Source organism: Moraxella sp. RCAD0137, assembly GCF_002894025.1.
GTDB classification, from domain to species: domain Bacteria; phylum Pseudomonadota; class Gammaproteobacteria; order Pseudomonadales; family Moraxellaceae; genus Moraxella; species Moraxella porci.
Genome location: NZ_LTCC01000013.1, coordinates 1 through 54,816 on the forward strand (window position 1 = coordinate 1; position 54,816 = coordinate 54,816).

Annotated in this window: 48 protein-coding genes, 5 tRNA genes and 1 pseudogene; 34 read left to right on the forward strand and 20 right to left on the reverse strand. The window is 46.6% G+C overall.

Features of this window, described 5'->3' with window-relative positions; genetic code table 11:
- Positions 1–78 (forward strand): IS3 family transposase (locus AZ602_RS07945; RefSeq protein ID WP_146025225.1); only part of this gene is annotated, 78 nt, incomplete at its 5' end.
- A gap of 104 nt (positions 79–182) precedes the next feature.
- On the opposite strand, the gene AZ602_RS07950 is transcribed toward AZ602_RS07945, so the two are convergent.
- Positions 183–1,901 carry a proline--tRNA ligase gene (locus tag AZ602_RS07950; RefSeq protein WP_103034448.1) on the reverse strand — a complete coding sequence of 573 codons (1,719 nt, stop codon included), beginning with the start codon at positions 1,899–1,901 and terminating at the stop codon, positions 183–185.
- Positions 1,902–2,083: 182 nt separating this feature from the next.
- On the opposite strand from AZ602_RS07950, the gene AZ602_RS07955 reads away from it, so the two are divergent.
- The 12 genes from AZ602_RS07955 (at position 2,084) to AZ602_RS08010 (ending at position 13,116) form a co-directional block, all read left to right on the forward strand.
- The gene (locus tag AZ602_RS07955; RefSeq protein WP_103034449.1) at positions 2,084–2,752 is read left to right on the forward strand and encodes a DUF4230 domain-containing protein; all 669 of its coding nucleotides are present in this window, start codon (positions 2,084–2,086) and stop codon (positions 2,750–2,752) included.
- Between the two features lie 77 nt (positions 2,753–2,829).
- Positions 2,830–3,501, forward strand: coding sequence for a phosphoribosylanthranilate isomerase (locus tag AZ602_RS07960; protein WP_103034450.1), 672 nt, complete (start codon positions 2,830–2,832; stop codon positions 3,499–3,501).
- 71 nt (positions 3,502–3,572) lie between these two features.
- Positions 3,573–4,316, forward strand: a complete 744-nt coding sequence (locus tag AZ602_RS07965) for an SDR family NAD(P)-dependent oxidoreductase (protein ID WP_103034451.1) — start codon at positions 3,573–3,575, stop codon at positions 4,314–4,316.
- Between the two features lie 27 nt (positions 4,317–4,343).
- Positions 4,344–5,558 (forward strand): tryptophan synthase subunit beta, encoded by a 1,215-nt coding sequence (trpB, locus tag AZ602_RS07970; protein WP_103034452.1) that lies wholly within the window; start codon positions 4,344–4,346, stop codon positions 5,556–5,558.
- A gap of 72 nt (positions 5,559–5,630) precedes the next feature.
- On the forward strand, positions 5,631–6,221 hold the full coding sequence (locus AZ602_RS07975) for a lipocalin family protein (protein ID WP_103034453.1): 591 nt from the start codon (positions 5,631–5,633) through the stop codon (positions 6,219–6,221).
- Between the two features lie 54 nt (positions 6,222–6,275).
- Positions 6,276–7,103 (forward strand): tryptophan synthase subunit alpha, encoded by an 828-nt coding sequence (gene trpA, locus AZ602_RS07980; protein ID WP_103034454.1) that lies wholly within the window; start codon positions 6,276–6,278, stop codon positions 7,101–7,103.
- Between the two features lie 48 nt (positions 7,104–7,151).
- Positions 7,152–7,880 (forward strand): hypothetical protein, encoded by a 729-nt coding sequence (locus AZ602_RS07985; RefSeq protein ID WP_103034455.1) that lies wholly within the window; start codon positions 7,152–7,154, stop codon positions 7,878–7,880.
- A 116-nt stretch (positions 7,881–7,996) separates the two neighbouring features.
- Positions 7,997–8,863, forward strand: coding sequence for an acetyl-CoA carboxylase, carboxyltransferase subunit beta (gene accD / locus AZ602_RS07990; RefSeq protein WP_103034456.1), 867 nt, complete (start codon positions 7,997–7,999; stop codon positions 8,861–8,863).
- A gap of 99 nt (positions 8,864–8,962) precedes the next feature.
- The gene (folC, locus tag AZ602_RS07995) at positions 8,963–10,279 is read left to right on the forward strand and encodes a bifunctional tetrahydrofolate synthase/dihydrofolate synthase (RefSeq protein WP_103034457.1); all 1,317 of its coding nucleotides are present in this window, start codon (positions 8,963–8,965) and stop codon (positions 10,277–10,279) included.
- Between the two features lie 202 nt (positions 10,280–10,481).
- Entirely contained in the window at positions 10,482–11,627 is a 1,146-nt protein-coding gene (locus AZ602_RS10355) for a LysM peptidoglycan-binding domain-containing protein (RefSeq protein ID WP_103034458.1), read from the forward strand.
- Between the two features lie 91 nt (positions 11,628–11,718).
- Positions 11,719–12,222, forward strand: a complete 504-nt coding sequence (locus AZ602_RS08005) for a DUF2726 domain-containing protein (protein ID WP_227525202.1) — start codon at positions 11,719–11,721, stop codon at positions 12,220–12,222.
- A gap of 99 nt (positions 12,223–12,321) precedes the next feature.
- Positions 12,322–13,116 (forward strand): crotonase/enoyl-CoA hydratase family protein, encoded by a 795-nt coding sequence (locus AZ602_RS08010; RefSeq protein WP_103034459.1) that lies wholly within the window; start codon positions 12,322–12,324, stop codon positions 13,114–13,116.
- Between the two features lie 57 nt (positions 13,117–13,173).
- On the opposite strand, the gene AZ602_RS08015 is transcribed toward AZ602_RS08010, so the two are convergent.
- A complete protein-coding gene (locus AZ602_RS08015; protein WP_103034460.1) occupies positions 13,174–13,629 on the reverse strand; it encodes a cytochrome c in 456 nt (151 codons plus the stop codon).
- A gap of 189 nt (positions 13,630–13,818) precedes the next feature.
- Between AZ602_RS08015 and AZ602_RS08020 the strand changes: the two genes are divergently transcribed.
- Positions 13,819–14,481, forward strand: coding sequence for a hypothetical protein (locus AZ602_RS08020; protein WP_146025231.1), 663 nt, complete (start codon positions 13,819–13,821; stop codon positions 14,479–14,481).
- 67 nt (positions 14,482–14,548) lie between these two features.
- On the opposite strand, the gene hemF is transcribed toward AZ602_RS08020, so the two are convergent.
- Both hemF and ribA read right to left on the reverse strand, forming a co-directional pair.
- On the reverse strand, positions 14,549–15,499 hold the full coding sequence (hemF, locus tag AZ602_RS08025) for an oxygen-dependent coproporphyrinogen oxidase (RefSeq protein ID WP_103034462.1): 951 nt from the start codon (positions 15,497–15,499) through the stop codon (positions 14,549–14,551).
- Positions 15,500–15,518: 19 nt separating this feature from the next.
- Complete coding sequence (gene ribA, locus AZ602_RS08030; RefSeq protein WP_103034463.1) at positions 15,519–16,136, reverse strand: GTP cyclohydrolase II; 618 nt, start codon at positions 16,134–16,136, stop codon at positions 15,519–15,521.
- A gap of 293 nt (positions 16,137–16,429) precedes the next feature.
- Here ribA and dxs point away from each other — a divergent pair, with 293 nt between their 5' ends.
- The 4 genes from dxs to mqo all read left to right on the forward strand — a co-directional run bounded on the left by dxs (position 16,430) and on the right by mqo (position 21,940).
- The gene (gene dxs, locus AZ602_RS08035) at positions 16,430–18,523 is read left to right on the forward strand and encodes a 1-deoxy-D-xylulose-5-phosphate synthase (protein WP_103034464.1); all 2,094 of its coding nucleotides are present in this window, start codon (positions 16,430–16,432) and stop codon (positions 18,521–18,523) included.
- Between the two features lie 85 nt (positions 18,524–18,608).
- Positions 18,609–19,442: an inositol monophosphatase family protein gene (locus AZ602_RS08040; RefSeq protein ID WP_078318115.1), complete on the forward strand. Its 834-nt coding sequence runs from the start codon at positions 18,609–18,611 to the stop codon at positions 19,440–19,442.
- 296 nt (positions 19,443–19,738) lie between these two features.
- On the forward strand, positions 19,739–19,879 hold the full coding sequence (locus AZ602_RS10145) for a hypothetical protein (protein ID WP_199174108.1): 141 nt from the start codon (positions 19,739–19,741) through the stop codon (positions 19,877–19,879).
- Between the two features lie 378 nt (positions 19,880–20,257).
- Complete coding sequence (gene mqo / locus AZ602_RS08045; protein ID WP_103034465.1) at positions 20,258–21,940, forward strand: malate dehydrogenase (quinone); 1,683 nt, start codon at positions 20,258–20,260, stop codon at positions 21,938–21,940.
- A gap of 288 nt (positions 21,941–22,228) precedes the next feature.
- Here the strand turns inward: mqo and AZ602_RS08050 are convergent.
- The 3 genes from AZ602_RS08050 to AZ602_RS08060 form a co-directional block, all read right to left on the reverse strand.
- Positions 22,229–22,305 (reverse strand) — tRNA-Ile (locus AZ602_RS08050).
- Between the two features lie 75 nt (positions 22,306–22,380).
- Positions 22,381–22,465: transfer RNA gene (locus AZ602_RS08055), tRNA-Leu, on the reverse strand.
- A 174-nt stretch (positions 22,466–22,639) separates the two neighbouring features.
- Complete coding sequence (locus tag AZ602_RS08060; protein WP_103034466.1) at positions 22,640–23,665, reverse strand: DUF4105 domain-containing protein; 1,026 nt, start codon at positions 23,663–23,665, stop codon at positions 22,640–22,642.
- Between the two features lie 157 nt (positions 23,666–23,822).
- Here AZ602_RS08060 and AZ602_RS08065 point away from each other — a divergent pair, with 157 nt between their 5' ends.
- The 6 genes from AZ602_RS08065 to AZ602_RS08090 all read left to right on the forward strand — a co-directional run bounded on the left by AZ602_RS08065 (position 23,823) and on the right by AZ602_RS08090 (position 27,094).
- Complete coding sequence (locus AZ602_RS08065; protein WP_103034467.1) at positions 23,823–24,140, forward strand: rhodanese-like domain-containing protein; 318 nt, start codon at positions 23,823–23,825, stop codon at positions 24,138–24,140.
- Positions 24,141–24,290: 150 nt separating this feature from the next.
- Positions 24,291–24,367, forward strand: a tRNA-Pro gene (locus tag AZ602_RS08070).
- Positions 24,368–24,426: 59 nt separating this feature from the next.
- Positions 24,427–24,503: transfer RNA gene (locus AZ602_RS08075), tRNA-Arg, on the forward strand.
- A gap of 21 nt (positions 24,504–24,524) precedes the next feature.
- Positions 24,525–24,600: transfer RNA gene (locus AZ602_RS08080), tRNA-His, on the forward strand.
- 166 nt (positions 24,601–24,766) lie between these two features.
- Entirely contained in the window at positions 24,767–25,555 is a 789-nt protein-coding gene (locus AZ602_RS08085; protein WP_103034468.1) for a thiazole synthase, read from the forward strand.
- 147 nt (positions 25,556–25,702) lie between these two features.
- A complete protein-coding gene (locus tag AZ602_RS08090; protein ID WP_227525203.1) occupies positions 25,703–27,094 on the forward strand; it encodes a wax ester/triacylglycerol synthase family O-acyltransferase in 1,392 nt (463 codons plus the stop codon).
- 16 nt (positions 27,095–27,110) lie between these two features.
- Here AZ602_RS08090 and dinB read toward each other — a convergent pair whose 3' ends face one another.
- From dinB to metG, 3 genes are all read right to left on the reverse strand, one after another.
- Positions 27,111–28,169 carry a DNA polymerase IV gene (dinB, locus tag AZ602_RS08095; RefSeq protein WP_103034470.1) on the reverse strand — a complete coding sequence of 353 codons (1,059 nt, stop codon included), beginning with the start codon at positions 28,167–28,169 and terminating at the stop codon, positions 27,111–27,113.
- A gap of 83 nt (positions 28,170–28,252) precedes the next feature.
- Positions 28,253–28,951 carry a TIGR04219 family outer membrane beta-barrel protein gene (locus AZ602_RS08100; RefSeq protein WP_103034471.1) on the reverse strand — a complete coding sequence of 233 codons (699 nt, stop codon included), beginning with the start codon at positions 28,949–28,951 and terminating at the stop codon, positions 28,253–28,255.
- Between the two features lie 52 nt (positions 28,952–29,003).
- Complete coding sequence (gene metG, locus AZ602_RS08105) at positions 29,004–31,064, reverse strand: methionine--tRNA ligase (protein WP_103034472.1); 2,061 nt, start codon at positions 31,062–31,064, stop codon at positions 29,004–29,006.
- 276 nt (positions 31,065–31,340) lie between these two features.
- On the opposite strand from metG, the gene cysS reads away from it, so the two are divergent.
- Both cysS and AZ602_RS08115 read left to right on the forward strand, forming a co-directional pair.
- Positions 31,341–32,792, forward strand: a complete 1,452-nt coding sequence (gene cysS, locus AZ602_RS08110; RefSeq protein WP_103034473.1) for a cysteine--tRNA ligase — start codon at positions 31,341–31,343, stop codon at positions 32,790–32,792.
- Positions 32,793–32,864: 72 nt separating this feature from the next.
- Complete coding sequence (locus AZ602_RS08115; RefSeq protein WP_227525204.1) at positions 32,865–33,815, forward strand: WG repeat-containing protein; 951 nt, start codon at positions 32,865–32,867, stop codon at positions 33,813–33,815.
- 100 nt (positions 33,816–33,915) lie between these two features.
- Here AZ602_RS08115 and AZ602_RS08120 read toward each other — a convergent pair whose 3' ends face one another.
- Together AZ602_RS08120 and AZ602_RS08125 are read right to left on the reverse strand one after the other, a co-directional pair.
- Positions 33,916–35,217 carry a homoserine dehydrogenase gene (locus tag AZ602_RS08120; protein WP_078318126.1) on the reverse strand — a complete coding sequence of 434 codons (1,302 nt, stop codon included), beginning with the start codon at positions 35,215–35,217 and terminating at the stop codon, positions 33,916–33,918.
- A 275-nt stretch (positions 35,218–35,492) separates the two neighbouring features.
- The gene (locus AZ602_RS08125; protein WP_103034475.1) at positions 35,493–36,287 is read right to left on the reverse strand and encodes a DsbC family protein; all 795 of its coding nucleotides are present in this window, start codon (positions 36,285–36,287) and stop codon (positions 35,493–35,495) included.
- 130 nt (positions 36,288–36,417) lie between these two features.
- On the opposite strand from AZ602_RS08125, the gene AZ602_RS08130 reads away from it, so the two are divergent.
- The 5 genes from AZ602_RS08130 to AZ602_RS08150 all read left to right on the forward strand — a co-directional run bounded on the left by AZ602_RS08130 (position 36,418) and on the right by AZ602_RS08150 (position 43,942).
- Complete coding sequence (locus AZ602_RS08130) at positions 36,418–37,539, forward strand: hypothetical protein (protein WP_103034476.1); 1,122 nt, start codon at positions 36,418–36,420, stop codon at positions 37,537–37,539.
- A 66-nt stretch (positions 37,540–37,605) separates the two neighbouring features.
- Positions 37,606–38,681 (forward strand): IS3 family transposase gene (locus tag AZ602_RS08135; protein WP_369803884.1). Its coding sequence is split into 2 segments (ribosomal slippage): positions 37,606–37,852 and positions 37,852–38,681, totalling 1,077 coding nucleotides; the frame shifts between segments, so codons are not numbered across the junction.
- A 74-nt stretch (positions 38,682–38,755) separates the two neighbouring features.
- Positions 38,756–39,955 (forward strand): hypothetical protein, encoded by a 1,200-nt coding sequence (locus AZ602_RS09990; protein WP_146025232.1) that lies wholly within the window; start codon positions 38,756–38,758, stop codon positions 39,953–39,955.
- Positions 39,956–40,105: 150 nt separating this feature from the next.
- Positions 40,106–41,578, forward strand: a complete 1,473-nt coding sequence (gene guaB / locus AZ602_RS08145) for an IMP dehydrogenase (protein WP_078318128.1) — start codon at positions 40,106–40,108, stop codon at positions 41,576–41,578.
- A 306-nt stretch (positions 41,579–41,884) separates the two neighbouring features.
- Entirely contained in the window at positions 41,885–43,942 is a 2,058-nt protein-coding gene (locus AZ602_RS08150) for a TonB-dependent siderophore receptor (protein WP_103034478.1), read from the forward strand.
- Between the two features lie 132 nt (positions 43,943–44,074).
- On the opposite strand, the gene AZ602_RS08155 is transcribed toward AZ602_RS08150, so the two are convergent.
- From AZ602_RS08155 to AZ602_RS08170, 4 genes are all read right to left on the reverse strand, one after another.
- Entirely contained in the window at positions 44,075–44,644 is a 570-nt protein-coding gene (locus AZ602_RS08155) for a tetratricopeptide repeat protein (RefSeq protein ID WP_078318130.1), read from the reverse strand.
- 245 nt (positions 44,645–44,889) lie between these two features.
- A complete protein-coding gene (gene metW, locus AZ602_RS08160; protein ID WP_103034479.1) occupies positions 44,890–45,507 on the reverse strand; it encodes a methionine biosynthesis protein MetW in 618 nt (205 codons plus the stop codon).
- Positions 45,508–45,558: 51 nt separating this feature from the next.
- Entirely contained in the window at positions 45,559–46,791 is a 1,233-nt protein-coding gene (locus AZ602_RS08165) for a homoserine O-acetyltransferase (protein ID WP_103034480.1), read from the reverse strand.
- A 47-nt stretch (positions 46,792–46,838) separates the two neighbouring features.
- Positions 46,839–47,330: a peptidylprolyl isomerase gene (locus AZ602_RS08170; RefSeq protein ID WP_078318133.1), complete on the reverse strand. Its 492-nt coding sequence runs from the start codon at positions 47,328–47,330 to the stop codon at positions 46,839–46,841.
- 105 nt (positions 47,331–47,435) lie between these two features.
- Between AZ602_RS08170 and AZ602_RS08175 the strand changes: the two genes are divergently transcribed.
- Positions 47,436–48,098 carry a LysE family translocator gene (locus AZ602_RS08175; RefSeq protein WP_103034481.1) on the forward strand — a complete coding sequence of 221 codons (663 nt, stop codon included), beginning with the start codon at positions 47,436–47,438 and terminating at the stop codon, positions 48,096–48,098.
- 64 nt (positions 48,099–48,162) lie between these two features.
- Here AZ602_RS08175 and lspA read toward each other — a convergent pair whose 3' ends face one another.
- The 4 genes from lspA to AZ602_RS08195 form a co-directional block, all read right to left on the reverse strand.
- A complete protein-coding gene (gene lspA, locus AZ602_RS08180) occupies positions 48,163–48,687 on the reverse strand; it encodes a signal peptidase II (RefSeq protein ID WP_103034482.1) in 525 nt (174 codons plus the stop codon).
- The gene (gene ileS, locus AZ602_RS08185) at positions 48,680–51,463 is read right to left on the reverse strand and encodes an isoleucine--tRNA ligase (protein WP_103034483.1); all 2,784 of its coding nucleotides are present in this window, start codon (positions 51,461–51,463) and stop codon (positions 48,680–48,682) included. The genes lspA and ileS overlap by 8 nt, the downstream gene beginning before the upstream one ends.
- 119 nt (positions 51,464–51,582) lie before the next feature.
- Positions 51,583–52,182: an SAM-dependent methyltransferase gene (locus AZ602_RS08190; RefSeq protein WP_103034484.1), complete on the reverse strand. Its 600-nt coding sequence runs from the start codon at positions 52,180–52,182 to the stop codon at positions 51,583–51,585.
- A complete protein-coding gene (locus AZ602_RS08195) occupies positions 52,175–52,972 on the reverse strand; it encodes a thioesterase family protein (protein WP_103034485.1) in 798 nt (265 codons plus the stop codon). Before AZ602_RS08195 ends, AZ602_RS08190 begins: the two co-directional genes overlap by 8 nt.
- A 298-nt stretch (positions 52,973–53,270) precedes the next feature.
- Here AZ602_RS08195 and AZ602_RS08200 point away from each other — a divergent pair, with 298 nt between their 5' ends.
- Both AZ602_RS08200 and AZ602_RS08205 read left to right on the forward strand, forming a co-directional pair.
- Positions 53,271–54,581, forward strand: a complete 1,311-nt coding sequence (locus AZ602_RS08200; protein ID WP_103034486.1) for a solute carrier family 23 protein — start codon at positions 53,271–53,273, stop codon at positions 54,579–54,581.
- A gap of 153 nt (positions 54,582–54,734) precedes the next feature.
- Positions 54,735–54,816 (forward strand): annotated as a pseudogene (locus AZ602_RS08205) (IS1595 family transposase); the annotation flags it as partial.

The following is a 54,816-nucleotide window of genomic DNA, read 5'->3' on the forward strand; positions in this document are numbered from 1 at the left end:
AATCATGATAGAATAAAAGTAAAATTAAAAGGACTGAGTCCTGTACAATACAGAACTCAGTCCTTTATTAAACCTTAACCGTTAATCTTAAACTGGTGTCTAAGAATTGGGGGTCGGTTCAAAGCTGGCAACCCAGTCCAACTTTTGGGGTGTGGTTTATATTAGCCAAACTGGCTTAGCGATTAGAATTTTGCCAAGACTTCTTCAAGATCCAGCATCACTTTTTCGCCATTGGCACGATTGACATATTCATATTTGCCTTCGGCAAGATTGCGTTCAGAAACGACGATACGATGTGGGATACCGATAAGCTCAAGGTCAGCAAATTTCACCCCTGGTCGCTCATCACGGTCATCTAGTAGTACATTGATGCCACGAGATTTGAGCGTTTGGTACAGCTCTTCGGCTTTTTGTTCGGCTTGACCGTCTTTTGATTTCATCGGCACGATAGCGACATAAAACGGTGCGATGCTATCGGCTTTGTCTTGCGGCTCTGCCCAGATGATGCCATTGTCATCATGGTTTTGTTCGATGGCGGCAGCGATGATACGGCTCACTCCGATACCATAACAACCCATCATCAAGGTCACAGGCTTACCTTCTTTGCCAAGCACTGAGCAGTTCAGGGCTTTTGAGTATTTATCACCCAATTGGAAAATATGACCAACTTCGATACCGCGTTTGATAGACAGCACGCCTTTACCATCTGGTGATGGGTCGCCATCGACGACATTGCGGATATCGACGACTTCGGTGATGGCGGCATCACGCTCCCAGTTCATACCCGTGGTGTGCTTATGCTCGATATTGGCACCTGAGACGAAGTCAGATAGTGCAGCGGCGGCACGATCGACATAGACAGGGATGGTGAGATCGACACTGATATAGCCTTTGATTAGGCCAGCGGCTTTGATTTCTTCTTCGCTTGCCATGGTCAGTGGTGCATGGACGGCGGCGATTTTTTCGGCTTTGATTTCGTTCAATGTGTGATCGCCACGCAATACGAGCGCCACAAGTTTTGGTGCATCAGGATTTTCTTCGCTATACGCACCTTTGACAATCAAGGTCTTGACCGTCTGAGTCAGGGCGATGCCCAGATGCTCTGCCACTGCTTCACAAGTTGGCATATTTGGCGTATCGACATCTTGGCGTGCTTGGCTTGGCGCTTGGCGAACATCAGTGCAGATCGCTTCGGCAAGCTCGACATTGGCGGCATACTCTGATTCGCTTGAGAAGGCGATATCATCTTCACCGCTGTCAGCTAGGACATGAAACTCATGCGATGCAAAGCCACCGATAGAGCCTGTGTCCGCTTGTACCGCACGGAACTTAAGCCCTAGACGGCTAAAGACACGGCTATACGCATCGTACATATCTTGATAAGTCTCGGCCAGTGATTCTTTGTCAATGTGGAAAGAATAGGCATCTTTCATGGTAAATTCACGAGCGCGCATCACCCCAAAGCGTGGGCGGATTTCGTCACGGAATTTGGTTTGTACTTGATAAAAAGTGACTGGCAACTGTTTGTAGCTTTTTAGTTCATTGCGAGCGATGTCAGTGATGACTTCTTCGTGGGTTGGGCCAAGCACAAAATCACGCTGATGGCGGTCTTTGAAGCGGAGCAACTCTGCACCATAATCTTCCCAGCGGCCAGACTCATGCCACAGCTCACCCGGCTGAGTGACGGTCATGAGCAGCTCTTGGCTACCGATACCATCCATCTCTTCACGCACGATGCGTTCGACACGCTTGAGTACTCGAAGACCCATTGGCATCCAGACATACAGACCTGATGCCAGCTTACGAATCAGACCGGCGCGCACCATCAGCTGACTTGAGACGATGTCGGCATCGTTTGGCGTTTCTTTTAATGTGGCGAATAAAAATTGACTGGCTTTCATAGCTAACCTTATAAAATCTAATGATAATTTGCAAATACGTTAAACAATAAAATCGATAAAAGATAACCTGTCTATCTTACGGCAAAAAACGCCATTTATGCAACTAAATTTCCGCAATTTTTACACAATTTGTCAGGCTTTTGTGGTATTTTAATCTTAAACGATTGATTAGGTGAATACTGATGCAAATTCCCCAAAGCAAACAAACAGGCAATGCACTTGCCTATGTGCTACTTATCTTAGTGATGGTGGCGATTTTGGCGATGGCAGGGTTTTGGCTTGTCAATAAGTCGGATAACTATGTCAGCACCATCACCAAAGACGGTATCGTCACCGAAATCCAGACGCTATCACGACTACAGACAGTGGCTTATAGCGTGGATACCATCGTGACGGCAGACAAGGCAGGCACTTGGCAAAATCTGTGGCAGGATAAACAAAAAGGCTTATTCATCATCAAAGGGCGAGTGCTGGCTGGCGTGGATCTTGGTGGTCTCAGTGCTGAGATGGTACAAATTAGCCAAACCAAAAACGAGCAAGGCGAAACCATCGATCGGGTACATATCACACTACCGCCATCGCAGGTGTTTGAAGTGTTTTTGGATGATATCGAAGTCTATGACTGGCAGACGGGGCTATTTGGTACGGTGGCAGGTGATCCTAAGTTATTCGCCCAAGTGCAAGCAGATGCCAAAGCCGAAGTGCTTGCCAAAGCTTGCCAAGGCGATGTGCTAAACCTTGCGATGACGAGCGCTGCTGAGCAAATCAAAAGTCTGTTTATGCTGACAGGTAGTGTGGTCGAAGTCAGCACCCAAGGCACAGCGGCATGCAAGCTTGCACTCAAGCCATAACAAGCCAAACTTGTGCCAAGTTGATTGGCTGATTTGGCATTTTTCATTGTATTTATAAAACAAAGCTAAGCAACATCATGAAAAAACTTAAATATTGCGGATTGACTCGCTGTGAAGACATCCAGCAAGCGGTGGCAGTTGGCGTTGATGCCATCGGTTTGGTCTTTTATCCGCCAAGCCCAAGAGCGGTCAGTATCGAGCAGGCAAAACAGCTTGCCCAAGCAGTACCTGCCTTTACCAGTCTTGTGGCACTCGTGGTGAATATCAGTGATGATGAGCTGATGGCGATTGCTCGCTATGTGGCGGTTGATGTCATTCAGTTTCATGGCGATGAGTCGCCTGATGAGTGTCAGCGTCAAGCTGGCCTTGTTAATAAACGCTGGATTAAGGCACTGCGTATCGATGCCACACGCCACACGCCGACGAGCATCTTGGCACTCATCCGTGAGTATCAGATGGCGGGGGCGAGCTCGATTTTGCTGGATGCTTACCATGCGGATAAATTTGGTGGTACGGGTGAGCGATTTGATTGGTCGCTGATTCCTACCGATTCGCCCTTGCCGATTATTTTGGCAGGGGGATTGACACCTGACAATGTCGCGATGACAGCGGATTTGCCCGTGTATGCTTTGGATGTCAGCGGTGGCATTGAGTCTGCCAAGGGCATCAAGAATGCACATAAGATGGCGGAATTTGCTAAGAATGCCAATGACATATCCACCAATAAAAATGCGTCAAAAAATTGCTAAAAGCACATTTTATCGGTACAATGAACTTCGGTTTGTTAAATTAATTTTATCCAAATAAAAAGGAATAAATCATGAACATCATCGTCACAGGGGCGACGGCAGGATTTGGCGAACAAATCGCCCGTGATTTTGTATCAGCAGGACATGCTGTCTATGGCAATGGCAGACGCATGGATAAGCTAGACGCCTTGTGTGCTGAGCTTGGTGAGCGATTTGTGCCGCTATGCTTTGATGTGTCAGATACTCAAGCGGTGCAGGCAAGCTTATCAGCGATTGATTTGGCGAGCATTGATGTGCTGGTGAATAATGCAGGGCTTGCTTTGGGGCTTGAGCCTGCTCATCGAGCAGATTTGAGTGATTGGCAGACGATGATTGATGTCAATATCAAGGGACTTGTGACGGTGACGCAGATTGTACTACCGTTTATGGTGGCAAATAATGCCGGTACAGTGATTAATATTGGCTCAACGGCGGGCAATCATCCGTATTTTGGTGCCAATGTTTATGGCGCGAGTAAGGCATTTGTCAAGCAGTTTAGCAATAATCTGCGTGCTGATTTGATTGGCACTCGTGTGCGAGTGACCAATATCGAACCAGGAATGTGCGGTGGTACAGAGTTTAGCAATGTCCGCTTTAAGGGTGATGATGATAAAGCGGCAGCCGTCTATACAGGTGTGGAATTTTTGACCGCCAAAGATATTAGCAATACTGTACAATGGGTGGTCGCTCAGCCATGGCATGTGAATATCAACGCCATTGAGATGATGCCGACAGCACAGACTTATGCAGGCTTGGCAGTGGCTCGAGATATTTAATTTTCTTTTAATGATAAGGCAAATGTAATGACAGATGTAGTGAATTATAATAACTATCCTGATGCTGATGGGCATTTTGGTGTGCATGGTGGCCGTTTTGTGTCTGAGACCTTGATGAAAGCTTTGGAAGAGCTGGAAGTTTTGTATCATCAAGCCAAAGCCAATCCTGAATTTTGGGCGCAGTTTATGGCGGATTTGACCGATTATGTGGGTCGTCCGACGCCGCTGTATCATGCTCGCCGTCTGTCGGATGAGATTGGTGGGGCGCAGATTTATTTTAAGCGTGAAGATTTGAACCACACAGGTGCGCACAAAGTAAATAACACCATCGGTCAAGCACTACTTGCCAAAATGAGTGGCAAAAAACGCATCATCGCCGAGACTGGTGCAGGTCAGCATGGCGTGGCGACGGCGACGATTGCAGCGCGATTGGGGCTTGAGTGTATCGTCTATATGGGTGCTGATGATGTCGAACGCCAAAAGATGAATGTCTATCGGATGCGTCTTTTGGGCGCAACGGTTGTGCCTGTGACCAGTGGCTCTCGCACGCTCAAAGATGCGATGAATGAAGCGATGCGTGACTGGGTCGCCAATGTTGATAGTACCTATTATATCATCGGCACAGTCGCAGGGCCGCATCCGTATCCGCTATTGGTGCGTGATTTTCAGGCGATTATCGGTCGTGAAGCTCGTGTCCAGCATCTAGAAAAAACAGGCAAACTGCCTGATGCGCTCGTGGCGTGCGTCGGTGGCGGTAGTAATGCCATTGGTCTGTTTTATGATTTCTTAGACGACACTGAAGTGGCGATGTATGGTGTCGAAGCCAATGGACTGGGCATCGATACACCGCATCATGCCGCACCGCTACAAGCAGGTCGCATTGGTGTGCTGCATGGCAATCGCACCTATCTGATGTGTGATGACGAAGGACAAATCCTAGGTACGCACTCGATCTCAGCAGGGCTGGATTATCCAGGTGTCGGCCCTGAGCATAGTTTTTTAAAGGACATAAACCGTGTGAACTATGTTGGCGCAACCGATGAAGAAGCCCTGCACGCATTTCGTGAAGTCACCCGTAAAGAAGGCATCATCCCAGCGCTCGAAAGCTCGCACGCAGTGGCATACGGCATGAAGCTGGCTGCAACGATGCGTCCTGATCAGTCCATCATCGTCAATATGTCAGGTCGTGGCGATAAGGATTTACACACGGTAATGAAAGTTGATGGGATTGATGTGGATTGAGTGACACTGCCAAGCGACATTAATGAAAAATATCAGTGCCACTCGGTGGATTTGGATCTAAAAGGAAATGATATGTTATCAAAACTAAAAGATAAATATATCTTGCCAAAGGCACTGCTTGTCGTGGTAGGCGGTGCCATCATCTTGAGCGCCTGCACGACATTGACGCCAAGCCGTTCGACAGCAGCAGTACCGCAGTCGGTGAACCAGCTGGATCTGAATCGCTATGTCGGCACTTGGTATGAAATTGCCAGATTGCCGATGTATTTTCAGCGTAATTGCGCCAGTGATGTCACTGCAACCTATAGCCTAAACCCATCTGGCAGCATTCTGGTGGACAATCGCTGCAAAAAAGCCGATGGCAGCACCATTCAAAGCATCGGTGAAGCCACCAAGGCAAATGAAACAGGCAGTGAGCTGAAGGTGACTTTTTTGCCAGAGGGACTGCGCTGGCTACCTTTGACCAAGGCGGATTATTGGGTGCTGGCCTTGGATGATAACTATCAGCATGCTTTGGTCGGTACGCCGAACCGCAAATATCTGTGGGTGCTGTCACGCACGCCATCGATGGATGAAGCAGCTTATCAAAGTCTGCTTAGCACGGCTAAAAATCAAGGCTATGACATCGCCAAACTTCAGCGCACCCTGCATCATTCGCGCTGATCAGCAATACAATGCCAATCTTGGCATGTTGAATGATAATTAAAAGAGTAAATCATGAAAACCCGTATCGAAACAACCTTTGAAAATCTCAAAGCCCAAAATAAAAAAGCTCTAATTCCTTATATCATGGCAGGTGACCCGTATCCTCTCGTGACGGTGGATTTGATGCACAAGCTTGTGGCGCATGGGGCGGATATCATCGAAGTTGGCTTGCCATTTAGCGATCCGATGGCAGATGGTCCTGTGATTGCTCACGCTGCTGAGCGCGCCTTGGCAGCAGGCACAAGCACTCGCGATGCCATCGAGATGGTGCGAGAATTTCGTAAGACCAACACCACGACGCCTGTGCTGGTGATGGGCTATCTGAACCCTGTTGAAATCATTGGCTATGACGCCTTTAGCGATCTGTGCGCCGATGCTGGCGTGGATGCGATTTTGATGGTGGATCTGCCACCAAAAGAAGCGGGCGATTTTCCAAAACAGCTTACCGCACGCACCGACAACCCAATGAACCAAATTTTCCTACTATCCCCAACCACCGAACCGGCTCGCCGTGCTAAGGTCATCGCAGAGTGTAGTGGATTTATTTATTATGTGTCATTAAAAGGTGTCACAGGCTCAGACTCTTTGGATGTGGCAGCAGTCAGCGAGCAAGTCCAAAAAATCAAAGCCGAAACTGATATTCCTGTGTGTGTCGGCTTTGGTATTCGTGATGGCGCATCTGCCAAGGCGCTCGGTGCGGTGGTAGATGGGGTGATTGTCGGCAGTGAGCTGGTGCGTCATTTTGCTGATGTTGGTGATAATAAGGCAAAAATTGACGATGCCATCGCTGCCATTTTGGCAAAAATGGACGAACTTCGGGCGGCGATTGACGAGTGTTAAAAATCGCTTTAAAATAATTTGAGTACTTTTTTGTATTTGAGAGTGATGATGAAAACCCAATCTTTGATTTCTGTTTTACTACTTAGCTTACTGCCATTAAGCGGTGTCAGCCATGCCAGTGATTTTTGCCAAAATGCAGTCAAAGAGATAAATGCGGCTTATCAAAGTTATAGAAGTTTTGCTGATGACAGCCATGACGAGCAAGCCTTTTATAAGTTGGTGGTCAACACTCTAAAAGACAAACGAAGTCTTGATTGTCATTGGTCGGACTTGAAGCTTAATGTGCAGTATTCGCCAGACAAACATCTGATGAGTATGGATTGGCAAGTAGATGGCGGTGGCACAATGAAGGAGTTTCAAAGTGTCTTGCAATACCAAAAGGGCAAGCAGCCAACTGTTGTAAATGGAAGTGATGGCTATGTGCTAGGCATTCATCAGATGGATATCGGCGGTAAGATGCTGTATCTTATTAATGATTGGGTAGCTGGCTATACAGCACTCAATGGGCAAGCCATTAGTCTGTACACAATCAAAAACCACACGCCAACGCCTGCCAAGCTGATTAAGACCAAACAAGGGCTGACGCATACTATTGACTTTGCATATAATCCTTTTTCTATACCTGATGAGTTGGAGAAGCTGATTTGGGTCAATGCCAAGAAAAAAGAATTTAGCATTCCTGTGGTGATAGAAAACGAGCAATATCCTGAAGGAGAAGTCACCAAAAGAGTGCTGCGTTATCGTTATAATGGCAAGCAGTTTGTTTATGTCAAATAAGACAAAAAGCGTGGACGATGACAATAAACCATTTGCCAAATGACAAAAACAAGTGTAAACTAGATAAATTTCATTCAACTTAGCATTGTTTTGACAATTTCACACAAGGGCGGAGCATGACACAAGCAACCACTTGGCTAGATAGAGAAGTGCCTAGCATTAAACAAAACCAAATTCACGCCCCCACGGCAGTAGAGACCGAACCGTCCACAGAGTGTCCTGAGTGCCATTCTCTGACCACTAATACAGCACTGATTTTGAATCAATATGTTTGCCCTGAGTGCGACCATCATCTGACCATGACGGCTCGTAAGCGTCTAGAGTGGTTCTTTGATAGTGTGGATGCTGAGCTGGGTCAAGAGTTCACCGCAGGCAACCCGCTAAACTTCGTCGATTCCAAGCCTTATCCTGAGCGTATGAAAGAAGCGCAGACCAAGACAGGTGAGTCTGAGGGTTTGGTGGTGATGGCAGGTAAACTTAAGAATCTGGATGTCATTGCTTGTGCGTTTGATTTTCGCTTTATGGGTGGTTCGATGGGCTCAGTGGTGGGTGATCGATTTGTCCAAGCTGCCGAAAAAGCCTTGGCAGAGCGTAAGCCACTGGTCTGTTTTGCTGCATCAGGTGGTGCGCGTATGCAAGAGGGCTTATTATCGCTCATGCAGATGGCTCGCACCAGTGCTGCGATTGAGCGTCTAAGATTGGCTGGTGTGCCTTATGTGGTGATCCTAACCAATCCAGTCTATGGCGGGGTGACAGCAAGTCTTGCCATGCTTGGCGATGTACATATCGCTGAGCCTAAGGCGATGATTGGCTTTGCAGGTAAGCGAGTGATCGAACAGACGGTGCGTGAAGTGCTTGATGAGCCGTTCCAGCGTGCTGAATTTTTGCTCGAAAAAGGCACGGTGGACATGGTGGTGCACCGTCATCAGCTGATTGATACCACGCATCGCATTTTGGCAAAATTATCCAAAGCCGTTGCATAAGCTTAGTAATACAACACCCAAGACCGATGGTTTTGGGTGTTTTGTTGTGTTTGGGCGAGGATAAGTTTACAATATGCCAAAATTTTTGGAAAAATTCACATGAGCACAAAAAATCTTAGCCAATGGCTCACCTATATGGGCAGTATCCATGTATCCGCCATCGATATGGGGCTTGAGCGGGTATTGCCAGTTGCTAAGCGATTGGGTGTGTTAAAGGCGGATTTAAAAAAGAAGCCAACGATCTTTACTGTCGCAGGTACCAACGGTAAAGGCTCAACCACAGCAACCATCGCTGCCATCTGCCAAAGTGCAGGGCTAAAGACCGCATTGTATCAATCACCGCATTTGGTGTCATTCACCGAACGAGTGCGGATTGATGGCATCGAGGCGAGTGATGAGGCGTTGATTTTGGCATTTGAAGCGGTGGAGTCGGCTCGTCTGGCTGAGGGCTTGTCATTGTCGTTTTTTGAGATGACGACTTTGGCGGCATTTTGGCTGTTTAAGCAGGCAGACTGCGATGTGTGGGTGCTTGAGATTGGGCTGGGCGGACGATTGGATGTGGTCAATATCATCGATCCTGATGTGGCGGTGATTACCAATATTGGCATTGATCATGTGGATTGGCTGGGTGATGATATCGAAAAAATCGGTGCAGAAAAAGCCGGCATCATCCGTGAGGGCATTCCTGTGATTTTGGGTGATGAAAAACTACCAAATAGCGCCACTCAGATCGCAAAGCAGCATAATGCCAAGGTTTATCAGCTGGGAGTGGATTATGATTATCTTGCCAAAGGCGATGGCTGGATTTGGTCATCGGCCAGTCTAACGGCACAGTTGCCATTGCCAAAATTATCTCTACAAAACGCCGTCAATGCGGCTGCCGCCATCCAAGCAAGCAATCTTGGCATCAGCCTAGATGCCATCAAGCACGGTCTATCTGTGGTGCAGTTGGCAGGACGATTTGACCAAAGAGTGATTCATGATCGTCAGTGGATTTTTGATGTTGCCCACAATGAAGACGGTATCAAGTTTTTGTTAAAACAGCTGACGACCGCGTGGCAGATGCATCTTGTCAAGCATCCTGATGCCAAGCTGTATTTCTTATTCTCGATGCTGGGGGATAAGGATGTATCGGCAGTGTTGCATCATCTCAAAGCAGCGATGGATGCAAACAAGCTTCCGATGGCGTCGTGGCACATGGCAGCCATCGATCATTCGCGCGCCATGCCTTTAGATGAATTGCTTGGCATCACAGAGCGTTATGTCGATCCAGTGCAGATCAGCACTTATGAAACGCTCGATCAAGCCGCGCATGGGGTAATTGACGTCAGTCGTCCAGAGGATCTGATTGTGGCATTTGGCTCATTTCATACCATTGGTGAGAGCTTGGTGGCATTGCTGGGTAGGCCTTATTAACGCATTATGATCAATACAAGATGATGGCAATGATCGCAGTGTTGTAAAGCATGCTTTTGATGAAACAGCTTGACAATTTGCCCAAAAAATTATATTTTTAATAGTTTAAGATGACTGCATCATATCAGTGATGGATGCAGTCGATCGGATATGATAATACTTGGCCTGTGTAGAGCAGGCTTGGTGATGAGGTTGATAGGTTATGGTATCAAAGCAAGTTATGTTGGGTGTGGCGCTCATCATTGGTGGTAGCGTGGCTTTTTTTGCATTGGCAAAAAATGATTCTGCGGCGGATGCTGCTGCACAGGCAGCCGCCGAAGATACCACCACGACCAAAGTTGCCAAACCAGTGGTGCAACCTTTAACTGCTGATGTCGCCACAGAAGAGCGCCTACTTGCCGAAAAACAGCGTGCGCGTGAGGCGCATAATCTGCAAATGCAAAAACAAGCCGCTGCACTGCTTGAAGAACAAAACAACGCGCGCAAACAGGCATTGGATAAGGCCAATGCCGAGGCCACAGGTCGTCCTTTAAGCAATACTCAAGAAGTTTCTGCTGACAGCGCCGCTAAAAGTGAGCTGATCGCAGCGCCGACGGTGCAGACACGCCCAGAAGCCATCGAAGCTGCGCGTAAGGCTGAAGAAGCCAAAAAAGCTGAAGAGGCGGCCAAAAAAGCCGAACAAGCGGCCAAATCCCAAAGCCAGCAAGCCAAGGCACAAGACGCTAAAAAAACTGACGACAACAAGGCTGATACCAAATCTGATACCAAAGAAGTCAAAGCACCAGCCAAAGCAGGTACTTATGAAGTCCAAGCGGGTGAGACTTGGCAGGGCATCGCCAATCGCCATGGTGTTTCTGTGGCGGCATTGGCTGAGGCCAATGGTATGACGCGCCATGATCTGTTGCGCGCAGGTCGCAGCATTAAGATCCCGTCGGCATCTCAAGTGGCGCGTTTGGAGCGCGATAACAAAGCTCGCGAGGCCAAGGCCAAGCAGGAAGCTGCCAAGTCAGAGGCATCCAAGTCAAGCAACACCACTCAAAATAAATCAACAGAAAAATCCGACACCAAAAAATCGGACACCAAGACCGAAACCAAGTCACAAAATCCGCAGATGTCTGGCCGCTACACGGTACAAGTTGCCATCTCACCAGACAAAGAAAAAGTTGATGAGATCGTCAAACAATATCGTGCAGCAGGCTATCGTGTGACTACCAGCAGCACCAGTCGTGGCCTGCGAGTGTTGGTGGGTAATGAAAAAAGCGAAGAGGGTGCCAAAGCCTTGCGCAAAAAAATCGCTGATGACTCACGCGTCAGTGCGCCAGGTGCTTTTGTGCATCAAGTACAATAAACCGACCAAAGCCCATCAGTCAAAAGCACGGATTCTGCCGTGCTTTTTGCATCTGTTAATGGCTGATATGTCACAATAAAAAGAGTATATTTTGGATTATATTTTCATCGTTGGGCTACTGCTTGTGTGCGCAGTTTTATATGTGCTGTTTCGCCCAAAAGCCAAAAAAATTAAAGGCGATGATCTGCCAGTTTGGCCGTTTGAGCCGATGCCTTTGATGACTGACAGCGAGGTGCTGTTTTATAAAAAATTAAAAATGGCATTGCCAGAATTTCATCTGTTTGGACAAGTTCAGTTATCTCGGATGATTGAGCCGACCGAAGAGGTGGCGGATGAGCGCCAGTTTTGGTTCAATCGTGTCTGTCGTCAAAGTGTTGATTTTGTGCTGGTTGATGAAGATCTGCAAACGGTGCTGGCTGCCATTGAGCTTGATGATTGGACGCATGAGAGTAAAACTCGCCAAAAGCAAGATGCCAAAAAAGATAAGGCGCTTGCCAGTGCAGGCATTCCCATCATTCGCTTTCATGCCGAAAAAATGCCATCGGCACAGATGATTCGCCATGAGGTCATCAGCGTGCTGCGCGCTTATCGTTGAGATGGGTGGAATTTGACTGATGAGTTGACAATGATCGCTTAAAATTTGACTGTCTTTTGTTACACTAAAGCTTTATTATTTGATTGATTAAGGATTATCATGACTCATTATCGCCAAATTCTCGTACAGATCAGCGATGACATTGCGACCATTACACTTAATCGCCCTGATAAGAAAAATGCGCTTAGCTTTGTGATGATGGATGAGCTGATCGATGCTGCCAAGTCCATCAAAAAACAGCGGCATCTGCGAGCGGTGATTTTGGAGGGTGCAGGCGCGGATTTTTGTTCTGGGCTGGATTTGGCAGATTTAAATAATCCCAAAAACATGGCATTTGCCGCGTATCAGCTGATCAAGCCGACACCGAGTAAGTTTCAACAAGTGTGTCTGATTTGGCGATCGCTGCCTGTGCCGGTGATCGCGGTGATTGATGGCGTGTGTATTGGCGGTGGGTTGCAGTTGGCTTTGGGTGCTGACATACGCATGGCAAGTGATCAGGCGAGATTTTCGGTACTGGAGGCCAAATGGGGTCTGGTGGCGGATATGGGCATCACGCAGACGGCAGCCGACGTGCGTCGTGATCATGTGGCAAAGCTTGCGATGACTGCACAGATGATCGATGCCGAGGCGGCGTTGGCCGCTGGGATCATTACACAGGTATCGGATGATCCAAAGGCGCATGCCAAGTCATTGATCAAGGATATAAAAGCGCGCTCGCCAGATGCAGTACTGGCCGCCAAACGCGTGATGTATGCCGATCGCCGCCTTGATTATCTGGCACTGTACCAAGAAAAACTGTGGCAAATCCGCCTGATGCTTGGCAAAAATCGCAAGCTTGCCATCAAAAAAGCCAAAGATGACAGCGTGTCATTCATCAAGCGACAATTTGGATGATGTATGCATCAAACAAAAAAAGCTGCCAAACAGTCGGCAGCTTTTGTGATGCTAGGCTTATTTTTTATAAACTTTGTGGCATGAGCCGCAGCTGCTTGCCATCTCGCCATACAGTGCCTCGACATCAGCAGTACTGGTCGCGGTCGCAGCTGCCGCAGCCAAGGCGTTAGCAGCAGCGGTGAATTTTTCAGTTTCTGCTTTAAAGCCAGCAGCATCTGCCCAAATGGCGTCTTGTGCGTCGCCACCTTTGGCAGTTTCACCGTCAAAATAAGTCCACATGGTGGTGGTATTATTGGCGATGAAATCAGCGCGTTCTTTAAAGGTGGCAGCATCAAAGGTGGCTGGATTTTCCATCATGGCTTTCATGCCTTCATTGGCTTGACGCCAGTCTTTCATCAGCTTGGTGCGATTTTCGATCAGGGTGTTGTCTTGGGCGGTGGTCGTCGCTGCGTTGTTGCAGCCAGTCAGAACAACAGCAGACAGCACAGAAGCTAGAGCGATTTTGTGAAACATGGTTACTTCCTTTTTATCGGTGGCTAAAAAATCAATGGCTAAATTTATTTATACGCAATTTGTCATTGCAATAAATTGAAAATTGCATTTTACCGAAAAAGCTGCCAAAAAACCTTAATTTAGATGAAAATGAAACAAAAATTAAACAAAATACCAAAAATTAACAAAGCCGGATCAAAGGCGGATGATTTGAGCTGTGAAGATTCGGATGATGCGTCACTGGGTTATGTCGTGTTCCGTGATGTGGATTCTGTCATCTCGCATCGTGAAGCGACAAGCGTGCGCGCGTGGATCGATAGCGGCAAAACCTTTCATACCATTCGAGATTCAGGCTCGCACACTGAGCTGATTTTGGCGGGTCTGTGGGGTGCTAAGGCAGGCGGTGTGCCAAATATGCTTGGCATGATGATGGGTTATTTGGCAGAAAATCCCAAGCGTCATCAGCACACCGATCAGTTTTTCTTGCGCTACTGCGTTTGGCCTTATGTCCGCCAAGATGTCTATGCCAGCGATCGGATCTTTGGCTTTATGGATGCGCACCCGATCACGGAGGTGGGATTTGATTTTGATAAGACGCACATCGGCTGTGATGAGGGCGGTAGCATCTTTACGCTCACTTCATCGACGCTGCAGCAGGGCGATCGCGTCGTGTGGCGCTTATACAGCCAAATCGATCCTGCACTGAATGCTGATCTGAGCCATCGCCGAGTTGATGAACGCCTGATTTGTGACTATGAAACCATCATCGAGCAGGACAATACGCTGATGGGCAAAATCCCAAGAATCTATGCTCGAGGCATACCGACGGGTGAAACCAGAATCGACTTTAAAAAACTTGACGAATCTGTTTAAATCTAAAAAAGCATCGCTCATCATAAGCGATGCTTTTTTGGTTAAGGGGTGATCACTGATCTGTGCATCACAGTGCCAGCCAATCTTTTGGCTTTAGATAAAAATCCGTCAGCTCAAATTCAGGGGTGCCAGCTGCCGGTTCATAGCGGTATTCCCATGCAGCCAGTGGTGGCATCGATACCAAAATCGACTCAGTACGGCCATTGGATTGCAGTCCAAACAGCGTGCCGCGGTCATAAACCAAGTTGTACTCGACATAGCGACCACGGCGATACAGTTGAAAATGACGCTCACGCTCGCCATAGGCGCGATGTTTGTTATTTTCAAAAATCGGCACAATGCCATCGATATAGCCCTGACCGACTGCCTGCATGAATGCAAAACAAGTTTCAAAATCCCAACCTGTGCTAGCTGTGTTGACATCATCATAAAACAGACCGCCCACGCCACGGCACTCGCCACGGTGCTTAAGATAAAAATACTCATCGCACCATGTTTTGTATTTGTCATAGACATCGTTACCAAAAGGCTGACACAGCTCATAAGCCACCTTGTGCCAGTGCTTGACATCATCAAGCGAAGGGTAAAATGGCGTCAAGTCAAAGCCACCGCCAAACCACCAAATTGGCTCACCACCATCGGTAGGGGTAGCAACAAACAGTCTGACATTGGCATGACTGGTTGGTACATAAGGGTTCTTTGGGTGGATGACGAGCGATACACCAAGCGCTTGTGCCTTTGCACCAGCCAGCTGTGGGTGGCGAGTGGTGGCAGAAGCTGGCATTTGATTGATATGAATATGGCTGAACATCACGCCAGCTTTTTCGATGACTTGACCGCCTGAGAATACACAGGATCTGCCACCGCCGCCTTCGGGACGCTCCCAAATATCGGCGACAAATTTGGTCTCGCTACCACCATCAACACCGCCTGTCTGTTCTTGATGTTCAAGTGCCTTGATGATGTTGTCTTGTAAGTTTAATAAAAATTCACGTACGTGGGCAATTTGTGTTTCCATGATTATCTCGATTTAATGATTATCGGTGTTGGTGATCTGTCAAATCATCGGCATCAATAAAATGATTCATCTTCACGCCCTTGGTGCTCAGATAGTCTTGATTGTATTTATTCACACCGACAATCAGCGGACGACGCTCAACGACATCAAAGCCTTGTTTAACCAAGTCATTGACTTTATTTGGATTATTTGTCATCAATGCAAGCTGTGTGATGCCAAGGTGTGAGAGCATCACTTGGCACATCTCATAGGTGCGAGCATCGGCAGGTAGGCCAAGCAGTAGGTTGGCTTCTAGGGTGTCATGTCCTTGATCTTGTAGGGCATAGGCACGGATTTTGTTGGTCAAACCGATGCCGCGACCTTCTTGGCGTAAATACAAAATCACGCCACTGCCATGTGCTTGGATGGCTTGCATGGCGGCGTTCAGCTGTGGGCCGCAGTCGCATTTGAGTGAACCAAAGGCATCCCCAGTCAAGCACTCGGAGTGAATCCGCACCAGTGGCACGGCAGTCGGATCGGCGCTTGGCAGTCCAAAGCTTAAGGCGATGTGTTCTTGTCCGTCTTCATTTTCAAATACATGAATATCAAAGTCGCCATGAATGGTTGGCAGTTTGGCTTGGGTGATAAATTGATACAAAATTTTGCCCTTAAATCAGCAAAATTGGCTGATTATCAATAAAAATTGTCAAATATTATTAAAATTATGATGCAAATAACGCACAAACATCAGTTTTTGATGAAAATTGTTAGAATAAATGGGGTTTTTCTAGCAAAAATAAAGGCTATCTTGTAAAATAGTCCATCTAATCATCGTTGATTGATTTTGGGTGGTATCATCATCCAAAAATGGTTTGGCATCTGTTGTATTATGCCATACTCTTTTTGACGATGAAAAGCGAATTTATCAAAGCTCTTGGAATTTAGCGAATCATGTCTGATGTAGCCACTTCTAAAAAATCGTATCAAGCCAAAGTGTTCACTGAGCTTTTGGCAGAGCGTCCTGTTACGCCGATTTTGGATCGGGTGGCGTCGCCTGCCGATTTAAAGCACTTATCAAGCGATGAGCTGATCCAGCTTGCCGATGAGTTGCGTGCGTATTTGCTATACTCAACCGGCGTAAGCGGTGGGCATTTTGGTGCCAATCTTGGTGTGGTGGAGCTGACGATTGCACTGCATACTGTGCTAAATACCCCTTATGATCAGCTCGTTTGGGATGTCGGCCATCAGGCCTATGCGCACAAGGTGCTGACAGGCCGCCGTGACCGCTTGCCAAGCATCCGCTCAAAAGATGGCTTGACGGCTTTTCCTGAGCGAAATGAGAGTGAATACGATACCTTTGGCGTGGGTCACTCATCGACATCCATCTCAGCGGCACTGGGCATGAGTCTGGCTGCTCGTCTGCTTGGCGAAAATCGCAAAGTGGCAGCTGTGATTGGCGATGGGGCGATGACAGGCGGTATGGCGTTTGAGGCGATGAATGATGCCGTACAGCAAAATGCCGATTTGCTCGTTGTGCTCAATGATAATGATATGTCTATCTCAGCTGCAATTGGTGGATTTTCACGCCACTTGGCACGCCTATGGCAGCGGGGGCTTGCGATGGATATTGACAAGCATGGCAATATCTTGATGGTTAAGCGTGATATTTCATCCGATGATCGCCGTATTCGCCATTATCTACACATGGCAAACGAAGCTTTGGAAGATGTATCAAGCCGTCTGCCGAGTAAGATTGGCGAGAAAATCAGTGGTCTGTTTAGTGGTACGCCATTATCGCCACTGCCTGATAAGATTGCTGAGAAAATTGGCGATAAGCTATTTGCTGATAATTTGTTTAAGGCGATTGGTTTTACTTATCTTGGGCCATTTGATGGTCATGATTTGCCAAAGCTTGTCAGTGTGCTTGAGCGGGCAAGCCAGCTCAAAGGGGCGGTGCTGGTTCATGTGCATACGGTCAAAGGCAAAGGCTTTTTGCCGGCAGAAGCTGATCCAATCGGGTATCATGCCATTGGTAAATTGCCAAAAACTGCCGATACATCGACTGCAAATCAGCCAAATAAACCAAGCGCACCTGTCAAAAAATACTCGCAAATCTTTGGCGACTGGCTGATGCACACCGCCAAAACCGATGATAAACTGGTCGCCATCACCCCTGCGATGGCAGAAGGCTCAGGCATGGTCGAGTATGCCAATGCTTATCCTGAGCGGTTTTTTGATGTGGCGATCGCTGAGCAGCACGCTGTGACACTAGCAGCGGGTATGGCGACGAGTGTACTGAAGCCTGTGGTGGCGATTTATTCGACATTTTTACAGCGTGGCTATGACCAACTGATTCATGATGTGGCGCTCCAAAATCTCGATGTCACCTTTGCCATCGACCGAGCGGGACTCGTGGGCGAAGATGGTGCGACACACGCTGGTGTGTTTGATTTGGCGTATTTGCGATGCGTACCGAATATCATCATTGCTGCACCAAGCGATGAACACGAGTGCCATCAGCTGTTAAACGCGTGTTATCAGCATCAAGGCACGGCAGCGGTGCGTTATCCACGGGGTAATGGCATTGGGCGAGCGGTGGATGTGGCAGATGCACCTATTCAGATTGGTCGGGCGAATGTCGTTTGGCAGTCGGATAATGTTGACACAACGCATGGTGATAAGCTTGCCGTACTTGGCTTTGGCACACGCTTAGCCGATGCCAAAACTGCTGCCATGCGTTTGGCTGACAATGGTTTGGCGGTGGTTGTGGTTGATATGCGATGGGTGAAACCGCTGGATACTACCCTGATTGATCAGTTGATCAGCTCAGGCGTGACTCATATCGCCACGGTCGAAGAGCATCAAATCGCAGGCGGTGCAGGCAGTGCAGTCAATGAATATGTGATTGCAAAAGGTCATCAAGTATCGCTCAAAAACCTTGGCATCACCGATCGCTTTATTGAGCACGCCAGCCATGAACAGCAGTTAGCTGCTTGCGGTTTGGATGCAGATGGGATTTATCAGTCTTTGGCAGATTGGCTATAACAATTGCCCATTATCATGACGAATGATAATGTATTATTTAACTTTTATTTAAACTTTAGTCATTTACTTATTGAAAAGGTGAGTTATGGAACCGATGGTTGTCATGGCGGCAAACGCTGCCAAAAAAGTGGGTCATGAAATTTTGCGAGCGCATCAAAATCGCCACCGCCTAGATTTGGCGGTTGAGTCTAAGGGGCTTGATGGTCTTGTGACACAAATTGATCGTTATGCCGAAGAGCTGACCATTGCAACACTCAAAGAAAGCTACCCAAATCACTCTTATCTGGGCGAAGAATTTGGCCTACAAGAAGGTAAGGGCAATGATGCAGATTGGTGCTGGGTGATTGATCCTTTGGATGGCACCCAAAACTTCGTGCATGGCGTACCGCATTTTTGTGTATCAATCGCAGTCCAAAAAAATGGCGTCACCGAGCATGGTGTGGTCTATGATCCAGTGCGTGATGAGCTATTTTCAGCCAGTCGTGGTCGAGGTGCATTGATGAATCAGCGTCGCCTACAAGTCAGCGAACGCAAAACCATCGAAGGCGGTCTATTCACCACAGGTCATCCTTATGAGCGTATGGTCGGTGAAGAGCGTGTGAGCTTTGCTCGTCAGCATTTTGCCAGCCTACAAGCCATCTGCGAAAATGGCGGTCAGGTACGCCGTTTCGGTTCGGCGGCACTTGATCTGTGCTATGTGGCAGCAGGTCGCTTTGATGGCTATTTTGAGATGTCACTAAAGCCATGGGATGTGGCGGCAGGTGAGCTGATTGTCACCGAAGCGCGTGGCGTTGTCGTCGATCACAAGGGCGCACCAAATGCGATGACCACAGGCTCTGTGTTTGCGTGTAATATGAAACTGCTCAAGCCGTTGATGCAGCTTGTCGTACCACGCTGGGAAAATGCACTGATTGGCTAAGGTAAATCACTTCATAATGCTCGACAAGTTCGGGCATTTTTTATGGGTGATTGGCGACTTACTGAGGTGAATTGATAGTCATTTTCACTTAAACTCAATATTTCGCCAAATATGACAAAGTGTGTCAAAAATGAAACAAGTGTTTACACTTTATCGGGTCAAAATGGCAATTTGTCGTTGTGTACATTCGTAAACTTAGGTTATACTACATCCATCAAGCAACCGATATTCACAAGTTGCTCACGGATCAAATTCAAGCCGATCAGCTTGATTAAATAAAAATTATGGAGTTTCACATGACACAGCCAAAACGCCAAATCATCGAAATGAACATCCTATCAAAAGGCAAAGAACAGCCGATTACCAGCGAGATGATCGCAGCTGTCCTAAAAAAACTGGCCAAAGGCAATTCTGAACCACTGCCGATGACTGCCTAAGCGATTGATTGATCTGGTGCAGATGGTGTGAGTGTTTTATTGAGTGTTTTAATTGCCATCTGCATCTGATGCTTAGTTTATCCGTTAGACACATTCTTATCCGCGCGATAACTCGCGATCAATTTGAAAGTTTCTCCAAGCCGTTCTCGGTTTTTCAAGCAGACTTACCGTCCTCGTTGGGCGGTTTGTTTGTTTTGAGTGGCTTAAGCCAAATCAATGCGCATTCACAGTTTTGTTACATATTGTGAGATTTACTGATTTTTTGGGACAAAGGCTTTATAATAGCCGAGTTTTGGATGCACTTAGCCGAATGGCGGGTGCATATTTTTTTGTCTTTTGGCAGTATTTGGCCAAAGATCTTAGTATTAGTTGTTAATTATGAAAAAATTTTTACGCATTTTGGCGGTACTCATTGTTTTGGCGTTGATTGCCGTGTTGATTTTCTTATTTCGCAATGTCGCAACCAAGCCTGTTGAAAACGCCAGTGACGAGCCAGTCGTCGATGCAGTGCTGATCGGTGGCGGCATCATGAGTGCGACTTTGGGTACTTATTTAAATGAGCTTGAGCCAGATTGGCAGATCCATATGTATGAGCGCTTGGATAAAGTTGGCCAAGAAAGCTCAAATGGCTTTCACAATGCCGGCACGGGCCATTCAGGCTTTATGGAGATGAACTACACCGTCGAGGGTGAGGATGGCAGCATCGACATCGAGCGCGCTGAGAAGATTGCTGCTCAGTTTGAGGTTGCCAAGCAATTTTGGTCTCATCAGGTCAAAGAGGGTCGCTTGGGTACGCCATCAAGCTTTATCAATCCTGTGCCGCACATTGCCTTTGTATGGGGCGATCAAGTGGACTTCCTAAAGCGCCGCCATCAAGCGATGATTCAATCACCGCTGTTTAGCGACATGACTTATACCGAAGATAAAGCTGAGATCGCCAAGTGGGCGCCTTTGGTGATGCAAGGCCGTGATGCCACTCAACAGGTCGCTGCTACTCGCATGGATGTCGGTACCGATGTCAACTATGGCGCCATCACCACGCAGCTGATCGATGGCCTAACCAAGAAGCCAAACTTTAAGCTGTCCACAAATAGCGAAGTCACAGGCATCAGCCGCAATGAGGATCAGACTTGGACAGTGAGCGTCAAAAATCTACAAACTGGCGAAACCACGCACACCAAAACACGCTTTGTTTTCGTGGGTGCAGGTGGTGCAGCGATTAAGCTTTTGCAGTACACGGGCCTACCTGAGAGCAAATATTATGCAGGCTTCCCAGTCGGCGGTCTGTTCTTGATGACTGATAAGCCTGAGATCGTCGCGGCACATAACGCCAAAGTGTATGGCAAGGCTGAGCTTGGCGCGCCTCCAATGTCAGTGCCGCACATCGATACACGCTACATCGATGGCAAGCAGTATGTGTTATTTGGCCCATTTGCTACTTATTCTAATAAGTTTCTAAAAAACGGCTCACAACTTGATCTGATCAACTCAGCCACTAAGGACAATGCTTTTCCAATGGCGAAAATCGGTCTTGAGAATACCGATTTGGTGAAATACCTGATCAGCCAAGTGATGCTCAGTGATGCCGAGCGTCTAAAAGAGCTGCAAAAGTACTATCCAGAGGCCAAGCTTGAAGATTGGAAGGCGTTCCAAGGTGGACAGCGCGTACAGATCATCAAGCAGCTACCAAACGAAGCGGCCAAATTGCAGTTCGGTACCGAGATTTTCAGTTCAGAAGATGGTACAGTCACAGCACTGCTGGGCGCATCACCTGGTGCATCGACTTCACCGCATATCTTGCTAAATCTGCTAGAAAAGGCCTTCCCAGAGCAAGTTGCTGGCAAATGGCAACCTAAGATCCAGCAGATCATCCCGTCGTACGGTAAAGATCTGGCCAAAGATCCAGCATTGCTTGATCAAGTTCGCACCGAAACCAGCCGAACTTTGGGCTTGGTATATACTCCAAAGGGTACACAGGCACTGCCTGCACCGACGGATGCCGCTGCCATTGCAGCCTTGAACGAAACCTCACATGAGGTGACGATCCCTGTAGCTCGTTAATGGATCTACAAAAAAAAGCCAAGCAATTTTGCTTGGCTTTTTTGATGGCTGTTTGGTGGTATAGTAAGGCTGGTTGTGTGCTGCGATAACAGGCAGTTAGATGTCATGAAGGCTATCAATGCCCATACTCAAAAGGCATGGCTTTGACAAGATAAAGCGGATACATTTAGTTAATGAAATGATGAGTAAGGCGTGCTTTTTTTATAGCACATGACAGAATAACCAAAGAAAGTAGGGCGATGGCTAAAAAGTTGCCCAACAAAAACTTCGTGTCAATCAAAGAAGAGATGGTAGGCCCAGCAGGGCTCGAACCTGCGACCAAAGGATTATGAGTCCTCTGCTCTAACCGACTGAGCTATAGGCCCGTATGGGGAATCTGCCCACAGATGCTGCATGCAGATAATAAAAAAACCAATGATCACTCACTGGCTTTTTAAATTTGGTGGGGTCGGAGAGACTCGAACTCTCACACCTCGCGGCGCTGGAACCTAAATCCAGTGCGTCTACCAATTCCGCCACGACCCCAAATTGTTATATCAAGTAGCGCATCAGCGCGTCGTCTTGATGTTGCGTATTATATAGGGTTTTTAAATTTTGGCAAGCATTTTTTGATAAAAATGATGACAATTTGATAAAAAATCTATAAGTCATTGATTTTAAATATAAATTTTAATAAATTTTTGTATCATGTTCTCAAGATCATAGATCTTCACGGATTTTTTTGGAAAAATCATGGCTTGTGATCGGGTTTTGGTGGTGGTATTGTTGGACTTTGGGATTGATAAAAGCTTGGCTTTTGCTGGCTTGTGGATCTTTTGAGCCATCGATGATGCCAATGCCCATCAAAAATTCTGGCAGGCGACCTGAGGCCAGCACGCGATAATCTTTTGGGATGTCGCGTACTGATCGCCACAAATCAAAAATCGCGGTGGTGCAATTATCGCTTAAAGTATTATACCAGCTTGGCGTGTGTCTGAGCGCATCGGCAGCCTGTAGATAGGCCAAGAACAGCGCGCGCATCTCATCTTTTGGCACTGATAATGGGTACAGATAGACGCGCTCACCACGCACATTACTGCGGGTGTAGATGATGTCTTTTTCATCGGCGGCGATGAGTGTCATTTCATATTGACGAAAAAACCCACCGATGGATGAAAACTGCTCGCCGATTTCTTTTCTGATTTCAAAGGAAAACACCACGCGCTCACCATCTGCAAAACCAAAGGACATGAGCGTGTGTGCGATGTTGTCATTTGACCAAATTGATAAGATAAGATCTAGGCTGTCAAGCTGCGCCAAATCATACTGGCGCGTCTGCCAGCGCGGCACATAGTCAGTTTCGCTAATCCACTCAAAATTGCGAACATTTTGAATGGTCACCACATTGCCTTGAATCTCATGCACAAGCTGCATGGCGACCTCATCCTGCCAAGCACGATCATTACTGGGTTTTTGGGCATATAGCCACATACTGATGGCGGTGAGCAGCAGCACAAGGCTCATCGTGCGCGTGCTTTTGGTTTGGTAAATACTGGCCGCATAGATCAGTGTTAAGGCGGCAATCGCAGGATAAGTGGCCATACCCATCGGCTTATGAATCAGTAACGCCATCGCGCCCCACGCTGTCCATAGACCCAAGCCTGTCTGCATGCCAAGCATCTTTAGGCGATTGGGCGATGGCTCATGGATGGGCTTGGCTGAACTTGGATGGATGTGATGAACCATGCATATCACCGTACAAAATCGTTAGCGAATATAAAAAGGTTTTATCATCATAGCACATATGATAGACTGGTGCATATGATTATAAAGTCTTATTATAAGTCAGCTTTTGGCCAGTCGATCGATGCAGCCGACCAGCTTATCATTTAAAGGAGCAAGTATGATCACCACTTTAGACATCAGCGAATTTCAACCAAGCAGTGACAAAACCATCTGGGATGTCAGAGATGCGGATAACTATCAACAAGGCCACATCGAACATGCCATCAATCATCCTTTGGATACCTTAGATAAATCACTGCTCGACGGTACCACTGGGGATGTGTATGTGCTGTGCGGTGGTGGTACTAAGGCGCAAAAAGCAGCCGAGCGATTAAATGAACTTGACCCTACGCGCAGCATCATCCATCTGACTGGCGGCACACGCGCTGCCATCGCCATCGGGATGACCATCGTGCGTGAGGATAATTCTGCCTAGGACGCTAGTAATAAATATCTTATAAATCAATAAGTTATGAAATTTATCACATTTTTTGAAAATTAGTTGTTGACACTTTTGGGTCTTAGTTGTATTATACGCACCACAACGACGAGCTGATGAATAAAAAGCTGGTCGTCACCAAAAGATCGGAGTGTAGCGCAGCTTGGTAGCGCATCTGGTTTGGGACCAGAGGGTCGGGGGTTCGAATCCCTCCACTCCGACCATCTTTTAAAGCCGAACAGGCTTTTTTTGTTGGTGAAAACTGACATACTAAGCCACTCGAGCGCCTGTAGCTCAGTTGGATAGAGCATCTGCCTTCTAAGCAGGTGGTCGCAGGTTCGAATCCTGCCAGGCGCGCCATATGCCTGAAAGTTTTTTATGGCGGCTATAGCTCAGTTGGTAGAGCCCCGGGTTGTGATCTCGGTTGTCGTGGGTTCGAGTCCCATTAGTCGCCCCATATTCTAAGCCCATCGATGATATCGGTGGGTTTTTCGTTGTCTCAAACTTATTTTTTTACCATTTTTAGACTTAGTTATCTTACCAAAAATACTTTACCAATGCTGGGATTGCCGTTATACTGTACGATATTTGAGCAACCCATTCATGATAGATAAGGATTTGCCATGAGCGCAGAATTACTCACCATCGGGTCACGCACCTTTAGCTCTCGCCTGCTTGTCGGCACAGGCAAGTACAAGGATTTAAACGAAACTGCTGCTGCCATCGATGCCAGTGGCGCCGAGATTGTCACGGTTGCCATTCGCCGCACCAATATCGGTCAGCATAAAGATGAGCCAAATCTGCTCGATGTCATCTCACCAGAGCGTTATACCATTTTGCCAAATACCGCTGGCTGCTTTGATGCTGATAGTGCTGTGCGTACCTGTATGCTGGCTCGTGAGCTGCTTGATGGTCATAATCTGGTCAAGCTAGAAGTGCTGGGTGATGATAAGAATCTGTACCCCAATGTCATCGAAACTGTCAAAGCCGCCAAGGTGCTGATTGATGATGGCTTTGATGTGATGGTCTATACCTCAGACGACCCGATCGTCGCCAAAGAGCTTGAAAGCATGGGCTGTGTTGCCATCATGCCGCTTGGCAGTCTGATCGGCTCAGGACTTGGTCTGCTAAACCGCCATACCCTAAGCCTCATCATCGAGCAGACACAAGTACCTGTTCTTGTTGATGCTGGCGTCGGCACTGCCTCAGATGCTGCCATCGCCATGGAGCTTGGCTGTGATGGCGTACTGATGAACACCGCCATCGCTCATGCCAAGCAGCCTATCTTGATGGCATCTGCGATGAAGCACGCCGTCATTGCAGGCCGTGAAGCATTCTTAGCAGGCCGTATGCCAGCTCGTTATATGGCACAAGCCAGCAGTCCGCAGACGGGGTATTTTTTCACATCATGAGCCGCCACGCCGATCGTAACGCCTGATCTTTTGGGCGATGTGCGATCTATCTTGAGGGTTGGTTTGGCTAAGGGTGCTTAGAAAATTTTAAAATCCTCAAAAAAGTCACTTATCAAGTGAGGCAAATTTTGCTATCATGAAGCATTTTTGGATCTTAAGGATGGTCAAGTGCGCGCGGTTGGCATAGTCGATTCACTGTTTTTATTCTTAGAAAATGCCAAGCAGCCCATGCATGTTGCAGGGGTTTGTGTGTTTGAGCTGCCTGATGATCATGATGAGCATTATTTTAATGAGCTGATCAGCCAAATTGACACAGATGCCTTGCCTAATTTTCCTTTTAATCAAGTGCTGCACCGTGGGGTGATGTGGCGCAATATCCGCAAATTTCATATCCATCACCATTGTCACTATCATCATCTAAAAACTGCCAAGATGAGTGAGGCGCTGGCGCAGATCTCAAGGCTGCACGAACGCAGGCTCGATCGCAGCCGCCCACTGTGGGAGCTGCATTTGTTTGATAATTTGGAGCCTGAATATGAGGGCGGCTCTAAGCGCTTTATTTTATATATCAAAGTGCATCATACACTGATGGATGGCGTGGCGGCGATGCGCCTGTTTCAACGCTCGCTGTCGCATCTGCCGGATGAGCGCCTGTCTCAGCCGCTTTGGCTGCGCAATATTCGCAATAAAAAAAGCAGTTTTATCATCGAGCATAGAAGTTGGCGCGATCGCCTAAAAGATCAGCTGCATGGCGTGTGGCCTGTGTCCTCTGAGCTTTTGCGCGATTATCAAATCTCTCAACAAACCTTAGCCAATACAGATGCTGTTGATTTTATTAGCAGTCTCAATGCGCCAGAATCGATGCTCAATCAGCGCATCGGCACCAGCCGCCATCTGTCGATCATCGCTCTTGAAAAGGCGCGCTTCGTCGGTGTGGCTCGGCGATTGTCGGTATCGACCAATGACATGATTTTGGCGGTCTGCGCTCAGGCGTTAAGAGAATATTTGCTGTCGCAACATGCATTGCCTGAGGATCCATTGATCGCCTTTGTGCCGACCTCACTGCGCAAAAATAACACCGCCATCGGCAACCAAATCTCATTTGTTCCAACCAACTTAGGGACGCATAGCCCCGATCCAGAGCATCGCCTGCAGCTAATCCATCAAAGCATGCAAGCAGGTAAGGCGCGCATCGCTCGCATGACGCAGTCGCAGTTTATCAATTACACCGCCGCGCACTATGCATGGGCAGGAGTGAATTTGGCGACGCGTTTATATCCTAAAAAACAAGCCTTTAATCTCATCATCTCCAATGTGCCAGGCGATGATACGCCGCTGTACCTAAATGGCGCCAAATTACAAGCTGCTTATCCAGTTTCGGTGCTGTTTGATGGCCAAGCGCTGAACATCAGCTTCACCAATTATCAAGATCGGATTGATTTTGGTATCACTGCTTGTCAATCAACGCTGCCAAACATCCAGTCTTTGACCTCGCTGATCGCCAAAGCGCTCGATGATTATGAAAATCTGTCCAGTTGATGGCTCTTGGCCTGAACTAAAACAGAGCCAGCTGCACCTCACGCTGAGATGAATCAAGATTTGAAAAAGTGACACCTACCAAGCGAATCGGCTGCGCGCGTGGAATGTCGCGAAACAGCTGCACCAACCACTGATAGGCCAAATCTGCGCTGGTATAAGCCGATGGCAGTGAGTGACTGCGAGTGATCTGGCTAAAATCAGCGTATTTGATTTTTAGCGTCACCGTATGGGCTTGTAGTTGCCTTTTATTGAGATCATCAAAAGCTTCTTCGGCTTGTTCTCGGATTTTTTGTAATAAGATTTCATCTCGATGAATATTCTGCCCAAAGGTCACCTCAGAGCCGACAGATTTTCGCACGCGATCAGGTTTAACTTGGCGTTCATCGATGCCGTGCGCGATGTCATGATAAAACTGGCCGCGCTTTTGACCGAATAATGTCACCAAAGTCTCAAGCGGTGTCAAGCGCAGCTGCCTACCATTGTGTACCCCGATTTCATGCAATCGCTGACTGCTGGCGCGACCGATCCCGTGAAATCGTTCAATCGGCAGGCTGTCGATCAGTGCTTGAGCGTGTTCGGGTGGGATGATGGTGATGCCATTGGGCTTGTTGATATCAGAAGCGATTTTGGCAAGCATTTTGGTGCTTGAGACGCCAGCGGATGCGGTGAGTCCTGTGGTGGTGTATATGTCTTGGCGTAGCTTTTGGGCGATGGCGGTTGCCGAACCATGGATATGCCAAACATCGCTGACATCAAGATAGGCTTCATCAAGCGATAGGGGCTCAACCAGTGGCGTGATGGCGTGCATCAGTGCTTGGATCTGCTGACTGACCGCGCGATACGCATCAAAACGCGGCCGCACAAAAATCGCATGAGGGCAGCGGCGACGCGCCTCAGAGCAGTTCATCGCTGAGCGGATGCCATATTGACGGGCTTCATAACTGGCAGCGGCGACCACCCCGCGCCCATTGGGATCGCCACCGACGATGAGCGGCTTGCCACGCAGCGTAGGATTGTCCCGTTGTTCGACACTGGCAAAGAAGGCGTCCATGTCGATGTGAATGATTTTTCGCATGGCTTATTATACCCTACAGCGAGCCAAACAAAAAGCGCATCACCGAAATGATGCGCTTTGCTTGGGATGACCAGGTTTGACCATTAAAAATGCACTTCAACACCGACATAAGGGCCTTTAAAGTCCGCCTTATATGGCACTTGGCTGCCAAAAACATTGCCAAGATATTTCACATCCATCTCATCATAATCCAATGACAGCACGCGATAGCCACCTTTGATGCCAAGATCGATGGCAGCGGTCTTAACAAAGTCGTATTTGATTTCAGCTTGCGCATCTGTAGCTTTGACATTACTGCCGACACCGACACCAAGCTCAGCTTTGGCAGACAGACCGGTAAACGGCAGCTTAGCACCGACAGATGCATAAGCCATCGGCAAGGTCTTATTCAGATCCAGCGTCTTGCCGCCTGTGTATTTGACATCGCCTGAGATACGCTTGGCGCCTAGACCCAGATCGACGCTCACCACATTATCCAGAATTTCATAATAAGCGATGGCATCGGTACTGGTGAATGTCACTTCATCACGGGTGATGGCGGTGTTTTGGCTGTGGCTGATGTCAGCATGACGCACGCGCACATTTGGGATCAGTGGTACGCCGTGCTCTAGGCTTGCCGATAGCATATAATTGCCTTCATCATCAAAGCTTTGCTTGCTACCATTATCGGTAATGTCGGCAGAGGTATGCCAATAGTTGGCATCAGCATACAGACCGTATAGGGTATCAGCCTGTGCAGTGCTTGCGATCAGTAGTGCGGTTGCGATTGCGATTTTTTTCATAAATAACACTCAAATGATGCCCCATCGATGATGGGGCAGGTTGGGGAAATAATTATGCCAAAGTAGCACCGATTGGCATGGTGTCTGGCAGAGTGATGACGGTTAATTGACCGTCTTTTTCGGCGGATAAAATCATACCTTCAGAGATGCCAAATTTCATTTTGCGTGGTGCCAGATTGGTCACGCAGACGACTTTTTTGCCAGTTAGCTCTTCAGGTTTATAAAACTTAGCAATACCGCTAAAGACATTGCGGGTGGTTTCTTCACCGATGTCTAGGGTGAATTGTAGTAGCTTATCAGCGCCTTCGACATCATTACACTCAATGACATGGGCAACTTTCATTGTCACTTTGGCAAAATCATCAATACCGATAAATTCACCGGCTGCCCCAGTGGATGTATCAGTAGATTTGGTTTTGTTCGCTTTGTTATCCGTTTGATTGTTTGGTTTTTCAAGGCTTTCTTTGGATGCATTCACCATCGCATCGACTTTGTCTTTTTCGACACGGCTCATCAGTGGGCTAAAGGCGTTGATGGTGTGATTGACCAAATGCGTGTGGCGAGTATCAAAGGCTAGGCTATCGACATTCAAGAAGGTGCGAGCATTTTCAGAAAGAATAGGCAAAATCGGTGCCAGATAAATCACAAGCTTATGGAAAATGTTCAAAGCCACAGTACAAACTGCCTGCACTTCTTCGGTTTTACCTTCTTTGTTCAGTGCCCATGGCTTATGCGTATCGATGTATTCGTTTGCTTTATCGGCACACGCCATGATTAGGCGGGTGGCACGGCCAAATTCACGCGCCTCATAGGCAGCTGCGATATCGGCACCTGCATCGATGATTTCTTGTACCAAGGTAGGTTCTGATAGAGTATCCGCCAATTTGCCTTCGTTATTTTTATGGATAAAGCCTGCACAACGAGAAGCGATATTGACCACTTTGCCGACCAAATCTGAGTTAACCTTTTGCATAAAGTCTTCAAGGTCAAGGTTGATGTCTTCGACACTAGATGACAGCTTACTGGCGAAATAATAACGCAGATATTCAGGGTTAAGATTTTCAAGATAAGTCTCTGCTTTGATGAATGTGCCGCGAGACTTACTCATCTTCTCACCATTGACGGTCAAAAAGCCGTGTGCATTCACCGCTGTCGGTGTGCGAAGCCCAGCACCTTCGAGCATCGCAGGCCAAAACAGCGCATGGAAATAAACGATGTCTTTGCCGATGAAATGATACAGTTCGGTTGTGCTGTCTTTTTTCCAGTATTCATCAAAATCCATGCCTGTGCGATCACACAGATTTTTAAAGCTTGCCATATAGCCAACAGGGGCATCTAGCCAAACATAAAAATATTTGTCTGGCTCACCAGTGGGTGTATTGGGGATTTTAAAGCCAAAATATGGTGCATCACGGCTGATGTCCCACGGTGCAAGACCTGCTTCAAACCATTCGGACAGCTTATTATAAATCGCTGATTGTAAGCGATTATCACCCTTTGTCCATGTCTTCAAAAATGCTTCAAACTTTGGCAAGTCAAAGAAATAATGCTTGGAAGATTTGATGACAGGTGCGGTGTTGCTCAGCGTCGAATACGGGTTTTTTAGTTCAGTGGCATTATAGGTGCTTGAGCAAATTTCACAGTTATCGCCGTATTGGTCCTTTGCACCGCACTCAGGGCATTCGCCTTTGACGAAGCGGTCAGCTAGGAATAAGCCTTTTTCGGTGTCAAATAATTGCTCGACATCTTTGGTAAAGATATAGCCACCTTGTTCAAGCTTGGTGTAGATGGCTTGTGAAAAATGTTCATTTTCTGGACTGTGTGTCGAGTGATAATTATCAAAACCGATATGAAAGCCAGCAAAGTCCTTTTCGTGTGAGGCTTTGACGGTAGCGATTTGCTCTTCGGGCGTGATGCCATTGGCTTCGGCTTTTAGCATGATGGCAGTGCCGTGAGCATCATCAGCACAGACATAAGTGACCGTGTGACCCATGGCTTTCATGGCGCGCACCCAAATGTCCGTCTGAATGTATTCGACCAAATGCCCTAGGTGAATCGGGCCATTGGCATAAGGCAAGGCACTGGTAACTAGAATTTTGCGATTGGTTGTCATATCGAGCATTCCAAGATTTTAATAGATGTTAAAAATATCCGTATTATAGCCGAATTTTGGCGCAAAATCACCCATAACCGCCATCAGTGCGCATAACTTAGGATTTGACTTAATGACCATCAAATTTGAGCCATCATTACATCTTAGTCTTTGATCAAATCAGCCAAAAACTGCATCCATATGATGGGTTTTTGCTGAAATGTTTGGCAAATTTTGCTATGATAAGCGGCATAAATTAACCCAAATTTCACTCATTGACTATACTATGGATTTTTCATGACAGCCACAGCACTCACGCGCACCCAAGCAGATTTGGTTTTATATGATACTCTAAGCGCCACCAAGCGACCGTTTACGCCGATGCAGGCAGGACAGGTGGGCATCTATGTTTGTGGCATGACGGTCTATGACTATTGTCACATGGGACATGCGCGCGTCATGGTGGGCTTTGATGTCATCACTCGTTGGCTGCGCGCCATCGGCTATCAAGTCAATTATGTGCGTAATATCACCGACATCGATGATAAGATCATCAACCGCGCCAATGAAAATGGTGAGAGTATCACCGAGCTGACCGATCGCTTCATCGCTGCGATGTGGCAAGATGAAAAGGCGCTGGGCTGCCGCAGTCCTGATCGCGAGCCTAGAGCGACTGAGCATATCGAGGATATGCAGCAGCTGATTGACACACTGATGGCAAAGAATCTGGCTTATCAAGGCACGGGCGGCGATGTGTATTATGCCGTGGATCGTTTTGATGGCTATGGCAAGCTATCTAAGCGCAAGCTTGATGAAATGCAAGCAGGCGCATCAGAGCGTGTGACAGCGGCAGATGATAAACAGTATCCATTTGACTTTGTGCTGTGGAAATCTGCCAAGCCGTCAGAGCCGCATTGGCCATCGCCGTGGGGCTTGGGTCGCCCAGGGTGGCACATCGAATGCAGTGCGATGAGTACTTGCTGTCTTGGTGAGACCTTTGATATTCATGGTGGTGGGCATGATTTGCAATTCCCGCACCACGAAAACGAAATCGCCCAATCCGAGGGCGCCAGTGGCAAAACCTACGCCAACAACTGGATGCACATGGGCTTTATTAATATCGATGGCGAGAAGATGAGTAAGTCTTTGGGCAATTTCTTCACCATCCGTGATGTGCTAAAGAAATTCAACCCTGAAGCGGTGCGGTTTTTCTTATTATCCAGCCATTATCGCAGCCCTGTCAATTTTTCAGATGCCGCGCTCAAAGAAAGCCACACGGCACTGACGCGTCTGTATCAGGCGCTCAAATCTGCTGAGATGTACGGCGATGTTGATGTCGATGAGGCGGCATGGTCAAGCGAGGCAGGTCAAGCGTTCGCAGCGGCGATGAATGATGATTTTAATACTGCCAAGGCCGTAAGCGTGCTGTTCGGTGTGGCAGGCGAGGTGAATCGCGCCATCAAATCAGGCGATCAACAAACCGCGGTGGTGCAGGCGCGCATCCTCAAGACCTTGGCCAGTGTACTAAATATCGTTCAGACCTCACCAAGCCAATTTCTGCAGGCTAGAATCGATGGTGATGCCAAAGATGGCATGAGTGATCGCGATATCGCCGCCAAAATCGCTGAGCGCGCCGAAGCTAAAGCCAATAAAGACTTTGCCAAAGCCGATGCTATCCGTGAAGCACTCAAGGCAGTGGGCATTGAGCTGGAAGACAGCCGAGCAGGCACGACTTGGCGTCGGGTGTGATAGATCTCTTTACTTTCTATTGGTTGGATGATGGTTATGATAAGACCAAGATCTTATGCGCTAAATCTAATAATGATGTTGGCCTTATCGCTCAATACCAGTCATGCGTCTCTCGATGATGAAGCTTATACCGAGATGGCGTGCATCAAGCCAAACACTGAACAACAGTTTGATCATGTGGGCTGCTTAAATAAAAAAGGCGTCGCCATTGTCGGTGATAATTTACAAACGGTTTTTGGCGATTTTCCTTATCCGATGGGCTTGGTGGATGCATCGGGTAAGCTGATCTTGCCTAATCAATATCATCAGATCTATATGCCAAGTGATTGGGAGTATGACAATCCTTTACCGATGTCTGATGCGCTGATTTTGGTTGAGACTCGAGATTTAAGCCAAGATAGTTTGTTTGGCAATTTGGGTGTGGTCAGTGATGGCTGGGGATTGGTGGATACCAAGGGTAATTTTATTATCCCTATCGGTATGTATGACAAGATCAATCAGTTTTATGACAATGGCTTGGCAGCAGTCGAGGTTGATGGTAAATACGGCTTTATTAATACCAAAGGGGAGCTTGTCATTCCCTTGATGTATGATTACGCTTTTGGATTTTCTGATGGCTTGGCTGAGGTCAAATATCAGGATCTGTATGGCGTCATCGATGTCAATAATCGCGCAGCCATCGATTTTAAGCACCAACATCTTGAACTACTAAAGCCAAACCTTGTCGCTGTCAAAGATGGCGACCAATATGCCTTGATGGACATTCATTCAACCCGATTAACTGGCTATGATTACGATCTGATCTCAGACTTGGATTTTCAGGGTTTATATTTGGTAGAGCAGTCCAATAAATACGGCGTGATCAATACCAAAGGCGAGATCGTCGTGCCTGTGAGGTATGACGCTGTGGATATTAACTACGAAAAATCTTCATATCATGACAACAAAACCTATCTGTCTGCCAAAAGGACTGATGGCAACCATGATCTTTATGATGAACAAGGCGTTTTGGTGAGCGACTAATTGTTTGATGGTGTCATGCCGTACTGATTTAATCTATCACCATCAAAAAAGACGACCATCAGGCCGTCTTTTGGTTTTTGCGACAGTTCAAGCCAAGCGATTATTCCAAGCTTTCTAGACGGATGCGCACCACAGGCTCGACCACCGCACCCAAGGCTTCGATTTGCTCGATGGCGGTGTTCATTTGTTTTTCGACGACAGGTAGGGTGAGGATGATGATCGGCACCAGACCTGATTTGTGTGCATCACGCTGTAGGATAGCATCGATATTGATGCCATTATCGCTTAGGATACGCGTGGTGTCAGCCAGTACGCCAACTTCATCTTTGACTGTCAGGCGTAGATAGTAGCCAGAAGTCATCTCATCGCTTGGTAGGATGCGGGTATCTGACAGCTCATCGGGCATGAATGCCAGATGCGGCACATCGCTTGGCAGGGCATCTTTGATGACATAGATCAGATCCATCACATCCGCCATCACCGCCGATGCGGTCGCACCAGCGCCTGCGCCATCGCCATAGTACAGCGACTGTCCAAGCGGGTGCGCATCGATCATCACGGCATTTTTGACGCCATTGACATTGGCAAGCAGGGTATCGCTTGGGATCAATGCAGGATGCACGCGCAGCTCGATGCCATTATCACGGCGGATGGCAAAACCCAGATGCTTGATGGTATAGCCAAGCTCTTTGGCATAGACGACATCTTGGAGGCTGACTTTGGTGATGCCTTCGCAATATACCTTATCAAACTGCACAGGAATACCAAAGGCGATCGATGCCAGTAGTGATAATTTATGCGCTGCATCAATGCCCTCGACATCAAAGGTCGGATCCGCTTCGGCATAGCCCAGTGCCTGAGCCTCAGCAAGGACATCATTGAATTTACGGTTTTTTTGTTGCATCTCGGTCATGATAAAGTTACCAGTACCGTTGATGATGCCAGTTAGCCAGTCGATTTTGTTGGCAGCAAGTGCTTCGCGCACGATCTTGATGATCGGGATACCGCCTGCGACCGCTGCTTCATAGCGGACTTGTACGCCATTTTCTTCGGCAAGCTTAAAGATTTCGTTACCGTGTTTGGCAAGTAAGGCTTTATTGGCGGTGACGACATGTTTTTTGTGGCGGATGGCATGGGTAATGACATCATAAGCCACATCGGTGCCGCCGATGACTTCGATGACGATATCGACATCTGGCGCTTCGGCGATCGACATCAGATCAGCAGTTTGGTGGATGCTCGGATCGATATCATCACGCTGACGGCGTGTGCCTGCGTGGGTGACGACCAAGCGATGGCCGCTTCTGCGCGCCAGCTCATTGACATTGTCTTTGATGAGATTAAGCACGCCTGTACCGACAGTGCCCAGACCCAGTACGGCGATGTTGATGGTTTTGTTCACAAAAAAGCTCCGTAAGTTCGGAAAACAGCAAAAAACGGCAAGGCAAGAGCTGAGCCATCACGCAGTCAATCGCGAGCTTGGCCAATATCAGTGCCTTTTAAAGAATGAGTAAATTGCTTAAGTTATCATAAGTCATGGATTTGTGCCAGTGATTTTTGCTAAATTCTCACCAAATTGTATGAATTTTTCGACAGCTGTAGCAAACCAATATTTATAGAGCCGCTTCATCTATCGGCTCATCTGATCATGATGCTTGATCTTGATTATTGCAGGCTTTATTGATGCTCGATGGCCAGTTGAATTAGCTCATCAGCAGGGATGTAGCCGCCGATTTGCATACCTGATGCAGTAAAGATCGCTGGCGTGCCACTGACTCCGAGTGTATGCCCCAATGCCATGTGCTGCTCGACAGGGTTGTCGCAGTCGGGTGCGTTGATGGCTTTGCCTTGTTTGGCTTGAGTAAGTTTATCCTGGCGGTCGCTGCTACACCAGATAGCCTTGGCAAGTGGGACATCTTTTTGGGCGCGTGGCCAAGCCAAGTAACGGACTTCAACACCGCCTGCAGTGATGGCATCGATCTCGCTGTGCAGCTTTTGGCAGTAATGACAGGTCGGATCGGTGAAGACATAGATGTGGGCTTTTTTATCGCCTTGAGCGGTGAAGATAATTTGCTCAGATTCTGGGACTTTGGCAAGTGCGTCTTTGGCAATGGCGGATAATAGGTCAGCAGCAATATCCACAGGCTCGCCATCACCGAGCTTGACTATCTGACCTTGAATCAGATAGGTGCCTGATTTGTCAGTGAACATCGATGGGGCGTTATCAAAGCTAACCCAGTACATATCGGGCATCTGTGTGGCGATGGCATTGGTGACTTTGATGGTGATGCCAGATTTATCCAGATTATCTTGCAGGGCTTTGATGACAGCGGTGTCGCTCTTGTCGCTTACAGGCGTCGCTGTCGCCGTCGGTGCGGCTGTTTCGCTTTTGGTTTGTGCTTTATCGCCACAGGCGGTAAGTAATAGGGTGCTTGTGATGATGGCGGTCAGCAGGGTGGTTTTGGTGGTCATATTGGTTTTAACGGTTAGATAATTATGTGTATTATGTCAGAAAAATGAGTTTTTTGCCACATTGCTAAGCTTGATGTAGTTTGCAATTTTCATTAAAATAATTTAGTTATTTATATCTAAAGAGGTTTTTATGGATAAGGATCAAAAATACATCGGTCAAATTCAATGGTTTGGAACAGCTGATGGTGCAAAATATGGATTTGCTGATTTTAAGGGTGATATCAATTCATCTGTATTTTTTCACAAAAATACAATTGCGGCAGAGCAACAGGATAGCCTGTCCGAATTTACTAAGTCAAAGTTTATAACAGCAAAAGTTAGAAAGTCATTTAAAAATAACGATAAATTAGAGGCGTATGGTGTTAGTCTTTTAGAAAATGAAACTGATTGGGATTTTCTATTTAATGCATATGTTTCAAGAAGTGATGACGTTGTGCGCGACGATTCATTGTATATAGAATTGTTTGATATCCTTGAAAGTCGTGAGGCTCAGCAGTTAACCAAATGCTTGATTAACTATGTAAAAAACAATTATGAATTAAATATTTCTACAATTATTCAACTTGAGAATCAATTTGGTGCAAAACTATTTTCAAAAGATGAATTCCGTAATTGGATGCTTGAGAATCTTGAACTAACAGAAATTGTAGATATAGATAAAATTAAAAGTCTAGATTCATTGTTTAGATTTAATTATCAAAAATGTCTTGATGATTTCAAAAACTCTATTTTAGACAGAATTATTTATAACTTTGCCAATATAGCGGATATAAAAGAGATTGTATTTGATTCTTGGGTTTCAGACGAACTAAAACTATTTGCCGCCAAAGCTTTGTTGGGTTTTGATGATGGTACTCATATAACAAAGCTTAACATAAAAGAAATTCAAAAGCTGTTACATATTTTAAATAAAGAAAATTATGAAAATTTAATAGAAAAAGCAATTTTATTGGCGAGCCCGGTTGTCAAAATAGAATTATGGTTAAATGATGATATTCAAGAAATTGATAAGGAATGGTTAAATAATATTAAGGATTTGGAAACTAATGATCAAGTAAAATGTATTAAAAAGATTTTTAATTCTATATATTTACATAAGATTCAAATGAGTCTTGATGAAATTTTACACATCAATGTAACGGATTATTCTTCAAAGGTTGTATTGGAATTATTGAGATTGTTAAATCAGCGTGTACGAATAAATCAATTTCAGTTGAGATATAACCTGCTTGAAATATTATCTAATCTGTAACTATCCCCTAAAATAACACAGCTCAAACGTAGAATTTCTTATAAAATACCCATAAGGAGTTTTAATATGAGCAAACGAATGACCGAGACCCAAATAGTATCAATATTAAAAGAAGCAGAAGCTGGGATATCTGCTAAAGAGCTGTGCCGTAAATACGGGGTAGCTAGCTCGACATTTTACAAATGGAAGTCTAAATACGGCGGTATGGAAGCCTCTGATGTCAAACGACTAAAAGAGCTTGAAGAAGAAAACCGTAGGCTTAAACAGATGTATGCTGATTTAAGCCTTAAAGCGCAAATGCAGGAAGAGATCATAAAAAAGCTATAGCGCCTGTACCCGAGCGCAAAGTCTGGGCGCAAGAATTACAGGCGCAGTATGATGTCAGCATTGCAGTTAGTTGTCAGGTTGTCTGTATGAGTCGAACTGCTTATTACTATAAGCCTAAACTATCTGACGATAGTGAAATTATTGATGTTTTAAATGAGCTAACAGACAAGCACAATCGTTGGGGCTTCCCAAAGTGTTTTAAGCGTATACGTAAGCTTGGCTATTCATGGAATCATAAGCGAGTACACCGTGTTTATACAGCTTTAAACTTAAACCTACGCCGTAAGTCTAAAAGACGGCTACCAACGCGCAACCCTAAGCCGCTAAGTGTGCCAAACGCATTGGGTCATACTTGGTCTATGGACTTTATGAGCGATAAGCTGCACAACAATATTCGCTTTCGAACCTTTAATGTGATTGATGATTACAACCGTGAAGTATTAGGCATTGATATTGGTACCAGTCTGCCTTCACTCCGAGTAATTCGCTACCTTGACCAGCTAGCCGAGTGGCATGGCTATCCTAAGCAAATTCGTGTGGATAACGGCAGTGAGTTTACATCTAGCACATTCACTGATTGGGCATCAGCTCACGGCATCTATATTGACTATATCGAGCCTGGCTGTCCTTATCAGAATGCTTATATTGAACGGTTTAATCGCAGTTATCGTAATGAGGTTTTAGACTGCTACCTTTTCAACAATTTAAACGAGGTTAGTAAGCTGACTGAGGATTGGATCAAGGTTTATAACACCGAAAGACCCCATGATTCACTTAATGATATGACACCTGCTGAGTACAGGCAGGTGGCTTAATTATTCTACGATGATGTTGTGTTAAGAATGGGGTATTTACAAATCCACGCTTGTTTAAAAAAATGGATGATGTATTGCAACTACGACATTATTTTAATAAATGCAATGGTAGAGCGTACGAAAAATCAGAAGAATTTAATGAAGATATAGATTATTTATATTACAAACCTGTTAATTTTTACTCAGGCAGCGAGAAATTTATTGGATGGGGTAATGTTGTTGGTGATCATATTTATGGTTATTTTAAAAGCGACTCGCTTGCTAATATCCAAAATTCTAAATCTGAGCAAACTAAAATTTGCGACGGAACATTAGCGCGGAGAATGTCAAATAGCGGTGTTTCTTTTTGGTGGTGCAATAATGAAGTTTGTTTTCAGCATGCTAGAATACCGAACCCAAATAAAAACTGGAAAGATTATAACTTATTGGATTTTTTAGAAATTTTGCAAATGCCAATATATGATGATGAAATTGCAACCTTATATGGGGTGATCAATCATGTTAATAGATTCTTAGAGCATATGAACTGTACATCATGTGGGCATTTATTAAAGCCAAAAGGAAAGTCTTTGTATGCTTTTTATCGTGTCACAAGATTTGATTGCCGAAATCCAGAATGTGAAAAGCCTGATTTGGATGTTTATATATCGCACTGTTCAAATGCACGATGTGTTGGTGTTATTGATAGTAGAACTTCAGCTAAATGCTCAAATGGTTGGGTAATATGTAATAGTTGTTTTGCTTGTTGCAGCAAAGAGCATTTACAAAGACGAAATGTAAATCTGAGGATAGTGGGAGTATCTACGAGCAATGACATTGTGGATAACGATGATATTCTAGGTCATCGCGGACATTTGATTTTATGTCCAAGCTGTTCAAATCCTTTTCATGTTAGATCTTTTGCGGATTTCCAATCAGAAAGGGAGTCGGTATTGGTTGATTTTGAGAGATTGGCGAGCCTGCCTATACCTGCAGATAAAAAGCTAGTAGGCAAAAATGGTACTAATAAGGCTGGAAATAGATGGTTTGTAGTCTATAAACGACATTTGGATAAAGATCATTTCTTAAGCATGTTAGAATATTGGCAGTCAATTGGTTTTAACATTCCTGATCTTGAAAAAAGCCGAGATAGATTGAATTATTTAGTGGTGGAACCTAAGTTGCAGAACAAGAATAAAATTTCAAATTTGCAATGTCAGCATTGTGGCTATAAATACAAATCTGAGATAGATGAGTCTAGAGATAAAGCGATAGATTATTGGCATCAAATATAATTAAACAATTTGATATGTAATTATAAGCGGTGTTGGTGGACAAAAAACCTCTTGCCAACACCCCGTAATTTTTGGTACAATACGGCGTTATTTCATCAACCTAATTATCTGATTTTTGGATAATTTGGCACACTACAAAGGAAATAACCTATGCTACGCATTGCCTACGATGCCTTGACATTTGATGATGTCTTGCTCCTACCTGCCTACTCAGAAGTCCTACCAAAAGAAACCAACCTAAGTACTCGCCTAACCACTGATATCAACCTAAATCTGCCAATCATCTCAGCGGCGATGGATACCGTCACCGAATCTAAGATGGCGATTGCAATGGCTCAGCTTGGCGGTCTAGGTATCATTCATAAAAACATGGACATCGCTCATCAAGCACGCCGTGTCCGCCATGTCAAAAAATTCGAAGCAGGTACGGTTGCTGACCCAATCACTGTCAACCCTGATGCCACTGTGGGCGATTTGCTACGCATCACTCGTGAGCACAAAATCAGCGGTGTACCTGTCGTAGAAGCAGGTAGCAATAAGGTCGTTGGCATCGTTACCCACCGTGATTTACGCTTTGAGACCAATCTGAATCAGCCTGTGTCAAATGTCATGACACCAAAAGATAAGCTAGTGACCGTCAAAGAAGGCGAGTCTCAAGAGCGTATCAAAGAGCTACTTCATAAGCACCGTATCGAAAAAGTCGTGGTGATTGATGATGATTTTCGCCTAAAAGGTCTGATCACCGTCAATGACTTCACTAAAGCTGAAAACAACCCAAATGCCGCCAAAGACAGCCGTGGCCGTCTGCGTGTCGGTGCTGCTGTCGGTACAGGTGCAGATACCGAAGCACGTGTTGAAGCCTTGATTGATGCCAATGTCGATGTCATCATCGTCGATACAGCACACGGTCACTCAAAAGGTGTCATCGACCGTGTGGCATGGATCAAGAAAAACTATCCAAACATCCAAGTCATCGGCGGTAATATCGCAACAGGCGATGCAGCGCTTGCCTTGATGGATGCAGGTGCAAACGCTGTCAAAGTCGGTATCGGCCCTGGCTCTATCTGTACCACGCGTATCATCGCAGGTATTGGTGTACCGCAAATCAGTGCGATTGACAATGTCGCCACCGCACTCAAAGACCGCATTCCATTGATCGCTGATGGTGGTATTCGCTTCTCAGGCGATATGGCAAAAGCCATCGCAGCAGGTGCGTCGTGCATCATGGTGGGTAGTCTATTGGCAGGTACTGAAGAAGCGCCAGGTGAAGTTGAGCTATTCCAAGGCCGCTACTACAAGGCGTATCGTGGCATGGGCTCGCTGGGTGCGATGAGTGGTCAAAACGGCTCATCAGACCGCTATTTCCAAGATGCCAAAGACGGTGTTGAAAAGCTGGTTCCAGAAGGTATCGAAGGCCGTGTACCATACAAAGGTCCAGTGGCAGGCATCATCAATCAACTGGCAGGTGGTCTAAAATCATCGATGGGCTACACAGGCTGCCGCACCATCGAAGAGATGCGTGCTAATACCACCTTTGTCAAAGTGACATCAGCAGGTATGAAAGAATCGCACGTCCATGATGTTCAAATCACCAAAGAAGCACCGAACTATCGTCAAAACTAATACTGCCTAAGCTTGAATCGCTCATCGCATGATGGGCGATTTTTTTGTTTGGCGAGCGTTTGATCATCCTAAAAATGAAATAAAATAACAATAACAATCCTATCAATAAATTAAATACAAATAATTCCCATTTATTTTATCAAATAGTATCAATTATCATTTACAAAATAAAAATAGTCTGCTACAATCCTTATCCATACCTTGCTATTCTTGCTTAATTGTCATATTTTCAGGTTTTTTTGGTTGAGTTTGGTGAGTTGGCAGGTCGTTTTACTGGCTGATATTTCTATCATAATCGGAGTTGTTATGAAAAAGTTTCAATTATTGCCCCTAACTTTGGCGATGGGCGCTGCTTTTGTTACCCAAGCGCACGCTGATGAGTCGGTATCTGAAGTTGTTTTGGCGACAGAATATGTCAATATCGACCGTCAAGGCACCAAGGTAAAAACCAATGTGGTGACTGCTCAAGAAAAGGATGAGAGTACTGACACAAATCTGCGTGGCTTACTTGAAGAAGAGCCAGCGATTGACATCGGTGGTGGTACAGGTGCATCACAGTTTTTGACCATTCGCGGTATGGGTCAAAACTCAGTGGATATCAAGGTTGATAATGCCTATTCTGATAGCCAGATCTTATACCATCAAGGTCGTTTTATCCTTGATCCATCTTTGGTGAAGATTGTCAGTGTTCAAAAAGGTGCAGGATCAGCATCGGCTGGTATCGGCGCCACCAATGGTGCGATTGTTGCTCGAACTTTAGATGCCAAAGATCTGCTGGCTGGCAGCGACAAAGACTATGGTGCTAAAATCAGTGCAGGCTACTCAAGCAATGATAGTTATAATTACGGTGCGACTGCTTTTGGTCGCATGGGTAATGTTGATGCCTTGATCTCTTATAATGTCAAAGATGAAGAAAATTTCTCAGCGGGCAAGGACTATGTCAATGGCATTGATGGCGAAGATTATGTGCCATACAGTGCACTTGAGACGACCAGCTATTTGGCAAAAATAGGCGCAGATTTTGGCAAGCATCGTTTTGTGCTTAGTCACATGAAAGATGAGCAAGCAGGCGTGCGTACTGTGCGTGAAGAGTTTTCTGCATTTGGTACGGAGGTCAATCCTCGCCTAAGCTTGGCTCGTCAGGCACCAGCTTATCGCGAAACCTCATTAAGTAATACCAACTTGGAATGGACCGCAAAAGACTTGGGCTTTAGCTTTGCCAATGATGTGACCGCCAATATTTATCAGATGAAAAATGAGCGTTATTCAGCTGATGATCGTGGCTGTGGCTACTGTGGCTATGGCAATGCAGCAAACTATCCAGATCCTGTTGAGACCACTACCGAGATCGACACCAAAGGTGCAAACTTTAATGTAGATGTGAATGCTGGTGAGAATACTTTGGTAAAATATGGCGTAAATTACCGTCATCAAGAAATCACCCCGGGCAACATCAATCCTAGCATCATGACGCACACACCAGAAAAAACTGACACAGGCGCGTATGTTGAAATTATCGGTGATGTGGGTAACTTGACCTTAACAGGCGGCGTGCGTTATGATCACTTTGATTTTACTGCAAATGACGGCGTCAATGCAAAAGGCGGCAACCTAAACCCAAGTCTTGGTTTGATTTATCAAGCAACACCATCACTAAGCTTCAGTGCCAACCATAACTATGCGACTCGCAGCCCGCGTCTGTATGATGCTTTGATGGTTGGTCGCGCTCGTGTATCTGTTAACCCAAATATCAAAGCTGAACAAGCACGCAACACTGAAATCGGTTTTAACTACAATAATGGCAACTTTGGGTTAGATGGTACTTATTATTGGCAAAAAGTTGATGATGTCATCGTCAATCCACAAGACAGACATGATGCAGCAGGCCAAAGAGAGGCGGTCAATGACGGTTATTCTAAAAACCACGGCTATGAAGTAGGTGCATCATATCGTCAAGGCGGCTTGACTGCGCGTGTTGGTGTGGCCGAGAGCAACCCTGAGTACTTCTTAAGCTCAACTGCTGAAGTTAACCCTGAATTTGCCGTACCAGTCGGTCGTACTTGGACAGCGTCATTGGCTTATCGCTTTGCTAATCCAAACCTAGAAATTGGCGTTCGTAATCGTACTGTTGAGGATTCTGATGATGCAGTTGTGGCTGGGTCAGCCATCAGTTCTCGCCCAGGCTATAGCGTGAGCGATGTGTTTGCAAATTGGAAGCCTTATGGCAATGATAAGATGAATGTGAATTTGTCAGTGAATAATCTTGAAGATAAATTCTACTATCCACATTCACAGCGTGCGGGCGTGAATACCTACCCAGGCGTCGGCCGCGAATACCGTGTGGGTGTGAATTATACTTTCTAATCCATACAAATAGCTTTCTCCACCGAACGCTCAAGCTTGCTTGGGCGTTCATCTTTTATATGCATGCAAATGTTAAAAATCAAAACAGCCAATCTGTCGCGATTGGCTGTTTGTTTGGTTTTTTGGTAAAGGTTATTGGTTTTGGAACCAAGCATTGGCGCTGCGTTTGGCAGATTCGATCTCGCTTGAGGATAGGTTTAGTGCCAGTTGGCTGACTTTTGCCTTAGCGCGATTGCGTACATTGTCATCAAGCATGCCATCGCGGGTGGATAGATCGTACCATTTATAAGCATCCACCAAGCGCTGCTGCTGCTCATCGATCATCGCCAGTGCGTAGCTTGCGCGATTATCGCCCAGATTGGCAGCGCGCTCAAGCCATGCTCGACCTGTGGCCATGTCTGCTTTTACGCCCTCACCGCGCAGGTACATGATGCCCAGATTCAGCTGTGCTGGTGCGATATTTTTTTCGGCGGCGCGTGTGTACCAATAGACAGCTTGCGCAGGGTTTTTGGCGACGCCTTCACCTTTTTGCAGACGCTTGGCCAAGAAAAATTGCGCATGATGATTGCCACTGGCGGCTTGGTTGGTTAGGCCGGTGATGTCCATCGACTCAAATCGAGTGCTGCTCGTTGAGGATTGTGCATGTGCCAACACAGCACTGCCAAGTACGCCGATGAAAAGGGCGGTTTTTAAAAATTTCATGGTCATTTCCTGTGGCAAAATCAGTCAAAATGGCGCTTGGTGGATATTAAGCGATGCTATCGCGCTCCCAAAGCGACCATCATGGGCAAATTATCCAATGACTCATCTTAGATCAGTCCATCGATCTGATTTAAGATGAAGATCATCACAACCACTAAGTATAGCGTTTTTTTGTGACAATCTCAATAAACAAACCGTAACCATAAGTTAACCAATGTCAGTCATCGTGATTTATTGTCACACAGTTAGTTTTTGGCGATGCGATAGACAGCGACATCAGCCAAGAGATTCGGTGCGCGCTTAACCAAGCGATTCATCAGCACTGTCGGCAGCTTTGGGCTGGGTTTGTCACTGATGGCGACGGCATCGATAATGCGGATGTCATTGTCATCGCACAGCCGCTCAAAATCCTTAAAGGTACACAGATGGATATTTGGCGTGTTATACCATTCGTGTGGCAGCGTCTCGCTCATTGGCATGATGCCTTTGATGCCAAGATACACGCGGTTTTGCCAATAGGCAAAGTTTGGGAAGGTGACGATGCCTTCTTTGGCGACTCTGAGCATGTCGATGAGTAGCTGATCGGGGGATTTTACCGCCTGTAGCGCACGCGCCATCACCACGGTGTCAAAGCTATTATCACTAAAGCGCGCCAAGCCATCGTTTAAGTCTTGCTCGATGATATTCAGCCCTTTACCGATGGCTTCATTAATTTTGGCTTCATCAATTTCAAGACCATAACCTGTGACACCCAGTGTTTTTTGCAGGTGCAACAATAAAGTGCCATCACCGCAACCAAGATCAAGCACGCGCGATTTGGGTTTGATCCATTTTTCAGCCAGTTGATGATCGATGTTATTCATAAGTGATCCTTTGATGTGGACGATGTGGATGAGGGTTGATCGACCATTGCGCTATTGTCTGGCAAGTTTTGAGATCGTCGTCGGCGAAATGCCATCGGCACGCACCGCAGTCTGGATCGCTGGCGCCATCAAAAAGCCCTTGACAGCATTGACATAGCGAGGGATATCAAATAAGAACGAGTCATGACCATGCGGCGCATCGATATTGACGAAGCTGACGGATTTTTGATTGGCGATCAAGGCATCCACAAGCTCCACCGAACGCTCGGGAGAGAACCGCCAATCGGTCGTGAATGACACCACCAAAAATTGGCATTGGGTGCGTGCCAAAGTCTCTTTGAGCGCCTGTTCATCGGGCAGAGCATCAGGCACATAGCCGCGCGTCGGGTCAAAATAGTCAAGCGCCTTGGTCATGAGTAGATAAGTATTGGCATCGAAATTTTGGCTAAATCGCTCGCCTTGATAGCGCAGATAGCTTTCGACCTGAAACTCGACATCATAGCCATACATGAATTTGCCTGATTTTAGATCGCGGCCAAATTTGGCTTTCATCGCATCTTCGGTGATATAAGTAATATGCCCGACCATGCGTGCCAAAATCAAGCCACGACGCGGATAGGTGCCATGCTCCAGATACCAACCATCATGAAAATCAGGGTCAGATAAGATCGATTGGCGTGCCACTTCGTTAAAGGCGATGTTCTGAGCCGATAGCTTTGGCGTGCTGGCGATGATGACTGCTCGCGCCAAGCGATCGGGATAATCGACCGACCATTGTAGCGCTTGCATGCCGCCCATTGAGCCGCCGATGATGGCGTGCCATTTGTCGATGCCCAGTCGATCTGAGAGCATCACTTGGGTCTTCACCCAGTCTTTGATGGTGATCAGTGGAAAATCTGCGCCATAGATTTTGCCTGTCTCGGGGTTGATGGTCGTCGGTCCTGTTGAGCCGTGGCATGAGCCGATATTATTTAGGCATACGACATAAAACTCATTGGTATCAATGGCTTTGTTTGGGCCAATCAACGCATCCCACCAACCGGGCTTGGCATCGTCGATGCTGTGAAAGCCTGCGGCATGATGACTGCCAGATAAGGCATGGCAGATCAAGATGGCGTTTGTTTTTTCGGCGTTTAATGTGCCATAAGTCTCAATGACCAATTCAAATGATGGCAATACGCGTTGGCATTCTAAGGTCAATGGCTCATCAAACACCAAGGTCTGTGGTGTGACGATGCCGACGGAGTTTGTCAGTTGTGCTGAGGTGGTTTCGCTGCTTTGCACGCTATCTCCCAATTTTATATTGTACCGAACTTATTGATGTGCAGAGGTCATCGCAGTTGAACACCGACTTCGCCTTTTGGTGTGACCTTAAAAATCTGTACCTTAAACAGCACATCAGAGCCTGCCAATGGGTGATTAAAATCCACTTTGACCGTATCATCACCCACTTCGCTGATGACGCCCACGAGTGAATTTTGACCTTTGTCGGCAAACTCCATCATCATACCGACGACAGGGTTTGGCTCAGATAGAGCAAATTGTGCACGGGCAAAGCTCTGCACATTCTCACTATTCCATTGCCCAAAGGCTTCATCGGCAGGCAGGTGGGCGGTGCGAGTATCGCCAGCTTTTAGGTTAATCAGTACCTTTTCAAAACCGGCAAGCAAGCTTTCATCACCGATGGTTAGGCTGACAGGCTCAGGGCGGTCAAAGGTGGAGTCGATGACAGTACCATTTGGTAGGCTGACTTCAAAATGCAGACTGACTGTACTGCCATGTGCGATACGCACTTCTTCATTGGGTAAAATTGGTGTATTCATAGTCAAATAATGTCTCAAAAATTACCTTAGTTTAGCATAATATCCATTGACATTCACCACCAAAACTTGCAAAATCTGAATCAGTTTCCAAAAAAAGGACTGACCATGTTTGGCGAGCTGCTTTTGCACTTTGGTATCAAAGAATTTGCCACCTTTGTGACGGCGACGATGATTTTTGCGATGACACCAGGGATTGACACGGTGTTTGTGCTCAATCGTGCCATTGGCTATGATAAGCATATCGGCTCGATGGCGGCACTTGGTGTGGCAAGTGGCGTGCTGGTGCATACGGTGCTTGCGGCCGTGGGGCTGGCAGCGATTGTCGCCAAATCAGCGATGCTGTTTAGCATGATTAAATATTTGGGTGCGGCATATTTGGTGTATCTGGGCGTCATGGCGATTTATCATGCCATCAAAAATCCAACTAGGCTTGCCATCCATAGCTCTAGCAATGCCATACCCATCAGTGCATGGCAAGCCTATCGTTCAGGCTTACTGACCAATGTGCTCAATCCCAAAGTGGCACTGTTTTTCTTGGCGTTTTTTCCGCAGTTTATTGTGGCGACACAAGTGGATAATGCTGCTGCCTATCTGCTACTTGGTGTGGTTTATGCCATGATCTCGGCGGTATGGCTTGTGGCTTTGGCGATGTTGGCAGGCACGGTATTATCCAAGCTGCTCACCAGCCAAAAAGCTAAGCGTTATATGGATATTGGCTCGGGTGCGGTGTTTGTGTTGATGGGTGCAAAAGTTGCGGTGTCGGATTGAGTATAAATACAGGGATTTGATGAATAAAAAGGCTTAATCATCTGATTAAGCCTTTTTGATTGTCTTACAGGTCTTGCCCAAGTGTGCGTTTCTTTTCTAAGAACAGCATATCATAGACCACGAGCATCATCCCTACGCAGATACCGATATCGGCGATATTAAAAATCGGATAATGCCACACATCGGCATAATGCACATGAATAAAATCAATCACATGACCATGCAATACTCGGTCGATGACATTACCAATCGCACCACCCAGCACCATCGCAAGCCCTAGGCTTAGCACACCAGCACCCTTCGGCACTTTACGCAGATAGGCGATGATAAAGCCTGAGACAGCAAGACCCAAGATCGCAAAAAACCACTTTTGCCAACCTGCTTGATCTGCCAAAAAGCTAAAGGCGGCACCACGATTGTACGCCAAAGTCCAGTTGAGCACAGGCTCAATGACGCTCACCGTATCACCTTCTTCAAAGGCAAATTCAAAATAGTATTTGCTGATCTGATCAAGCACAAGCACGACGATGGCAATGAGATAGTATCCCATTGCCTTGCTGCCATTTGGGATTTGGTTGGCATTAGGCATAGTGGCGTACCTCGCCATCGCCTAAGTTCTCGATACAGCGGGTGCATAGCTCTGGATGGCTACTGTCTTGACCGACATCGGTGCGGATATGCCAGCAGCGGACACATTTGCTACCATCAGCAGGGGTGATGACAGCAGACAACGCATCACCTGTATTGACAGTGGCATCACTGGTGATGAAGACAAAGCGAAGCTCATCACCTAATTTTGCCAAAATCTCGGCAGTCTGGGCAGGTGCGGTGATGGCGACTTTGGCAGTCAGGTTGCTGCTGATGATCTTGTCGGTGCGTGCATCTTCGATGGCTTTATTGATGATGTCTTTGGCATCGACGATGGCTTGCCATTCATCACTTGAGATGTCAGTCATCGCAGGTGTTGGCAGTTCATACCATTCAGCGGTGAAGATATAGCCATCTGTGCCTTTGAGTACTTGCCATGCTTCTTGGGCGGTGAATGATAAAATTGGTGCAATCCAGCGCAGTAGCGCGTGTGCGATATGATAAAGGGCAGTCTGTGCTGAGCGGCGTGGATGACCGTCTGCACGCGTGGTGTAGGTGCGGTCTTTGATGATGTCCAAATAAAATCCACCCAAATCCTGCGAACAAAAACCCATCACCGCTTGACAGACTTGATGGAAGTCCATATTGGTGTATGAGCTGATGATTTCGTCTTGGACAGCTTTGGCACGAGTTAGGATGAATTTATCCAGACTGACAAGCTTGTCAGCATCGATTAAATCGCTTGCTGGATCAAAGTCATCGGTATTGGCAAGTAAGAATCGGATGGTATTACGGATACGGCGATACATATCGGTCGTACGATCAAAGCCTTCTTTACTCACCGCCATCTCATAGCGATAGTCTGATGAGCCGACCCACAGACGCAGAATGTCCACGCCAAGCTTATTGGCGATGTCAGATGGCTCAAAGCCTTTGGTATTGCCTTTGGATTTGGACAGTTTATGACCTTTGGCATCGACGGTGAAACCGTGCGTCAAAACTTGCTTGTATGGCGGACGACCATAGATGGATTCGCTGACCAATAGCGATGACTGGAACCAACCACGGTGCTGATCAGAGCCTTCTAGGTATAGATCGGCAGGGTTTGATAATTCATCACGGCTAGCCAATACGGCAAAGTTGGTTGAGCCTGAGTCAAACCACACATCAAGCGTGTCGGTGCATTTGTTGTATTCTTGAGCATCAGCACCGATAAACGCTTCGGCACTGGCATCAAACCATGCTTCTACGCCACCTTGTTCGATGAGCTTGGCAACTTCTTCCATCAGCTCAAAAGTGCGTGGGTGTAGCTCGCCTGAGTCCTTGTGGATAAAGAACGGAATCGGCACACCCCAAGTACGCTGACGGCTGATACACCAGTCAGGGCGACCGTTCATCATCGACTCAATGCGGTTTTGACCCCATGCTGGCGTCCAGATGACTTCAGGAATGTCTTTTAAAGCTTGTTCACGCAAGCCTTTGGCTTCCATACTGATAAACCACTGTGGCGTCGCTCGGAAAATAATCGGTGTCTTATGTCGCCAGCAATGTGGATAGCTGTGGCGGATTTTGTTGTGTGCCAGTAGGTGGCCAGTTTGGCTGAGTGCATCGATGATTTTTGGTTGAGCTTTATAGATGTGCTCTCCGACGAATACTTTGGCTTCAGGTAGATAGACACCGTTGCCTGCGACTGGGTTTTCGGTCGGTAGGTTGTACGTACGGCCGACATTATAGTCATCGACACCGTGTGCTGGAGCGGTATGTACAAGGCCTGTACCGCTATCAGCTGTGACGTGCTCGCCTAGGATGATTGGCACTTGACGCTCAGCAATCAATGGGTGCTGGGTTTTTAGGGTATCAAGCTCGCTGCCTTTGACGGTCGTGATGATGGCAACATCTTCCAAAGCGATGGCTTTGGCAAAGTCTTCGGCCAGATCTTTGGCGACGATAAAATGACGCTCACCCGATGAGATGATGGCATAGTCAAGCTCGCTGTGTGCACTGATGGCTTGGTTGGCAGGCAGCGTCCATGGCGTCGTTGTCCAAATCACTGCTTGTAGGCTGCCTGTGATGTTGGCAGTCTGTGCCAGAGTTTCACGATTGACAATATCAAAGCCGACATAGATGGCATCAGAAGTCTTGTCTTCGTATTCGACTTCAGCTTCAGCCAAAGCAGAGCCACAGTCTAGACACCAGTTGACAGGTTTCATGCCACGCACGATATGACCGTTTTCATAGATTTTGGCAAGTGCTCGTACGGTGTCGGCTTCGGTTTGAAAATTCATCGTCAGATATGGATTTTCCCAGTCGCCAAGCACACCTAGGCGTTTGAAATCCGCCATTTGTAGGGCAATTTGGCTTTTGGCGTAGTCACGGCACGCACCACGAAATTCGGTCGATGAGATGATACGGCCGTCTTTTTCTTGACCGACTTTACCCAGTAGGCCTTCGACTTTTTGTTCGATTGGCAGACCGTGACAGTCCCAGCCTGGCACATATGGTGCATCATAGCCGTCTAGAGTTTTGTATTTGACGATGATGTCTTTTAGGACTTTATTGACCACATGGCCTAGGTGGATTTGACCGTTGGCATACGGCGGGCCATCGTGTAGGGTGTATTTTTTGCGACCTTGACGAGCCTTACGAATCTGTCCATAGACATCGTCTTTTTGCCATTGTTCAAGCCATTGCGGTTCACGCTTGGCAAGGTCACCACGCATGGCAAAGGCGGTATCGGCAAGATTTAGGGTGTTTTTATAATCGATTGGCTCGCTCATGAGTATCTCGCTGCTGGATAATTTTAATAAACTCCTTATTATAAGCCAAAATGATGTAAGTTACAAAGGATAATCGGCAACTTATGGCGATGAATGTGGTGACCTAGGGTAGGCGATGACTATTTTTTGGTTAAGTGAATGAATAGTTCTTTGCCTTGGCGGGCAGAGATGGAATTATAACAAGGTACCATCGTATTAATATAAAAATAATTTGAAAACAGTGTCAAGTATTCATCAATGCTGCCAGAAAAAGGCGGCGATGTCTCAAATTGCCAATCAAACAATACGCCGACCAATTTGCCCTCTGTCGCCAATAAGTGATGCATTTGTTTGGCATAATCCTGTCGCCGATTGGGATGAATGGCACAAAAGAAAGTCTGCTCCAAAATCAAATCAAAGGTTAGTCCATCAAGATCAAAGAAATCTTGGCATAATAAATGATCACGGGGAAAATCTGGATAAGCTTTGGCAAATCGCTCAAGCGGTGCTGTGGCAAAATCCAATAAAAACACACGATCAAAACCCTGTTGGTGCAGATAAGCACCTTCATGAGCATTGCCAGCACCAGCGATCAAGATGCGTTGATGGCGATTATCAAGCTGATCAATATAGGTCTTGAGCGGTGTAGTGATGCTACCAGCATCCCAGTTAGTCTGACCTTGGTCATAGCGATTTTGCCAAAAGCTGGCGTGATTGACTTGTGCGGCAGTATCATCCATGTAGCTGCCTCACCGTCAAAATTTGCTCACTGCGACCAAATGGCCCAAGCTCATCATGCAAGATACTACTGGTGAGACCGATACCATCATCACCGATTTGTTGTATGCTCTGTAAGCCTAGTCGTTTGCCGACGGGTAGGCGATATAGATGAATTTGCAGGTCTAGATTGGGAAATAGCCACTCAATCGTCTGCTGCTCGATGCGTGGTACGACACCATTGGCGGCATCGACCATGCCCATTAACCGTACAAAGTCCGTCGTCGGCACGCCTTCGATCATCTCAAGGTCATTGCTCAGCCATACCACACCGCTACCGGCACGGCGATCATCGGTGCAGGCTTCAACACTTCGGATAAATCCACCCGCCCACTGCACATCCATCGGCCATCTATTATCCGAGATGGCGACCGGTGTATCTTCGAGTCCTGCGACGGCACTTGTGTCACTCATCTGCAGTCGCCATGCTCGAGCGGTGATGCTTACTTTGCCTTTGGCGGTCATGACTGATTCGATCAGCTCAATGGTGCGACCTGCTCGGATGGTGCGAGTGGTGATCTCAAATTCACCGGCATGAATCAGCCCAAAAATATCTAGGCTGATGCGAGCGATACGCATATCGGTGCGTGGGGAGAAATGTTGTAATTCGTGGCTGATGATGCCCGTGGCAGGCGCCATGTGCTGTTCGTGCTCATTCCAAGCGCCTTGGGCGTGGTTGGTGCTTATGTAGCGAGCGATGATACTGCCATCGGCTTGTTCTTGGCGGTCTAAGAATTGATAATAACTTGGCATGACAAATCCTTTTTTTGATAAGTTTACTGGCTTTCCTTATTTGCATTTTAAAAATGGATTTTTTAAAATTGGCACTAAGCATTGTAACAAAATAACAAGTACATGGCTAGCGACTTAGTGTGACCCATCATTCCAATTTTTTGGTTATGACAGTTATAAATCCTACACATTCATCACCCAAATGTAGTACAATAGTGAAATTTTATAAAAATATCTCACTTTATTAAGCAAATGATGATGCAAGGTGATTGGAAAATTCCATTCGCCGTTTTTTGGTGTATCAAATACCGTTGGAGTTATTATGAGCTGGTTCCCAAAATGGCAGCCTTATCAAGGCGATATCAATACGCAACCTGTTGCCACCAATGAATATTTACCGGTGGGTCAAAGCATCATGCTGGGTCTGCAGCATGTGCTGGCGATGTTTGGTGCGACGGTGTTGGCACCGCTTTTGATGGGCTTTGATGCCAATCTTGCCATCATGATGTCGGGCGTCTGTACGATTTTATTTTTCTTGATGACAGGTGGGCGTGTGCCAAGCTATTTGGGCTCAAGCTTTGCATTTATTGGCGTTGTGGCGGCAGCGACAGCACACGCCACAGGCTCAGGGGCGAATCCAAATCTATCTGTGGCACTTGGCGGTATCATTGCCTGTGGTATCTTGTATGCTGTGATTGGTCTAATTGTGATGGCGACAGGTACGCGCTGGATTGAGAAGCTGATGCCGCCTGTGGTGACAGGTGCGGTGGTGATGATCATCGGTCTAAACCTAGCACCAGTGACTGTCAAAGGCGTACAAGGCAAGCCATTTGAGCTGTGGATGGCGCTGATTACTGTGCTATGCATGGGGATGATTGCGGTATTTGCTCGTGGCTTTATGCAGCGTTTGCTACTACTGCTTGGTCTTGTGATGGCGTATGTGATTTATGCGATTGCAACCAATGTGATGGGCTTGGGCGAGCCGATTAATTTTGGCTTGATTCGTGATGCTGCTTGGTTTGGTTTGCCGAATTTTAGCTCGCCAACCTTTGATACCAACGCCATGCTGATCATTGCGCCAGTGGCATTTATCCTAGTAGCGGAGAACTTGGGTCATATCAAGGCGGTCGGTGCAATGACTGGCGAAAACCTAACTCCGCAGCTTGGCAAAGCTTTCGTTGCTGATGGTGTGGCGACTGCCTTATCAGCAGGTGTGGGTGGCACAGGCATGACCACATATGGCGAGAATATCGGTGTGATGGCGGTGACTCGTGTGTACTCAACCATCATCTTTGTGGTGGCAGGTGTGTTTGCGATGGTGCTGGGCTTTTCACCGAAATTTGGTGCGATGATTCAGACCATTCCAAGTCCAGTCCTAACAGGTGCATCGATCGTGGTGTTTGGTCTGATTACCATTGCTGGGGCGAAGATTTGGATTGATAATAAGGTGAATTTTGCCAGCAACAAAAACCTGATGGTTGCTGCCATCACCATCATCCTTGGTACTGGTGATTTTGGCTTAATGATTGGTGAATTTAATCTGGGCGGTATTGGTACGGCGACCTTTGCAGCGATTATTCTGCATTGGTTCTTAAGCCTACGAGAAGAAAAAGCAGGTCAAGCGCATTAATCGCTCATAAATAACGCTGATGGTGATGGCTTTGTAATTTTAATGAATTTTAAGATATTTCTCTAAAATTGCGTGATTGTTACCAAAAAATCAGTTATAATACGCATTACTTTTGGGGCTGTACTAGAATAACTCTCATGTTATACTAGTTTTATGAAGATAACCCATTGTAAACTAAGTAAAAAAGTACAAAAAAGACTGCTTGAATTTTTTGTACTTGAAGTTACTGCTCGTT

What these genes read in the sequence shown, in the direction of transcription:
- AZ602_RS08065 (WP_103034467.1), top strand. Translation starts at nt 23,823, where the DNA reads ATGATCACCACTTTAGACATCAGCGAATTTCAACCAAGCAGTGACAAA.
- AZ602_RS08115 (WP_227525204.1), top strand. Translation starts at nt 32,865, where the DNA reads ATGATGTTGGCCTTATCGCTCAATACCAGTCATGCGTCTCTCGATGAT.
- accD (WP_103034456.1), top strand. Translation starts at nt 7,997, where the DNA reads ATGACACAAGCAACCACTTGGCTAGATAGAGAAGTGCCTAGCATTAAA.
- AZ602_RS08085 (WP_103034468.1), top strand. Translation starts at nt 24,767, where the DNA reads ATGAGCGCAGAATTACTCACCATCGGGTCACGCACCTTTAGCTCTCGC.
- dinB (WP_103034470.1), bottom strand. Translation starts at nt 28,169, where the DNA reads ATGCGAAAAATCATTCACATCGACATGGACGCCTTCTTTGCCAGTGTC.
- metW (WP_103034479.1), bottom strand. Translation starts at nt 45,507, where the DNA reads ATGAATAACATCGATCATCAACTGGCTGAAAAATGGATCAAACCCAAA.
- trpA (WP_103034454.1), top strand. Translation starts at nt 6,276, where the DNA reads ATGAAAACCCGTATCGAAACAACCTTTGAAAATCTCAAAGCCCAAAAT.
- AZ602_RS08155 (WP_078318130.1), bottom strand. Translation starts at nt 44,644, where the DNA reads ATGAAATTTTTAAAAACCGCCCTTTTCATCGGCGTACTTGGCAGTGCT.
- AZ602_RS08190 (WP_103034484.1), bottom strand. Translation starts at nt 52,182, where the DNA reads ATGGATGATACTGCCGCACAAGTCAATCACGCCAGCTTTTGGCAAAAT.
- AZ602_RS07950 (WP_103034448.1), bottom strand. Translation starts at nt 1,901, where the DNA reads ATGAAAGCCAGTCAATTTTTATTCGCCACATTAAAAGAAACGCCAAAC.
- AZ602_RS08015 (WP_103034460.1), bottom strand. Translation starts at nt 13,629, where the DNA reads ATGTTTCACAAAATCGCTCTAGCTTCTGTGCTGTCTGCTGTTGTTCTG.
- AZ602_RS08170 (WP_078318133.1), bottom strand. Translation starts at nt 47,330, where the DNA reads ATGAATACACCAATTTTACCCAATGAAGAAGTGCGTATCGCACATGGC.
- AZ602_RS08100 (WP_103034471.1), bottom strand. Translation starts at nt 28,951, where the DNA reads ATGAAAAAAATCGCAATCGCAACCGCACTACTGATCGCAAGCACTGCA.
- AZ602_RS07975 (WP_103034453.1), top strand. Translation starts at nt 5,631, where the DNA reads ATGTTATCAAAACTAAAAGATAAATATATCTTGCCAAAGGCACTGCTT.
- AZ602_RS08195 (WP_103034485.1), bottom strand. Translation starts at nt 52,972, where the DNA reads ATGCCAAGTTATTATCAATTCTTAGACCGCCAAGAACAAGCCGATGGC.
- guaB (WP_078318128.1), top strand. Translation starts at nt 40,106, where the DNA reads ATGCTACGCATTGCCTACGATGCCTTGACATTTGATGATGTCTTGCTC.
- dxs (WP_103034464.1), top strand. Translation starts at nt 16,430, where the DNA reads ATGTCTGATGTAGCCACTTCTAAAAAATCGTATCAAGCCAAAGTGTTC.
- AZ602_RS08040 (WP_078318115.1), top strand. Translation starts at nt 18,609, where the DNA reads ATGGAACCGATGGTTGTCATGGCGGCAAACGCTGCCAAAAAAGTGGGT.
- lspA (WP_103034482.1), bottom strand. Translation starts at nt 48,687, where the DNA reads ATGCCTAATGCCAACCAAATCCCAAATGGCAGCAAGGCAATGGGATAC.
- AZ602_RS07985 (WP_103034455.1), top strand. Translation starts at nt 7,152, where the DNA reads ATGAAAACCCAATCTTTGATTTCTGTTTTACTACTTAGCTTACTGCCA.
- ileS (WP_103034483.1), bottom strand. Translation starts at nt 51,463, where the DNA reads ATGAGCGAGCCAATCGATTATAAAAACACCCTAAATCTTGCCGATACC.
- trpB (WP_103034452.1), top strand. Translation starts at nt 4,344, where the DNA reads ATGACAGATGTAGTGAATTATAATAACTATCCTGATGCTGATGGGCAT.
- AZ602_RS07960 (WP_103034450.1), top strand. Translation starts at nt 2,830, where the DNA reads ATGAAAAAACTTAAATATTGCGGATTGACTCGCTGTGAAGACATCCAG.
- AZ602_RS08130 (WP_103034476.1), top strand. Translation starts at nt 36,418, where the DNA reads ATGGATAAGGATCAAAAATACATCGGTCAAATTCAATGGTTTGGAACA.
- AZ602_RS10145 (WP_199174108.1), top strand. Translation starts at nt 19,739, where the DNA reads ATGACACAGCCAAAACGCCAAATCATCGAAATGAACATCCTATCAAAA.
- metG (WP_103034472.1), bottom strand. Translation starts at nt 31,064, where the DNA reads ATGACAACCAATCGCAAAATTCTAGTTACCAGTGCCTTGCCTTATGCC.
- folC (WP_103034457.1), top strand. Translation starts at nt 8,963, where the DNA reads ATGAGCACAAAAAATCTTAGCCAATGGCTCACCTATATGGGCAGTATC.
- AZ602_RS10355 (WP_103034458.1), top strand. Translation starts at nt 10,482, where the DNA reads ATGGTATCAAAGCAAGTTATGTTGGGTGTGGCGCTCATCATTGGTGGT.
- AZ602_RS08010 (WP_103034459.1), top strand. Translation starts at nt 12,322, where the DNA reads ATGACTCATTATCGCCAAATTCTCGTACAGATCAGCGATGACATTGCG.
- AZ602_RS08125 (WP_103034475.1), bottom strand. Translation starts at nt 36,287, where the DNA reads ATGACCACCAAAACCACCCTGCTGACCGCCATCATCACAAGCACCCTA.
- mqo (WP_103034465.1), top strand. Translation starts at nt 20,258, where the DNA reads ATGAAAAAATTTTTACGCATTTTGGCGGTACTCATTGTTTTGGCGTTG.
- AZ602_RS08150 (WP_103034478.1), top strand. Translation starts at nt 41,885, where the DNA reads ATGAAAAAGTTTCAATTATTGCCCCTAACTTTGGCGATGGGCGCTGCT.
- AZ602_RS07965 (WP_103034451.1), top strand. Translation starts at nt 3,573, where the DNA reads ATGAACATCATCGTCACAGGGGCGACGGCAGGATTTGGCGAACAAATC.
- hemF (WP_103034462.1), bottom strand. Translation starts at nt 15,499, where the DNA reads ATGGAAACACAAATTGCCCACGTACGTGAATTTTTATTAAACTTACAA.
- cysS (WP_103034473.1), top strand. Translation starts at nt 31,341, where the DNA reads ATGACAGCCACAGCACTCACGCGCACCCAAGCAGATTTGGTTTTATAT.
- AZ602_RS07955 (WP_103034449.1), top strand. Translation starts at nt 2,084, where the DNA reads ATGCAAATTCCCCAAAGCAAACAAACAGGCAATGCACTTGCCTATGTG.
- AZ602_RS08060 (WP_103034466.1), bottom strand. Translation starts at nt 23,665, where the DNA reads ATGGTTCATCACATCCATCCAAGTTCAGCCAAGCCCATCCATGAGCCA.
- AZ602_RS08175 (WP_103034481.1), top strand. Translation starts at nt 47,436, where the DNA reads ATGTTTGGCGAGCTGCTTTTGCACTTTGGTATCAAAGAATTTGCCACC.